This window comes from Sporomusaceae bacterium (assembly GCA_031460455.1).
Classification (GTDB): Bacteria; Bacillota; Negativicutes; order Sporomusales; family UBA7701; genus Anaeroselena.
This window is the reverse complement of sequence record JAVKTQ010000017.1, coordinates 1-57671: the sequence shown is the minus strand read 5'-3', so window position 1 is coordinate 57671 and position 57671 is coordinate 1. Positions and strand designations below refer to the sequence as shown.

The 57671-nt window shown below is 58.4% G+C and carries 60 protein-coding genes and 1 tRNA gene (1 of these 61 running past the window's edge); 49 read left to right on the top strand and 12 right to left on the bottom strand.

Features of this window, described 5'->3' with window-relative positions; genetic code table 11:
* Window positions 1–92 carry the end of a DNA polymerase III subunit alpha gene (locus RIN56_18080; GenBank protein MDR7868705.1) on the top strand. Its footprint begins 3334 nt before the window's first position, so 92 of the gene's 3426 nt are visible here — the last part of the coding sequence; its start codon lies beyond the left edge, outside the window; it ends in the stop codon at window positions 90–92.
* Between the two features lie 314 nt (window positions 93–406).
* Here RIN56_18080 and RIN56_18075 read toward each other — a convergent pair whose 3' ends face one another.
* On the bottom strand, window positions 407–982 hold the full coding sequence (locus RIN56_18075) for a YdcF family protein (protein ID MDR7868704.1): 576 nt from the start codon (window positions 980–982) through the stop codon (window positions 407–409).
* Between the two features lie 415 nt (window positions 983–1397).
* On the opposite strand from RIN56_18075, the gene RIN56_18070 reads away from it, so the two are divergent.
* From RIN56_18070 to RIN56_18035, 8 genes are all read left to right on the top strand, one after another.
* A complete protein-coding gene (locus tag RIN56_18070) occupies window positions 1398–2966 on the top strand; it encodes an acyl CoA:acetate/3-ketoacid CoA transferase (protein MDR7868703.1) in 1569 nt (522 codons plus the stop codon).
* A 69-nt stretch (window positions 2967–3035) separates the two neighbouring features.
* Window positions 3036–4217 (top strand): acetyl-CoA C-acetyltransferase, encoded by a 1182-nt coding sequence (locus RIN56_18065; GenBank protein ID MDR7868702.1) that lies wholly within the window; start codon window positions 3036–3038, stop codon window positions 4215–4217.
* A gap of 138 nt (window positions 4218–4355) precedes the next feature.
* The gene (locus RIN56_18060) at window positions 4356–5495 is read left to right on the top strand and encodes an acyl-CoA dehydrogenase (GenBank protein ID MDR7868701.1); all 1140 of its coding nucleotides are present in this window, start codon (window positions 4356–4358) and stop codon (window positions 5493–5495) included.
* Window positions 5496–5532: 37 nt separating this feature from the next.
* Window positions 5533–6318 carry an electron transfer flavoprotein subunit beta/FixA family protein gene (locus RIN56_18055; protein ID MDR7868700.1) on the top strand — a complete coding sequence of 262 codons (786 nt, stop codon included), beginning with the start codon at window positions 5533–5535 and terminating at the stop codon, window positions 6316–6318.
* A 15-nt stretch (window positions 6319–6333) separates the two neighbouring features.
* A complete protein-coding gene (locus tag RIN56_18050) occupies window positions 6334–7533 on the top strand; it encodes an electron transfer flavoprotein subunit alpha (GenBank protein ID MDR7868699.1) in 1200 nt (399 codons plus the stop codon).
* Window positions 7534–7552: 19 nt separating this feature from the next.
* The gene (locus RIN56_18045) at window positions 7553–7969 is read left to right on the top strand and encodes a MaoC family dehydratase (protein MDR7868698.1); all 417 of its coding nucleotides are present in this window, start codon (window positions 7553–7555) and stop codon (window positions 7967–7969) included.
* Window positions 7970–8067: 98 nt separating this feature from the next.
* A complete protein-coding gene (locus RIN56_18040; GenBank protein MDR7868697.1) occupies window positions 8068–8928 on the top strand; it encodes a 3-hydroxybutyryl-CoA dehydrogenase in 861 nt (286 codons plus the stop codon).
* 22 nt (window positions 8929–8950) lie between these two features.
* Complete coding sequence (locus tag RIN56_18035; protein MDR7868696.1) at window positions 8951–9736, top strand: short-chain-enoyl-CoA hydratase; 786 nt, start codon at window positions 8951–8953, stop codon at window positions 9734–9736.
* 55 nt (window positions 9737–9791) lie between these two features.
* On the opposite strand, the gene RIN56_18030 is transcribed toward RIN56_18035, so the two are convergent.
* Complete coding sequence (locus tag RIN56_18030) at window positions 9792–11201, bottom strand: GntP family permease (protein ID MDR7868695.1); 1410 nt, start codon at window positions 11199–11201, stop codon at window positions 9792–9794.
* A 418-nt stretch (window positions 11202–11619) separates the two neighbouring features.
* Here RIN56_18030 and RIN56_18025 point away from each other — a divergent pair, with 418 nt between their 5' ends.
* From RIN56_18025 to RIN56_17990, 8 genes are all read left to right on the top strand, one after another.
* On the top strand, window positions 11620–12798 hold the full coding sequence (locus tag RIN56_18025; GenBank protein ID MDR7868694.1) for an acetyl-CoA C-acetyltransferase: 1179 nt from the start codon (window positions 11620–11622) through the stop codon (window positions 12796–12798).
* Between the two features lie 47 nt (window positions 12799–12845).
* Window positions 12846–13586, top strand: coding sequence for a 3-oxoacyl-ACP reductase FabG (fabG, locus tag RIN56_18020; protein MDR7868693.1), 741 nt, complete (start codon window positions 12846–12848; stop codon window positions 13584–13586).
* A 296-nt stretch (window positions 13587–13882) separates the two neighbouring features.
* On the top strand, window positions 13883–14437 hold the full coding sequence (locus RIN56_18015; protein ID MDR7868692.1) for a hydrolase: 555 nt from the start codon (window positions 13883–13885) through the stop codon (window positions 14435–14437).
* 217 nt (window positions 14438–14654) lie between these two features.
* Window positions 14655–16742, top strand: coding sequence for a sigma-54-dependent Fis family transcriptional regulator (locus RIN56_18010; protein ID MDR7868691.1), 2088 nt, complete (start codon window positions 14655–14657; stop codon window positions 16740–16742).
* Between the two features lie 24 nt (window positions 16743–16766).
* Window positions 16767–16964, top strand: a complete 198-nt coding sequence (locus RIN56_18005; protein ID MDR7868690.1) for a hypothetical protein — start codon at window positions 16767–16769, stop codon at window positions 16962–16964.
* A 15-nt stretch (window positions 16965–16979) separates the two neighbouring features.
* Window positions 16980–18734: a pyruvate kinase gene (gene pyk / locus RIN56_18000; GenBank protein ID MDR7868689.1), complete on the top strand. Its 1755-nt coding sequence runs from the start codon at window positions 16980–16982 to the stop codon at window positions 18732–18734.
* 162 nt (window positions 18735–18896) lie between these two features.
* A complete protein-coding gene (locus RIN56_17995; protein ID MDR7868688.1) occupies window positions 18897–20297 on the top strand; it encodes a hypothetical protein in 1401 nt (466 codons plus the stop codon).
* Window positions 20294–20992, top strand: a complete 699-nt coding sequence (locus RIN56_17990; protein ID MDR7868687.1) for a methyltransferase domain-containing protein — start codon at window positions 20294–20296, stop codon at window positions 20990–20992. The genes RIN56_17995 and RIN56_17990 overlap by 4 nt, the downstream gene beginning before the upstream one ends.
* A 14-nt stretch (window positions 20993–21006) precedes the next feature.
* On the opposite strand, the gene RIN56_17985 is transcribed toward RIN56_17990, so the two are convergent.
* Window positions 21007–22122 (bottom strand): acyltransferase, encoded by a 1116-nt coding sequence (locus RIN56_17985; protein MDR7868686.1) that lies wholly within the window; start codon window positions 22120–22122, stop codon window positions 21007–21009.
* Entirely contained in the window at window positions 22107–23060 is a 954-nt protein-coding gene (locus RIN56_17980) for a DMT family transporter (GenBank protein ID MDR7868685.1), read from the bottom strand. The genes RIN56_17985 and RIN56_17980 overlap by 16 nt, the downstream gene beginning before the upstream one ends.
* Window positions 23061–23145: 85 nt before the next feature.
* Between RIN56_17980 and RIN56_17975 the strand changes: the two genes are divergently transcribed.
* Window positions 23146–23610 (top strand): peroxiredoxin, encoded by a 465-nt coding sequence (locus RIN56_17975; protein ID MDR7868684.1) that lies wholly within the window; start codon window positions 23146–23148, stop codon window positions 23608–23610.
* Here the strand turns inward: RIN56_17975 and RIN56_17970 are convergent.
* Window positions 23607–24143, bottom strand: a complete 537-nt coding sequence (locus RIN56_17970; protein ID MDR7868683.1) for a pyruvate kinase alpha/beta domain-containing protein — start codon at window positions 24141–24143, stop codon at window positions 23607–23609. The genes RIN56_17975 and RIN56_17970 overlap by 4 nt on opposite strands.
* A gap of 139 nt (window positions 24144–24282) precedes the next feature.
* Here RIN56_17970 and dat point away from each other — a divergent pair, with 139 nt between their 5' ends.
* Window positions 24283–25140: a D-amino-acid transaminase gene (gene dat / locus RIN56_17965; protein MDR7868682.1), complete on the top strand. Its 858-nt coding sequence runs from the start codon at window positions 24283–24285 to the stop codon at window positions 25138–25140.
* A 376-nt stretch (window positions 25141–25516) separates the two neighbouring features.
* Window positions 25517–25789 (top strand): hypothetical protein, encoded by a 273-nt coding sequence (locus tag RIN56_17960; protein MDR7868681.1) that lies wholly within the window; start codon window positions 25517–25519, stop codon window positions 25787–25789.
* 23 nt (window positions 25790–25812) lie between these two features.
* Here the strand turns inward: RIN56_17960 and RIN56_17955 are convergent, their stop codons facing one another.
* Window positions 25813–27048 (bottom strand): MFS transporter, encoded by a 1236-nt coding sequence (locus RIN56_17955; protein MDR7868680.1) that lies wholly within the window; start codon window positions 27046–27048, stop codon window positions 25813–25815.
* 290 nt (window positions 27049–27338) lie between these two features.
* On the opposite strand from RIN56_17955, the gene RIN56_17950 reads away from it, so the two are divergent.
* Window positions 27339–27551, top strand: coding sequence for a hypothetical protein (locus RIN56_17950; protein ID MDR7868679.1), 213 nt, complete (start codon window positions 27339–27341; stop codon window positions 27549–27551).
* Window positions 27552–27558: 7 nt separating this feature from the next.
* On the opposite strand, the gene RIN56_17945 is transcribed toward RIN56_17950, so the two are convergent.
* Together RIN56_17945 and RIN56_17940 are read right to left on the bottom strand one after the other, a co-directional pair.
* Window positions 27559–28218 carry a nitroreductase family protein gene (locus tag RIN56_17945; protein ID MDR7868678.1) on the bottom strand — a complete coding sequence of 220 codons (660 nt, stop codon included), beginning with the start codon at window positions 28216–28218 and terminating at the stop codon, window positions 27559–27561.
* Window positions 28219–28457: 239 nt separating this feature from the next.
* On the bottom strand, window positions 28458–29180 hold the full coding sequence (locus RIN56_17940; GenBank protein ID MDR7868677.1) for a L,D-transpeptidase: 723 nt from the start codon (window positions 29178–29180) through the stop codon (window positions 28458–28460).
* Between the two features lie 143 nt (window positions 29181–29323).
* Here RIN56_17940 and RIN56_17935 point away from each other — a divergent pair, with 143 nt between their 5' ends.
* The gene (locus RIN56_17935) at window positions 29324–30208 is read left to right on the top strand and encodes a dihydrodipicolinate synthase family protein (GenBank protein ID MDR7868676.1); all 885 of its coding nucleotides are present in this window, start codon (window positions 29324–29326) and stop codon (window positions 30206–30208) included.
* 204 nt (window positions 30209–30412) lie between these two features.
* Here RIN56_17935 and RIN56_17930 read toward each other — a convergent pair whose 3' ends face one another.
* On the bottom strand, window positions 30413–30757 hold the full coding sequence (locus RIN56_17930) for a hypothetical protein (GenBank protein MDR7868675.1): 345 nt from the start codon (window positions 30755–30757) through the stop codon (window positions 30413–30415).
* A 179-nt stretch (window positions 30758–30936) separates the two neighbouring features.
* Here RIN56_17930 and RIN56_17925 point away from each other — a divergent pair, with 179 nt between their 5' ends.
* Both RIN56_17925 and RIN56_17920 read left to right on the top strand, forming a co-directional pair.
* On the top strand, window positions 30937–31269 hold the full coding sequence (locus tag RIN56_17925; protein MDR7868674.1) for a hypothetical protein: 333 nt from the start codon (window positions 30937–30939) through the stop codon (window positions 31267–31269).
* A 438-nt stretch (window positions 31270–31707) separates the two neighbouring features.
* Window positions 31708–32223, top strand: a complete 516-nt coding sequence (locus tag RIN56_17920) for a hypothetical protein (GenBank protein ID MDR7868673.1) — start codon at window positions 31708–31710, stop codon at window positions 32221–32223.
* Window positions 32224–32413: 190 nt separating this feature from the next.
* On the opposite strand, the gene RIN56_17915 is transcribed toward RIN56_17920, so the two are convergent.
* Window positions 32414–33289, bottom strand: a complete 876-nt coding sequence (locus RIN56_17915) for a substrate-binding domain-containing protein (protein ID MDR7868672.1) — start codon at window positions 33287–33289, stop codon at window positions 32414–32416.
* A 31-nt stretch (window positions 33290–33320) separates the two neighbouring features.
* On the bottom strand, window positions 33321–34415 hold the full coding sequence (locus tag RIN56_17910) for an NADH:flavin oxidoreductase (GenBank protein ID MDR7868671.1): 1095 nt from the start codon (window positions 34413–34415) through the stop codon (window positions 33321–33323).
* A gap of 87 nt (window positions 34416–34502) precedes the next feature.
* Between RIN56_17910 and RIN56_17905 the strand changes: the two genes are divergently transcribed.
* Window positions 34503–34961 (top strand): C-GCAxxG-C-C family (seleno)protein, encoded by a 459-nt coding sequence (locus RIN56_17905; protein MDR7868670.1) that lies wholly within the window; start codon window positions 34503–34505, stop codon window positions 34959–34961.
* On the opposite strand, the gene RIN56_17900 is transcribed toward RIN56_17905, so the two are convergent.
* Entirely contained in the window at window positions 34932–35666 is a 735-nt protein-coding gene (locus RIN56_17900) for a SprT family zinc-dependent metalloprotease (protein ID MDR7868669.1), read from the bottom strand. The two genes, RIN56_17905 and RIN56_17900, sit on opposite strands and share 30 nt — an antisense overlap.
* Window positions 35667–35782: 116 nt before the next feature.
* On the opposite strand from RIN56_17900, the gene RIN56_17895 reads away from it, so the two are divergent.
* From RIN56_17895 to RIN56_17780, 24 genes are all read left to right on the top strand, one after another.
* Window positions 35783–35868: transfer RNA gene (locus RIN56_17895), tRNA-Leu, on the top strand.
* Between the two features lie 480 nt (window positions 35869–36348).
* A complete protein-coding gene (locus tag RIN56_17890) occupies window positions 36349–37005 on the top strand; it encodes a GntR family transcriptional regulator (GenBank protein MDR7868668.1) in 657 nt (218 codons plus the stop codon).
* A 545-nt stretch (window positions 37006–37550) separates the two neighbouring features.
* Window positions 37551–37883, top strand: a complete 333-nt coding sequence (locus tag RIN56_17885; GenBank protein MDR7868667.1) for a (2Fe-2S)-binding protein — start codon at window positions 37551–37553, stop codon at window positions 37881–37883.
* Window positions 37883–39307: a hypothetical protein gene (locus RIN56_17880; protein MDR7868666.1), complete on the top strand. Its 1425-nt coding sequence runs from the start codon at window positions 37883–37885 to the stop codon at window positions 39305–39307. The genes RIN56_17885 and RIN56_17880 overlap by 1 nt, the downstream gene beginning before the upstream one ends.
* Window positions 39308–39352: 45 nt before the next feature.
* Complete coding sequence (locus RIN56_17875) at window positions 39353–40345, top strand: TAXI family TRAP transporter solute-binding subunit (GenBank protein ID MDR7868665.1); 993 nt, start codon at window positions 39353–39355, stop codon at window positions 40343–40345.
* A 131-nt stretch (window positions 40346–40476) separates the two neighbouring features.
* Complete coding sequence (locus RIN56_17870; protein ID MDR7868664.1) at window positions 40477–42393, top strand: TRAP transporter permease; 1917 nt, start codon at window positions 40477–40479, stop codon at window positions 42391–42393.
* Between the two features lie 24 nt (window positions 42394–42417).
* Window positions 42418–43824, top strand: a complete 1407-nt coding sequence (locus RIN56_17865) for a UbiD family decarboxylase (protein ID MDR7868663.1) — start codon at window positions 42418–42420, stop codon at window positions 43822–43824.
* 14 nt (window positions 43825–43838) lie between these two features.
* Window positions 43839–44012, top strand: coding sequence for a hypothetical protein (locus RIN56_17860; GenBank protein ID MDR7868662.1), 174 nt, complete (start codon window positions 43839–43841; stop codon window positions 44010–44012).
* 117 nt (window positions 44013–44129) lie between these two features.
* The gene (locus RIN56_17855; protein MDR7868661.1) at window positions 44130–44909 is read left to right on the top strand and encodes an enoyl-CoA hydratase-related protein; all 780 of its coding nucleotides are present in this window, start codon (window positions 44130–44132) and stop codon (window positions 44907–44909) included.
* A 15-nt stretch (window positions 44910–44924) separates the two neighbouring features.
* Window positions 44925–45947, top strand: a complete 1023-nt coding sequence (locus tag RIN56_17850) for a hypothetical protein (protein ID MDR7868660.1) — start codon at window positions 44925–44927, stop codon at window positions 45945–45947.
* Window positions 45948–45969: 22 nt separating this feature from the next.
* On the top strand, window positions 45970–46173 hold the full coding sequence (locus RIN56_17845) for a 4Fe-4S binding protein (protein MDR7868659.1): 204 nt from the start codon (window positions 45970–45972) through the stop codon (window positions 46171–46173).
* Entirely contained in the window at window positions 46170–47306 is a 1137-nt protein-coding gene (locus RIN56_17840; protein ID MDR7868658.1) for a 2-oxoacid:acceptor oxidoreductase subunit alpha, read from the top strand. The genes RIN56_17845 and RIN56_17840 overlap by 4 nt, the downstream gene beginning before the upstream one ends.
* A gap of 1 nt (window position 47307) precedes the next feature.
* Complete coding sequence (locus RIN56_17835; protein ID MDR7868657.1) at window positions 47308–48144, top strand: thiamine pyrophosphate-dependent enzyme; 837 nt, start codon at window positions 47308–47310, stop codon at window positions 48142–48144.
* Window positions 48141–48689, top strand: a complete 549-nt coding sequence (locus tag RIN56_17830) for a 2-oxoacid:acceptor oxidoreductase family protein (protein MDR7868656.1) — start codon at window positions 48141–48143, stop codon at window positions 48687–48689. The genes RIN56_17835 and RIN56_17830 overlap by 4 nt, the downstream gene beginning before the upstream one ends.
* Window positions 48690–48735: 46 nt before the next feature.
* Window positions 48736–49989 (top strand): MFS transporter, encoded by a 1254-nt coding sequence (locus RIN56_17825; GenBank protein MDR7868655.1) that lies wholly within the window; start codon window positions 48736–48738, stop codon window positions 49987–49989.
* A 68-nt stretch (window positions 49990–50057) separates the two neighbouring features.
* Entirely contained in the window at window positions 50058–51053 is a 996-nt protein-coding gene (locus RIN56_17820; protein MDR7868654.1) for a TAXI family TRAP transporter solute-binding subunit, read from the top strand.
* A 103-nt stretch (window positions 51054–51156) separates the two neighbouring features.
* A complete protein-coding gene (locus RIN56_17815) occupies window positions 51157–51672 on the top strand; it encodes a DUF1850 domain-containing protein (GenBank protein MDR7868653.1) in 516 nt (171 codons plus the stop codon).
* Window positions 51659–53530: a TRAP transporter permease gene (locus RIN56_17810; GenBank protein ID MDR7868652.1), complete on the top strand. Its 1872-nt coding sequence runs from the start codon at window positions 51659–51661 to the stop codon at window positions 53528–53530. Before RIN56_17815 ends, RIN56_17810 begins: the two co-directional genes overlap by 14 nt.
* 14 nt (window positions 53531–53544) lie before the next feature.
* Window positions 53545–54366 carry a hypothetical protein gene (locus tag RIN56_17805; protein ID MDR7868651.1) on the top strand — a complete coding sequence of 274 codons (822 nt, stop codon included), beginning with the start codon at window positions 53545–53547 and terminating at the stop codon, window positions 54364–54366.
* Window positions 54367–54371: 5 nt separating this feature from the next.
* Window positions 54372–55283 (top strand): molybdopterin-binding protein, encoded by a 912-nt coding sequence (locus tag RIN56_17800; protein MDR7868650.1) that lies wholly within the window; start codon window positions 54372–54374, stop codon window positions 55281–55283.
* Window position 55284: 1 nt separating this feature from the next.
* Window positions 55285–55860, top strand: a complete 576-nt coding sequence (locus RIN56_17795) for a UbiX family flavin prenyltransferase (protein ID MDR7868649.1) — start codon at window positions 55285–55287, stop codon at window positions 55858–55860.
* A 1-nt stretch (window position 55861) separates the two neighbouring features.
* The gene (locus RIN56_17790; GenBank protein MDR7868648.1) at window positions 55862–56278 is read left to right on the top strand and encodes a hypothetical protein; all 417 of its coding nucleotides are present in this window, start codon (window positions 55862–55864) and stop codon (window positions 56276–56278) included.
* A 179-nt stretch (window positions 56279–56457) separates the two neighbouring features.
* The gene (locus tag RIN56_17785) at window positions 56458–57456 is read left to right on the top strand and encodes a 2-hydroxyacid dehydrogenase (GenBank protein MDR7868647.1); all 999 of its coding nucleotides are present in this window, start codon (window positions 56458–56460) and stop codon (window positions 57454–57456) included.
* 84 nt (window positions 57457–57540) lie between these two features.
* Window positions 57541–57671 (top strand): CoA-transferase (locus tag RIN56_17780; protein MDR7868646.1); only part of this gene is annotated, 131 nt, incomplete at its 3' end.

Here is a 57671-nt window from a genome sequence, read left to right as displayed (position 1 = left end):
GCACCGACCGCCAATACTGGCTCGACCCGTCGCCCGAGGCGGTGAAGGAACTTGAAGAAATTTTAGGTCCAGGAACGGTACAAGTAAATTGAAAAATGCGTAGAAAATCCATCTGCGGCGTTGCTCCTCGGCTGCCATCCTCAGCGTACGTACGTGTACGCTTCCGGTGTCAGCCTCCGGTGCGCCTTGCATCTGGAGCTTTCTACGCATTTTTGTCGCAACCCATGGGGAACGCACTTTTTACTCGTAGCCGGCGGACATTTTCGCCGGCTTTCTTGTTTCCTCGTCGCAACGGGGGGCGGCACCCAAAACCGGGAACGCCGCGCCGCAGGCGCCGGAGAACGCAGGCGTAGTGCGCCGTAGCTTTGGCGCACAGCCTGCGTTCTCCGCAAAGCCTTGCCCCGCCCTACCGCCTGAAAGCCATCGCCGCCATCGCCGCCCCCTCGCGCAGATAATTGCGCACCTTCAGATACAGCCCGTCCGGCATCGGCGCCGGCGCCGCGCTCGCCTCCAGCCCCAGATCGCGGGCCAGCACCAGCGTCCGGTGCACATGCGACGCATTCGAAACGATGATCGCCTTGCGGTACCCCTGCGCCGCCATCACCGCCTGCGAATTGGCCAGATTCTGATACGTATTGTACGACCCGTCCTCGGTGAGAATCTTCTCGCCGGGGATGCCCTCTTTAATCAGGTAATCGCGCATCGCGAACGCCTCGGCCACCTCTTCGTCCGCGCCGCGGGCCCCGCTCACGATAATCGCCGGCGCCAGCCCCTGCCGGTAAAGACGCACAGCCTCCTCCAGCCGCAGCCTGAGCATCGGCCCCGGCTCAGTGCCGAACACCCGCGACCCCAGCACGATCATCACATCCGCCGGCGCGGGCTTGGCCAGAAAGCCGCCGGCCACGATCGGCAGCTCCACCGCCGCGATCACGAACAACAGCGAGGCCAGCAACCACTTTCGCCAGCGCAGCCAAATAACCATCGACAGAACCCTCCGCGTTAAGGCGCATTATTTACTATTATAGCACCTTCGCCGCGCGGCGTTCAAAAAAGACTCGCGGCCCCAGGAGCCAATATATTCCGCCTTCCTCCCGCCGCCCGGAGACAGTCTGTCGTCTCTGTCTGTAGATAAACAGCGACAAGTTTGTACAGAATTATATACAGGTGCTTGTCAACACACATAAACACAAGAACACCTGTCCGTCGCTCCGGCGAGCGTAATCCGCGCCCCGGCCGGCCGCGGCGCCGTGCCTGTCGTACTAGTGTCCTGGTAAGTGCACACACTAACGATAGGGAAGAGGGGAGAGGGCCGCGGCAGCGGTAAACATCCATAAATCTGCGTTGGCACGGTATTTGCATGAATAAAGTGTGAAATCATTAACAGGGAGTGTGTTGACATGGCAAAATTTATCACCGCTCTGGAAGCAGCCAAACTCATCAAAGACGGCTCGGTTGTCGCCACCAGCGGCTTCGTAGGTATCGGGCATCCGGAAGCCATCACCGCGGCCTGTGAAGAAAGATTCCTCAGCGAAGCCAAACCCCGCGACCTGACCCTCGTATACTGCGCGGGCCAGGGCGACGGCAAGGACCGCGGCCTCAACCACTTCGGCTTCGAAGGCATGGTCAAGCGCGTCGTAGGCGGTCACTGGAATCTCGCTCCCAAGCTCGGCAAACTCGCCGTCGAAAACAAAATCGACGCCTACAACTTCCCCCAGGGCACCCTGGCCCAGTGGCTGCGCAGCGTAGCAGGCAACAAGCCCGGCATCATCACCAAGGTCGGCCTCAACACCTTCTGCGATCCCCGCGTCGAAGGCGGCAAAATCAACACCGCCACCAAGGACGAACTCGTCGAAGTCATCCAGCTCGGCGGCGAAGAGTGGCTGTGGTACAAGCCCTTCCCGGTCACAGTCGGCCTCATCCGCGGGACCACCGCCGACGAAAACGGCAACATCAGCATCGAGCGTGAGGCCCTCGCCCTCGAAATCCTCCCCGTCGCCCAGGCGGCCAAGAACGCCGGCGGCGTCGTCATCTGCCAGGTTGAGCGCATCGTGCAGGCAGGCACCCTCAAACCCAAGGACGTCAAAGTACCCGGCCGCCTTGTCGACTACGTCGTAGTCGCCGAACCGGACAAGCACGCCCAGACCTTCGCCGAACAATACAACGCCGCCTACTCCGGCGAAACCCGCATCCCGCTGTCCGCCATCCCGCCCATGGCCCTTGACGACCGCAAAGTCATCGCCCGCCGCGCCGCCATGGAACTCATCCCCGGCGCCATCGTCAACCTCGGCATCGGCATGCCCGAAGGCGTCGCCATGGTAGCCAACGAAGAAGGCGTCGGCGACACCATGACCCTGACCGTCGAGCCCGGCGGCTGGGGCGGCGTTCCTGCCGGCGGCCTCAGCTTCGGAGCCGTCAGCAACGCCGACGCCTTCGTCGACCAGCCCTACCAGTTCGACTTCTACGACGGCGGCGGCCTCGACCTCGCCTACCTCGGCCTCGCGGAGACCGACAAACACGGCAACATCAACGTCAGCAAATTCAAAGGCCGTGTCGCCGGCTGCGGCGGCTTCATCAACATCACCCAAAACTCCAAACGGGTCGTATTCTGCGGCACCTTTACCGCCGGCGGCCTGCAGGTCGAAGTCAACGACGGCAAACTCAAAATCGTCACCGAAGGCAAAGCCCGCAAATTCCTCGACCATGTCGAGCAGATCACCTTCAGCGGCGACTACGCCAAAAAAGTCAAACAGCCTGTCCTCTACATCACCGAGCGGGCCGTCTTCGAACTCACCCCGCAGGGCATGACCCTCACCGAAATAGCCCCCGGCGTCGACCTCGAAAAAGACGTCCTCGCCCTGATGGACTTCAAACCCATTATCTCCCCCAAACTCAAAACCATGGACGCCCGCATCTTCAAAGCCGACAAAATCGGTCTCAAGGACATGTTGCCTGCCAACGGTAAATAGTGTTAGAATAAAGTAGATATTCCGCGTACGGAATAAACTAAGCGACAAAACCAAAAGGAGATGATCAAGTTGAAGGAAGTAGTAATCGTCAGCGCCGTCCGCACGGCGATCGGCACCTTCAACGGCGCGTTGGCCTCCCTGTCCGCCCCCGATCTGGGCGCCATCGTCCTCAAGGCGGCCACCGAGAAGGTCGGCGTCAAAGCCGAGAATGTCGACGAAATAATCTTCGGCAACGTCCTCCAGGCCGGCCTCGGGCAAAACCCTGCCCGGCAGGCGGCCATCAAAGCCGGCATCCCGGCCGAAGTGCCGTCCATGACCATCAACAAAGTCTGCGGCTCCGGCCTCAAAACCGTCAACCTTGCCGCCCAGGCCATCATGTGCGGCGACGCCGACATCGTCCTCGCCGGCGGCATGGAAAGCATGTCCCAGGCCCCGTACCTCCTTTCCAGCAAAGCCCGCTGGGGCTACCGCATGGGTAACGACAAAGTCGTCGACGTCATGATCAACGACGGTCTGTGGTGCGCCTTCAACGACTACCACATGGGCATCACCGCCGAAAACGTCGCCGAGAAATTCGGCATCACCCGCGAAATGCAGGACCAGCTCGCCTACGAATCCCAGGACAAAGCCGTCAAAGCCATCGAAAGCGGCGCCTTCAAAAAAGAAATCGTTCCTGTCACCATCAAAGGCAAAAAGGGCGACACCGTCTTTGACACCGACGAATACCCCAAAGCCGGCACCACCGTTCAGTCGCTCTGCGGCCTCAAACCGGCCTTCAGAAAAGACGGCACCGTCACCGCCGGCAACGCCTCCGGCATCAACGACGGCGCGGCCGCCCTCGTAGTCATGAGCGCCGACAAAGCCAAAGCCCTCGGCCTCAAGCCCATCGCCAAAATCGTCGGCTACGGCTCCGGCGGCGTAGACCCCGCCATCATGGGCATGGGCCCCGTCTCCGCCACTCGCAAGGCTTTAGCCAAAGCCGGGCTCGCCATCGGCGACATCGACCTCATCGAAGCCAACGAAGCCTTCGCCGCCCAGTTCCTGGCCGTCGGCAAAGAACTTGGCTTCATGAAGGAAAAAGTCAACGTCAACGGCGGCGCCATCGCCCTCGGGCACCCCATCGGCGCCAGCGGCGCGCGCATCCTCGTCACCCTCCTCCACGCCATGGAAGCGCGCGGCGCCAAACGCGGCCTCGCCACCCTCTGCATCGGCGGCGGCCAGGGCGTAGCCACCATCGTAGAAAAACTGTAGGCTCCCACTAGGCAAATTGCGCAAACTTTTAGTGCCAATGGGATATCCTATTGGCACTAAAATAAAAAACTCATGTGATTTTTTTCACATTTTTTCAATAACTGCAGCAATATTATACGAAGACAGGAGAGGATTAACATGCAATTCGAACTGACCGACGACCAAAAAATGATGCAGAAAATGGTGCGTGAATTCGCCGAAAAGGAAGTTGCCCCAGGCACGGAAGAACGCGACGAGCATGAAAAATTCGACCGTTCCCTGTTCGACTCCCTCGGCGAACTCGGCGTCACCGGCATCTGCTTCCCCGAGCAATATGGCGGCGCAGGCGGCGACAACCTCAGCTACATCCTCGCCATCGAGGAAGTCAGCCGCATCGACGACGGCCTGGGCATCGCCCTGTCCGCGTCCGTCTCGCTGTGCGGCTGGCCCATTTACGCCTACGGCAACGAAGAACAGAAAAAGAAATACCTCACCCCCCTCGCCGAAGGGACCAAACTCGGCGCCTTCGGCCTCACCGAGCCCAACGCCGGCACCGACGCCGCCTCCCAGCAGACCGTCGCCGTCCTCCAGGGCGACCACTACATCTTGAACGGCAGCAAAATCTTCATCACCAACGCCGGCGAAGCCGAGACCTACATCGTATTCGCCATGACCGACAAAAGTAAAGGCACAAGAGGAATTTCCGCCTTCATTCTCGAAAAAGATATGCCGGGGTTCACCTTTGGCAAAAAAGAACATAAACTGGGCATCCGTTCATCCCAGACCATGGAGCTCATCTTCCAGGACGTCAAAGTCCCGGTGGCCAACCTCCTCGGCAAAGAAGGCGAAGGCTTCAAAATCGCCATGACCACCCTCGACGGCGGCCGCATCGGTGTCGCTGCCCAGGCCCTCGGCATCGCCCAGGCCGCGCTCGACCACGCCGTCAAATACTCCAAGGAACGGGTCCAGTTCGGCAAACCCATCGCCGCCAACCAGGCCATCGCCTTCATGCTCGCCGACATGGCCGTCAAGGTCGACGCCGCCCGCCTGCTCACCTACCGGGCCGCCTACCTCAAAGACAACGGCCAGCCTTACTCCAAAGAGGCCGCCATGGCCAAGCTGTACGCCTCTGACGCTGCCATGAACGTCACCACCGACGCCGTCCAGATCTTCGGCGGCTACGGCTACAGCCGCGAATACCCGGTCGAGCGCCTGATGCGCAACGCCAAAATCACCCAGATCTACGAAGGTACCAACCAAGTCCAGCGCATGGTCATCTCGGGGGCCGTCCTCCGCTAGCCGGCGCTTCATCTCACCAGAAACAGGAGGCTGAAGAATGGAAATCGTCGTCTGTGTCAAGCAAGTACCTGACACCACCGAAGTAAAAATCGATCCAGTAACCAACACGCTCATCCGCCAGGGGGTACCGAGCATCGTCAACCCGTTCGACAAGAACGCCGTTGAAGCCGCGCTCGTCCTCAAAGAAAAGCACGGCGGCAAGGTGACGGTCATCAGCATGGGGCCGCCCCAGGCCAAGGACGCACTGAAGGAATGCCTCGCCATGGGGGCCGACGCGGCCATCCTTGTCAGCGACCGCGCCTTCGGCGGCGCCGACACCCTCGCCACCAGCTACACCCTCGCGGCGGCCATCAAAAAGCTTGGCACAGTCGACGTAATCCTCTGCGGCAAGCAAGCCATCGACGGCGACACCGCCCAGGTCGGGCCGGAAATCGCCGAACACCTCGGCATTCCCCAGGTCACCTATGTCGCCAAAGTCGAAGTCAACGGCGCCACCGCCCGCCTTGAGCGCGAACACGAAGACGGCTACGAAATCATCGAAGTGAATACGCCCGTCATGCTCACCGTCGTCAAATCCGCCAACGAGCCGCGCTACCCAACCGTTAAAGGCACCATGCGCGCCAACCGCGCCGAGATCCCTGTCTGGACGCTCGCCGACCTCGACGTCGACCAGGCCAGGCTCGGCCTCAAAGGCTCGCCCACCCAGGTCCGTAAAATCTTCACCCCCAAGCAGCGCACCCAGGGGGTTCTCATCCAGAAGGACACCGCCCGGGAAGCGGTCGCAGAACTAATCGCCAAACTGTCTGAAGCGAAGATCGTCTAGGGGGTAGCGAAAACAATGGCCATCAAAGTAATCAAAGACCAGTGCATAGGCTGCAGCGCCTGCGTCGGCGCCTGTCCCTTCGGCGCCATCGAAATGCAGGACGACGCCAAAGCCTTCATCACCGAAGCCTGTACCGCCTGCGGCGCCTGCATCGACACCTGTCCCGTCAAAACCATCATCCGCGAAGAAGAAGCCAAAACCGTCGCCATCGACAAGAACGCCTACAAAGACGTCTGGGTCTACCTCGAACTGGCTGAAGGCGCACCCCGCAACGTCGGCCTCGAACTCCTCGGCGAAGGCCGCAAACTCGCCGACGCCATGAACCAGAAACTGGCCGCCGTCATCCTCGGCGACGGCGTAGAGGCGCTCGCCAAAGAAGCCTTCGCCGCCGGCGCCGACAAAGTCTACCTCGTCGAAGGCCCCGAATACGCCCACTACAGCACCGACGCCTACACCATCGCCCTCGTCGACCTCATCGGCGCCTACAAACCCTCCGTCATCCTCCTCGGCGCCACCAACGACGGCCGCGACCTCGGACCGCGCATCGCCTGCCGCGTCGGCACCGGCCTCACCGCCGACTGCACCGGCCTCGGCATCGACGAAGCCACCGGCCTCGTCGCCTGGACCCGTCCGGCCTTCGGCGGCAACATCATGGCCACAATCCTCTGCCCCGACCACCGGCCCCAGATGGGCACCGTCCGGCCGAAAGTCTTCAAAAAACCCGAACCCGACTACGGCAAGAGCGGCGAAATAATCCGCGTTCCCAGCAAAGTCAAACCCGGCGACATCCGCACCAAACTCATCGAAGTCATCAAAGTCTGCACCGCCGCCTGCAACCTCGAAGAAGCCGAAATCATCGTCTCCGGCGGCCGCGGCCTCTGCAAACCCGAGAACTTCACCCTTGTCGAAGACCTGGCGAACGTCCTCGGCGCAGCCGTCGGCGCCTCCCGCGCCGCCGTCGACGCCGGCTGGAAACCGGCCCTCCACCAGGTAGGCCAGACCGGCAAAACCGTAGGCCCCAAAATCTACTTCGCCTGCGGCATCTCCGGCGCCATCCAGCACCTTGCCGGCATGTCCTCCTCCGACATCGTCATCGCCGTCAACAAAGACCCCGACGCCCCCATCTTCAAAATGGCCGACTACGGCATCGTCGGCGACGTCATGGAAGTACTGCCCATCCTCACCGAAGAGTTCCGCAAGATCAAGGAAGCCTAGCGAAAAGAGGTAATCGAATATGGTCCGCGACATATCCTTCGCCGAAATCAACATCGGCGACAAAGCCAGCATGACCAAAACAGTCAGCGAACACGACGTCTACACCTTCGCCGGCGTCAGCGGCGACTTCAACCCCGTCCACATCGACGCCGAATTCGCCAAAACCACCATGTTCAAAGAACGCATCGCCCACGGCATGCTCTCGGCCGGCTTCATCTCCGCCGTACTCGGCACCTCGCTGCCCGGCCGCAACACCATCTACCTCGGGCAGGAGCTCGCCTTCAAAGCCCCGGTCAAAATCGGCGACACCGTCACCGCCACCGTCGAAGCCATCGAAAAAATCCCCGAAAAAAACCGCCTCATCTTCCGCACCACCGTCACCAACCAGGACGGCACCGTCGTCATCGACGGCAAAGCCACTGTCCTCAAGAAGTAGCAGGAACCCCCGCGCCGCACGAGAAAACCGTGCGGCGGGGGGGTTCGTTGCGTATGGCCATATGTGAAAAAAATAATTTATTGGAGAGGGTGTACAGCATGGAATTCAAAAAAGCTCTGGTAATCGGCGCCGGCCAAATGGGCAGCGGCATCGCCCAGGTAATGGCCCAGGGCGGCCTCACCGTCGTCCTCCGCGACATCAAAGAGGAATTCGTCAAAAAAGGTATCGCCGGCATCGACAAAAACCTCACCAAAGCCGTCGAAAAAGGCAAAATGGCCCCCGAAGAAAAAGCCGCCGTCATGGGGCGCATCTCAGGCGTCGTCGACCTTGACGCCGCCGCCTGCGACGTCGACCTCGCCATCGAAGCCGCCGTCGAAAACATGGACATCAAACGCGACATCTTCCAAACCCTCGACAAACTCTGCCCCGAGCGCACCATCCTCGCCTCCAACACCTCCTCGCTGCCCATCACCGCCCTCGGCGCCATCACCAAGCGCCCGCAGAAATTCATCGGCATGCACTTCTTCAACCCCGCCCCGGTCATGAAACTCGTCGAAGTCATCACCGGCCTCGCCACCAGCGACGAAACCTTCGCCGCCGTCAAAGGCCTTGCCGAAACTTTAGGCAAATCGCCTGTCAAAGTATCCGACTTCCCCGGTTTCGCCGGCAACCGCATCATGATGCCGATGATCAACGAAGCCGTCTACGCCCTCATGGAAGGCGTCGCCAGCGTCGAAGACATCGACAGCGTCGCCAAACTCGGCTTCAACCACCCCATGGGACCACTTGCCCTCTCCGACCTCATCGGCAACGACACCGTCCTCTACATCATGGAAGTCCTCTACCAAGGTTACGGCGACAGCAAATACCGCCCCTGCCCGCTGCTCAGGAAATACGTCGCCGCCGGCTGGCTGGGCCGCAAATCCGGCCGTGGCTTCTACGACTACAACCAGCAATAAAAAAATAGGGAGGTAGACAAACATGAGCGACTACCAGAACCTCATCTTCGAAAACCAGGACGGCATCGGCATCGTCACCATCAACCGGCCTAAAGCCCTCAACGCCCTCAACGCCGACACCATGGACGAACTCGACCGGCTCGCCGACGCCCTCGCCAAAGACACCGCCGTCAAAGCAATCATCATCACCGGCGCGGGCGACAAAGCCTTCGTCGCCGGCGCCGACATCGCCTACATGCAGCCCCTCAGTGCCGTCGAAGGCCGTGCCTGGGCCAAATACGGCCAATCCGTCTTCAACAAAATCGAAAACCTGCCCCAGCCTGTCATCGCCGCCGTAAACGGCTTCGCCCTCGGCGGCGGCTGCGAACTCGCCATGGCCTGCGACATCCGCATCGCCTCCGAAAAAGCCAAATTCGGCCAGCCCGAATCCACCCTCGGCATCCCGCCGGGATTCGGCGGCACCCAGCGTCTCGCCCGCCTCGTCGGCAAAGGCCGCGCCAAAGAACTCCTCTTCACCGCCGACATGATCGACGCTCTAGAGGCCTACCGCATCGGCCTCGCCAACAAAATCGTCGCCCCCGAGGAACTCATGGACGCCGCCAAAGCCCTGGCCCAAAAGATCATGAGCCGCTCGCCCGTCGGCGTCCAGATGTGCAAAGTCGCCGTCAACGAAGGCCTCGACACCGACCTCGAAACCGGCGTCGCCTACGAAGCCGAAGTCTTCGGCCTCTGCTTCGCCACCGCCGACCAGAAAGAAGGCATGGCCGCCTTCCTCGAAAAACGCAAAGCCAACTTCACCGGCAAATAAGCCGACGCAAAAAAATCCCCGCGCCGTCAGGCGCGGGGATTTTTCTTGCCGTTTATCAACCGGTAAAGCCGAAGACCGTGTAAATCAGGATAACCACGATACCGGTCAGGAAGGGGATGATAAGCGACGTCACGCAGATATCCTTATACGACTGGATATGCGTCAGGCCGCAGACCGCCAGCAGCGTAATGACCGCGCCGTTATGCGGCATCGTGTCGAAACCGCCCGAAGCCATCGACGCTACGCGATGCAGCAGCTCGGGATTCAGGCCCACCTGGTTGGCCCAGGACAGCCACTCCTTCGCCATGATGCTCAGCGCGATCGACATGCCGCCCGAAGCCGAACCGGTGATGCCGGCCAGAATGTTGACCGTGAAAAACTCCGAAACCAGCGGCGTGCCGCCAAGCTTGATATTCAGCAGGAACGTGGCGATCGACTTGAAGCCGGGCAGCGAAGAGATAACGTTGCCGTAGCCGACCTCCGAAGCGGTATTCATGATCGCCAGCAGCGAGCCGATCGCGCCGGTGTTGAGAGCGCGCTGCAGAGCGCCGGGCTGTTTCGGCAGGTAGCGGTAGCCGATGCCCACCGCCAGAATAACGCCCACCACCAAGCCGATGATCAGCGACCAGATACCGGCCACGTTCTTGACCGCCGGGACCAGGAGCTTAAGGCCCATGCCCTGGAAAGGCTTCAGCATATTGGGATCCCAGGCGAACTTAGTCATCGCGAAATTGATAACGACAACGGCGATCAGCGGCAGCAGCGACAGCACCCAGTTGGGATAATCGCCATGAGTCTGGTCGGCCGTCGGCTCATTCAGCGTATGCTCGCCATAGCCCTCGCCGGCTGCCTGGGCCGACTTGCGACGGTATTCCAGCCAAGCGACGCCCGAGAAAAAGGTGATTGCCGCGGCAAGCAGGCCGAGAACCGGGGAAGCCCAGGCATTCGTGCCGTAGAAAGTCATCGGAATGGCGTTCTGGATCTGCGGCGTTCCTGGCACCATCGTCATCGTGAATGTGAAAGCGCCCAGAGCGATCGCGCCGGGGATGAGGCGTTTCGGGATGCCGGCTTCCTTAAAGAGAGCGGCGCCGAAAGGATAAACCGCGAACACGACCACGAACAGGCTTACGCCGCCGTAGGTCAGGATGGCGCCGGACAGCACGACGGCGATAATGCCGCGCTCCTTGCCCAGAGCCTGAATGATCTCGTGGGCGATCGACTTGGCCATGCCGGTATCTTCCATAACTTTGCCGAGAACAGCGCCGAGCAGGAAGACGGGGAAGAACGACTTAACGTAACCGACCGCCCGCTCCATAAAAAGCTCGGTATAGGCCGGCATGATATCGAAACCTTGCATCGACGCGGCCAGCAGCGCCAGGATGGGGGCGAAGAGAATAACCGAGAAGCCCCGGTAGGCCACGTACATCAGTAAGAAAAGACTTAAAACAATGCCCAGTATTTCCATTACTTTTCCTCCCTTTAGTCTTCAGATTGGGATGCAATCAAGCAAGCAAGACATATAAATTCCCAGCAAGACAGGTTACGCAGAAGCCTCTTTCGCCACCACCTCCTCACACGAAACTTTAAATATCATGATGCAAATTCCGTGCCAATATTCCGAAAATAATCATTTCCGACCACGAGCCGCCAACATAGCGCCATTTAGCTACAAGTCCAGGACAAAAAGCGTCATAACATGTACATAATACTATACACTGTGTCTATCATTGTGCACGTCTGACGGCGATCGCCCATTGCCAGGCGCGGATGTCGCAGGATAAAAGGGGCTTCCTTGCTTCCGCGCCCGGTTGGCACGATAATTGCAATAATAAACGGCAGCAAGACAGGCGCACAAGCAACAAATTGAATCGGAGGGATACTCTATGCGTGAAGTAGTAATCGTTGGGGCCAAGCGTACCCCCATCGGCGACTTCCTCGGCGCGCTCAAAGACGTCAGCGCCGTAGACCTCGGCGTCACGGCCGTCAACGCCGCCCTCGCCCAAGCCGGCGTAAAGCCCGAACAGGTCAGCGAACTGGCCTGCGGCATGATCTACAAAGCCGGCAACAAAGGCAACCCCGGCCGCCAGATCCAGCTCAAATGCGGCATGCCTATCGAAGGCTACGCCTACACCGTCGACCAGCAATGCGGCTCGGGCATGAAAGCCTTCGAACTCGCCAGCCAGTCCATCGTCCTCGGCAAAACGGACATCGCCGTTGCCGTCGGCATCGAAAGCATGTCCCAGGCGCCCTACCTATTAAAAGGCGCCCGCACCGGCTTTAGAATGGGCCAGGCCGACATCTACGACTCCATGCTCTACGACGGCCTCGTCTGCGCCATCATGGGCTACCACATGGGCCTCACCGCCGAAAACCTCGCCGAGCGCTACGCCGTCACCCGTCAGGAACAGGACGAACTGGCCGCCATGAGCCACCAGCGGGCCGTCAAAGCCATCGCCGGCGGCGTCTTCAAAGACGAAATCGTTCCCGTCACCATAGAGACCCGCAAAGGTCCTCTCACCATCGACAAGGACGAGCACCCGCGGGCCGACGTCACCCTCGAAAAACTTGCCGCCATGAAACCCGCCTTCAAAAAAGACGGCACCGTAACCGCCGGCAACGCTTCAGGGGTCAACGACGGCGCAGCCGCCCTCGTCCTCATGACCGCGGCCAAAGCCAAAGAACTTGGCATAAGGCCGCTCGCCAAACTGCTCGCCACCGCCAACGCCGGCGTCGCTCCCGAAGTCATGGGCATCGGCCCCGTCTACGCCGTCCCCAAGGCCATCCAATACGCCGGCCTCAAAAGCGAAGACATCGGCTACTACGAAATAAACGAAGCCTTCGCCGCCCAATTCCTCGCCGTCAACCGCGAACTAAAAATCCCCTTCGACAAAATCAACGCCAACGGCTCCGGCGTCGGCCTCGGCCACCCCGTAGGCTGCACCGCCGCCAGAATAATCGTCTCCCTCATCTACGAGCTGGGTCGCCGCGGCGACAAATACGGCGTAGCGTCCCTGTGCGTGGGCGGCGGCCCTGCCATCGCCTCCGTCATCGAAAAGCTCTGATCCCGCAAAAGCGCAACCGCGAACATCAACACTGGGAGGTATAGTCCATGAGAGGTCTCAAGGATAAAGTCGTCATCATCACCGGCGGCGCCGGCGGCATCGGCAAAGCCACCGCCATGCGCTTCGCCGAAGAAGGCGCCAAAATCGTCGTCGCCGATTTCGCCGACGGCGCCGCCACCGTCGAAGCCGTCAAAACCCTTGGCAGCCAGGCCGTCTACGTCAAAGTCGACGTCACCAGCCCCGAAAGCTGCCAGAACATGGTCGCCGCCGCCAAGCAGGCCTTCGGCCGGGTCGACGTCCTCATCAACAACGCCGGCATCACCAAAGACGCCATGATGAAAAAAATGGCCAAAGAATCCTGGGACGCCGTCATCGGCGTAAACCTCACCGGCGTCTTCAACTGCACCTCCGCCGCCCTGCCCGCCATGCTCGAGCAGCAGGCCGGCGTCGTCCTCACCACCTCCTCCATCGTCGGCCTCTACGGCAACATGGGCCAGACAAACTACGCCGCCACAAAATGGGGCGTCATCGGCATGACCAAATCCTGGGCCAAAGAAATGGCCAAAAACGGCCTGCGCTTCAACTGCGTAGCCCCCGGCTTCACCGGCACCGAAATGGTCCGCAAAATCCCCGAACAAGTCCTCCAGGAAAAAATAATCATCAAAATACCCGCCGGACGTCTTGCCGAACCGGAGGAAATCGCCGCCGCCTTCGCCTTCCTCGCCTCCGACGACGCCAAATACATCAACGGCGCCGTACTCAGCGTCGATGGGGCATGCACCATCTAGCCACCTCGGGCGTGCACCCATTACATAAGTCCCGCGCGTACCTCTCTACGCGCGGGGCCTTTTTATTCCCGGCCGCCCAGCAGCGCCCATCTGCGGCGTTGCTCCTCGCCGGCTTGCTAGCGTACGTTCCGAGTACGCGGCCGGACGCTTCCGCCTTCCATGGCGCGTCCGGCACTAGGCCCATCCGGGGCCGTCGTCGCGGCGCCGGCTGCGGTGCGCCTTGCATCTGGGCACTTCTGAACGGCCTTATGCTATGTTACAATAATACTATAAAATATTGGGAGGTAGATGCAATCATGCCTCATCCCCACAAACTCGACAAAGCCGGCAGCGTCCTCGTCGTCGTCGACGTCCAGGACAAGTTGCTCCACGCCATCCACGACTGGCAGACCGTCCTCGAAAACAACATCAAAACCGTCAAAATCGCCCACACCCTCGGCATACCCGTCATCGTCACCGAACAATACCCCAAGGGCCTCGGTCCCACCAACGCCGCCCTTGCCGGCATCTTCCCCGCCTTCGCCCCCCTTGAAAAAACCGTATTCAGCTGCTTCGGGGCCCAAGGCTTCGCCGCCGCCCTCGAAGCTCACCGCGCCAAAAACCTCGTCCTCGTCGGCATCGAAGCCCACATCTGCGTCCAGCAGACCGCCCTCGAAGCCCTCCACCGGGGTCTCGGCGTCCACATCATCGCCGACGCCGTCGGCTCGCGGGCCCCGGCCAACAAAGAACTCGGCCTCGCCAAAATCCGTCAGGCCGGCGGCGTCGTCTCAGCCGTCGAAATCGCCCTGTACGAGTGGCTTGAAAGGTCGGACGGACCGGAATTCAAAGCCATCCTGCCCCTCATAAAATAATTCTGCCGCATTAATTCTACAGCGAGTGGCAACGCTCCTTCAAAGCGCCGCCTCCCTGATAAACAGTGCGAAAAAAATTTCATCGCCTGTGCAAAAAAATGCTCGCCGGGGTGCACACCCGGCGAGCATTTTTTTGTTGTCTAAAAAAATATACACTGTCTAGCAGGGTTTTCCGTACCGGTGTCTAACCTTTGCTGTAAAGAGAGGTGGCTCAGCAATGCGCGTATCCGACATCATGAATTCGCGGGTATTCACGTTTCCGCCCACAATGACCCTCCAGGAGGCGGTCGAGATCTTCGACCGCAACCGCATCGACGGAGCGCCCGTCGTCGACGGCAGCGGCCATCTGATCGGGCTGATAACGAAATCGCACCTCATCAAAGCACAGGCCAAAAACCGGATGGCTAAACAAGTAGGCGAGATAATGACGACCGGTGTCTTCACCCTGCGCGACACCGTATCCTTGAGTGAACTCCAGAGCCCCAACCGCATCTTCAACTACAGCGTCTTCCCGGTCGTCGACGCGGAAAACCGCCCCATCGGCATCATCAGCCGCACCGACCTCGTCAAATACCTATCCGAGAAATCCCTCCTCCTCGCCGAAGAAATGCAGGCCGTACTCAACGCCATGTACAACGGCGTCATCGTCACCGACGCCGAAGGCATCGTCACCATGTTCAACCGCGCCGCCGAAAACCTCACCGGACAAAGCGCCGCCAACGTCATCGGCAGGCTGGTGGACGACGTCATGCCCAACACCGGCCTTCGCCGCGTGCTCGAGCGCGGCGCTCCCGAGCTCAACCAAAAACAAAACCTCGGCAACTGCCAGATCCTCACCAACCGCTCGCCAATACTAAAAAACAACAAAGTCGTCGGCGCGGTCGCCATCTTCCAGGACATCACCCAACTCTCCGCCATCGTCGCCGAACTCGAAGAAGTCAAAAGCCTCAAAAGCACCCTCGAGTCGGCCCTCGAAAGCTTCTTCGAAAACATCGTCATCGTCGACAAAAAAGGCTACATCAGGATGATGAACTCCTCCTACGGCGACTACCTGGGCCTCGACCAGCACGACGTCATCGGCAAGCACGTCACCGAAGTAATCGACAACACCCGCATGCACATCGTCGCCGCCACCGGCAAAGCCGAAGTCGCCGAAATCCAGCGCATCAAAGACAAAGACTGCGTCGTCACCCGCATCCCCATCATCAAAGACGGCGAAGTCATCGGCGCCGTCGGCAAAAGCGTCTTCAAAGACCTCAAAGACCTTAAAGCCATGGCCCGCCAGATGAATGCCCTCCAGCATCAGCTCGAATACTACAAAGAAGAGCTGCGCAAAGTCCAGGGCGGAAAATTCACCTTCGACAGCATCGTCGGCAACAGCGAAAAAATGGACTGGATAAAAACCGTCGCCATCAGAGCGGCCAAAGGCAACTCCACCGTCCTCATCCTCGGCGAAAGCGGCACAGGCAAAGAACTCTTCGCCCACGCCATCCACAACGCCTCAGGCCGCCTGCACGGCCCGCTCATCAAAGTCAACTGCGCCGCCGTCCCCGAAAACCTCCTCGAATCCGAGCTCTTCGGCTACGACGAAGGCGCCTTCACCGGCGCCCGCCGCGGCGGCAAACCCGGCAAATTCGAACTCGCCAACGGCGGCTCCATCTTCCTCGACGAAATAGGCGACATGACCCTCGCCATGCAGGCCAAGCTGCTCAGAGTCCTCCAGGAGAGGGAAATAGAGAGAGTGGGGGGGACAAAACCCGTCAAAGTCGACGTCCGGGTCATCGCCGCCACCAACCGCGACCTCGAAGGCATGATTGAGCGCGGCGAATTCCGCCAGGACCTCTACTACCGGCTCAACATCATCTCCCTGCAGATTCCGCCGCTGAGGGAACGCAAAGAAGACATACCCCTCCTCGCCAGCACCCTCCTCAAAAAACTTAACAATCAGACCCCCCACTGGGTGGAAGGTGTTTCCCCCGAAGCCATGGAAATCCTTATGGAATACTTCTGGCCCGGCAACGTGCGGGAACTGGAAAACATCCTCGAACGGGCCGTCAACCTCATGGACGAAGAAGCCGTCATAACTCCCGACAACCTGCCGCCCGTCCTCAAAAAACAACACAAAAACAAAGACCTCGACGAAGCCGGGAAACAATTAGCAGGAATAATGGGTGACACGGAGAAACAAGCAATCTATAAGGCGCTCGAAGCCGCCGGCGGCAACAAAAGCAAAGCCGCGCAGCTCCTCGGCATCCATCGGTCCGGTTTTTACCAGAAGCTCAAAAAATACGGCCTCAGCGTATAATCTTACTATCCTGGAGGCGGCATCATGTGGACAGTGGTGTATATAGCAGCCAACCGTGCGCAAGCGGAAGAAATCAGGGACCTGCTCTCCGAGGAAGGCGTGCTCGCCAACATCCGGCCAGCCGGGATCGCCATGCTCGGCGACGGACTCTACGAAGTAATGGTCCTTGAATCGGAAGCCGACGAAGCCCACGCCGTACTCTGCCAGTTCGCCGCCAAATAGGCAAGGAGAAAACACATGCTGAAAAAGACCAAAATCGTCTGCACCGTCGGTCCCAGCACCGACAAACCGGGCATTCTGCAAGCACTCATCAGGGGCGGCATGGACGTCGCCCGCTTCAACTTTTCCCACGGCAGCCACGCCGACCACGCCCGGCGCATCGCCATGGTTCGCGCCGCCGCCGAGGAATGCCGCGTTCCCGTCGCCCTCATGCTCGACACCAAAGGGCCGGAAATGCGCATCGGCAAAATCGCCGCCGGCAAAGTCATCCTCGAGGCCGGCCAGCAATTCGTCCTCACCGCCCGCGAAGTAGCGGGCGACAGCCAGACAGTATCCGTCAACCACAAAGGCCTGCCCAGCGAAGTCGCTCCCGGCAACACCATCCTCCTCGCCGACGGCCTCATCAGCCTCAGAGTCGAAAAAATCGCCGGCGACGACATCGTCACCACCGTCGAAAACGGCGGGGAAATAAGCAGCAACAAACGCGTCGCCGCCCCTGGCATCGCCGTCAAACTGCCGCCGCTCTCCGAACAGGACGTCGCCGACATCATCTTCGGCGTCGAACAGGGCATGGACATCGTCGCCGCCTCCTTCGTCCAGCGGGCCGCCGACGTCCTCGCCATCCGCAAAGTCATCGAAGAAACCGGCTCTTCCCTGGACATCATCGCCAAGATAGAAAACGCCGAAGGCGTGGAAAACATCGACGAAATCCTCAAAGTAACCGACGGCATCATGGTCGCCCGCGGCGACCTCGGCGTCGAAATCCCCACCGAAGAAGTACCCATCGTCCAGAAGCTCCTCATCGAAAAATGCAACGTCGCCGGCAAACCCGTAATCACCGCCACCCAAATGCTAGAATCCATGCTCGCCAACCCCCGGCCCACCAGAGCCGAAGCCAGCGACATCGCCAACGCCATCTTCGACGGCAGCGACGCCATCATGCTCAGCGGCGAAACCGCCGCCGGCGCCTATCCCGTCGAGGCCCTCGAAACCATGGCCCGCATCGCCGCGCGCACCGAAGCCGCCCTCGACTACAGCGACATCCTCCTCGCCAAAGGCCTCACCGTCCAGCGCACCACCACCGGCGCCATCAGCCACGCCACCGTCCAGGTCGCCCACGAACTCGGCGCCGGCGCCATCATAACCATCTCCGAATCAGGCTTCACCGCCCGCATGGTCGCCCGCTACCGGCCCCAGGCCGCCATCGTCGCCGTCACCCCGCGGGTCAAGACCCTCAGGCGCTGCCAGCTCTACTGGGGCGTCCACCCCGTCCTCGGCTCCGGCGCCCAGAACACCGACGAAATGGTCGCCAACGCCATCGCCCTCGCCCTTTCCGCCGGCGTCGTCAAAGAAGGCGACCTCGTCGTCATCACCGCCGGCGTCCCGGCCGGCACCAAAGGCACCACCAACATGATCAGAGTCGTCATCGTCGGCAGCATCCTCCTTCGCGGCACCGGCATCGGCCAGCGGGTCGTCACCGGCAAAGTCTGCGTAGCCCGCACCCCCAGCGACATAACCGAAAAATTCGTCCCCGGCGACATCCTCGTCGTCAGCACCGTCGACGAAGAAACCGCCCCCTACGCCGCCAAGGCCGCCGCCATCGTCACCGAAGAAGGCGGCTTCACATCCCACGCCGCCATCATCGGCATCAGCTACGGCCTGCCCGTCGTCGTCGGCGTCGACGGCGCCACCGAACAACTCACCGACGGCATCACCGTCACCGTCGATTCGGCGCGGGGCGTAATTTACAAAGGCCAAATCAACGCAAAATAAAGGCTGCCTAAAAAGTCCATCTGCGGCGTTGCTCCTCGGATGGCCCGCTTGACGTACGCAACCAAGTACGCCGGCGCGGGCCATCCTCCGGTGCGCCTTGCATCTGGAGCTTTTTAGACAGCCTTTGGAATCTAAGCATAAAAAAGAGGGGAGGGGAGAGGCATGGAAATACTAGACGCGATCGAGCCCGTCTGGCTTTATGGCGCCGCCGCGGCCGTTGTTGTCCTGCTCCTGCTCGCCGCCTTCCTCTATAAGCGCTCCCGCGGCTTTGCCGGGCGCCGCCGCCGCCTCGCCGCCAGAGTCGCCCGCCTCAAACGCAGCCGCCTGAGCCCCGACACCCTCGACCTCCTGCGGCAGCTCTTCGGCCTCGCCCACGCCGCCGTAAGCGGCAAAGACGACCAAGGCGCCTACCAGGCCGTCGACCTCATCAAAACCGTCTACGGACAAGGCATCGCCCGACCGGACGAAGCCGTCCAGCTCGGCGCTTTAGCCGCACGGGCCATCCGCGCCAAACAGCCCGACACCGCCGCCGCCGCCCTCGACGCCTTCCGGCTGCTCCTCAGGCGTCTGCCCGACGAAGCCGTGCCGGCCGCCGCCGAGCAGCTCACCACCATCGCCGCCGTCGCCTTAAGGGAAAAATACAACTTCTTAGCTGCGAAAGCGGCCGAAATTATTTTTTCTCTCCTCGAAAAGACCGGCTGGGAAGACGACCGGCCTACCGCAGTCGCCGCCCTCAAAGTACTCAGAACCACCGGCATCCTCGTCCTCCGCCGCCGCGACGGCGACCTCTTCCGCGAAATCGTCACCCGTCTCGACTCCGTCCTGCCCGCCCGGCTCGCCGGCCAGCCGGCCGCCGAACTCGCCGCCCTTATCTGCGCCTGGCTCCACCGCATCGTCCAAAACAACGACGGCAACATGTTCGCCATCCTCGTCGAATTCACCGCCCGTCGGGGCGAGAGCGGCCTGTGGCCGCCCGCGGACCGCGCCGCCCTCGTCAAAGAATGGCACAACCTCGCCGGCACCGCCAGCCTCCGCCCCCGCAGCGCCCTCGCGCCCGCCATCGGCGAATGCGCCCTGCGCATCTCTCTCGCCGCCTCCGACCTCAAACACTGGGAAGCCTCGGTCGCCGGCGCCGGCCAAACCGCCAGGATGGCCATCCAGCGCCACGGCCTCGCCGAAGGCTTCGCCCTCGTCCTGCCCCTCCTTGAGATCGGCCGCGAACTGCTCGCCCTCGAACTCAAATTCGCCACCCCCGAGCACGCCGCCGACTTCCGTCCCCAGGCACTCTACCTCATCGTCCGCGAAAGCCTCGCCGTCGCCGAATTCGCCGCCCGTCAGGACATGGTCACCACCGTCGGCGACATCCTCACCGAATTCCTCCGCTGCTGGGCCGGGGCCGACCGGGCCAACCCCCGGGCCGCCAAACGCTTCTGCCAGCTCCTCGCCGCCTACTGGCTGCGGGCCAGGGGCCGCCAGGCCAGGCGCTCCGCAATCGGCGCCGAACTCGCCGCCCCCGTCCTCCTCACCGACGCCGACAAACAAAAGCTGGGCTTCCTGCTATGAACGCCAACTACTTCCACGAACTCGCCGCCAAATACGACGCCTGGTTCGCCACCCCCCACGGGAGCTACGTCCATCGCTTCGAGCGCGAAGCCGTCATGGCCCTCGCCGCCCCCGCCCCCGGCATGACCGTAGCCGACATCGGCTGCGGCACCGGCATATACACCGACGAACTCCTCCAGGCCGGCGCCCGCGTCACCGGCGTCGACATCTCCCCCGAAATGCTCGCCCTCGCCGCCCGCCGCACCGCCCGCCATGGCGACGCCGTAGCCTTCCTCACGGGCGACGCCGCAGCCTTGCCCTTCGCCACCGCCAGCTTCGACATGGTCACCAGCATCACCGCCATGGAATTCTTCGCCGACCCCCGCGCCTGCCTCCAGGACATGTACCGCATCGTCAAACCCGGCGGCCGCCTCGTCGTCGCCACCCTCGGCAGCCTCAGCCCCTGGGCGTGGCAGCGCCGCCTCAAAACCTACTTCAAAAAAACCGTCTTCCGCCACGCCACCTTCCACAGCCTCGGCGACCTCCGCGCCTACCTCGCCCCCCACAAAATAACCGCCTGGCGCGGCGCCATCTTCGTACCCCCCTTCGCCCCCGCCGCCCTCATCCGCCGCCCCGACCCCTTCGAGCGCTGGTGCCAGAACCACATCCCCTCCATGGGCGCCTTCCTCGTCGTCAGAGTCGACAAACCCGAATAATAAACCCGGAGCATTTACGCTCCGGGTTTTCTGATTTTCGGCGCCGTCCCTGTCAGCAGCGGCCCCAGCGCCGGCAAACAACCCAGCGCCGCCGTAAACAGCAAACTTACAATCACCGTGGCAACATAGAACCCCGCCACCACCGGCGTCGCCATCGCCACCCCCGCCGCCTTCAGCTCGGCCTCCAGGAAAAACATCACCAGCGGATGCACCAGATACACCGCATACGAATGGCGGGCCAGCAGCGATAGGGGAGAGGACACGGCAGCCGGCAGCGGCCGGTCGAAAACCGCGAACAGAAAAAGACACGCCGCCAGCGTATACACCAGCCCCTCCGGGGAAAGCTGCTGCAGCGTATTCACCGTCCGTTCCAGCTCGTAGCCGGTCCCCAGCAGCCAGTAATACCGCCCCAGCATAATCGCCAGCGCGAGAGCGAAGAAAACATTGATCTCCCGCCGCCGCCGGGCCGCCAGCGCCCGGAAATCCTCCAGGCGCACCGCGCACACCGCCCCCAGCAAAAACACGAACACATAATGCAGCACCCAATAACTCAGGCGATGCTTCAGTGCCAAATTCACATAATAATCATCCGCTCCGGCTGCCAGCACATTGCACGACCAATAATTAAACGCCGCCTGCGCCGCCAGCAGCGCCCCCAGCCACGGCAGCGGCCGCGCCGCCAAAGCCGGCGTCACCGCCCGCCACAGCGGCATCAGCGCGTAAAACCAGACCAAAATCACCAGAAAATACAACTGATACGAAGCCAGGCCGAAAAACAAAAACTCGTAAACATACGGCGGCTCCCAAATATGCGCCTCGCCCGTCGTCCACGAATAAAGCCACATATACAAAAGCGACCACGCCAGATACGGCACCAGCACCGTCAGCGCCCGCCGCCGGTAAAAAGCGCCGTAATCCAGCGGCGTCCCCGGGCGATACTGGCGGAAAAGGCCGAACGCCGACACGAAAAAAAAGATCGGCACACTGAAGCGGGAAACGATCTCCAGCAGCGCGAACAGATGGACATTCACCGCCGGGCCGGACAGCGAATACGCCCCCGTGTGGATACCCACAACCCCCAGCATCGCCGCCCCGCGGATATACTCGACCGCCGTCACCCGTCCCGGCATGACTCGCTCCTTGCCGGCGGGGCGCTTCGCCGCGCCGCCCTATTCGTCACATAAACCCCCGCCAGCACGATCAGGCCGCCCGTCGCCACATACCCGCTCAGCGTCTCGCCCATCAGCAGCACCCCCACGATCGCCGCAAACAGCGGGTTGAAATACGAAAACGACGCCGTCCGCACCGCCCCCAGCCGCTCCACCCCCAGGTACCACACATAATAAGCGTACACCGAACACAGCAGCGCCAGAAAAAGAGCGCTCGCCACCGTCGGCCACGTAATGCCGCCGATCTGCCCGGACAGCGGCACCGGAGCCAGCGGCGTCGCCACAAACGCAAACGGCGCCAGCATAATTGTCCCGAAAATATGCGTCCACGCCATCGTCAGGAACGGCGGATACTTCTGCATGATCTCCTTCCCGTACAGCGTAATCCCGGCCCACGTCAGCGCGTTCACCAAAATCAGCAGATCGCCCGGCAGCGTCGCCGACGACAGCAAATCGGCGCCCCCGCGGCCGCCGCTGATAATCAGCGTCACCCCGCCCAGCGCCACCGCAATCCCCGCCGCCCCCGCCAGCGACACCCGCTCCCAGCCCAGCGCCGCCGCGAATATCGCCGTCCACACCGGGATCGTCGCCACGATCAGCGCCGCATTCACCGTCGTCGTAAACGTCAGCGCGGTATACTGGATATAAAAATACGACGTCACCATCATAAAACCGAGCACCACGAACCGCCACACATCGGCCCGTTCAATCGTCGACCGCTCCCGCCGGAAAAGCAGAATAGCGGCGAAAACCGCGGCCGCGATCACAAACCGCAGCACCACCAGATTAATCGGCGCCAGCTCGTTCATCCCGATCTTGGCGGCGGCGAACGAAGCTCCCCACAGGAGAGCCACGCTCATCAGAGCGGCATACATAATTCCGGGCTTCGTATCGGTCATTTTACCCTATCCTCCATGTGACTAGCAAAGCTGCTTCATGCTATACTAAACATAGTCGGAAAATATTGCGAAAGAAGGTAACAAAGTGAGCCAAATCGGCAAAGGAACGCCGGCGCCGGACTTCAACCTCCCGGCCACCGGCGGGGCGGCGGTGAGCCTCAGCGCCCACCGCGGCACAAAAATCGTCCTCTTCTTCTACTCCAAAGACAACACCGCCGGCTGAACTGACGAAGCTCGCGAGTTTCGCGACATCCACCCCGAAATCGTCGCCGCCGGGGCCCTCATCTTCGGCGTCAGCCGCGACAGCCTCGCCACCCACGAAAAATTCAGCGCCAAAAACGGCTTGCTCTATCCGCTCCTCAGCGACGCCGACGGCGCCGTCTGCCGGCTCTACGGCGTCATCAAAGAAAAAACCATGTACGGCAAAAAAGTCCTCGGCATCGAACGCTCCACCTTCATCATCGACGAAACCGGCCTCATCGCCCACGCCTTTCGCGGCGTCAAAGTCGCCGGCCACGCCAAAACGGTTCTCGACGCACTCAAATCCTAAGGCTTACAAATAATCTCCACAATATACGTATCAAAAATACTCGCCGCGTGTCCCGGCCTTATCACCACCGCCGTATCCGCGCCCTTGCCGGTGCCGCCGATCGCGATCACCTCGCGGCCGTGCGGGATCAGGCCGGCGTCCAGCGCCATCACCGCCACCTCCACGCACACCTTCACACCCTGGCCGAACATCCGCAGCGTATGCGCCATAATCTCCACCGGATACGTTCCGCCGAACTTGCCGCTTACGCCCCGTTCCGCCCCCGACAGCACATGCGTCGTCGTCAGCACCTTAACCCCGCGGCCCGTAAGCTCGGCCCGCACCTCGGCCGGCATCTCGTTCTCCCCCGGCTTCGCATACCCCTGCGCGTGAGTCACGCACACCACATTCGGCGCCTTGCTGGCCAGCAGGCCCGCCGTCGCCCCGCTGCACGACGCCACCACAATATCGCTTATCCCGGCGTCGGCAGCCTTGGCCAGGGCAAGCTCCACCGTAGCGGCCGTATTCGACAAACCTGGTTTCTTCCAGTACATTAACCTCACTCCTTCATGAAAACTCTCCGCTAACTTCCCCGCCGCGCGGTACTTTTCCTGCCGACGGCCGCCGCCTGGCAGGAATATCCGGGCCGGCGGGGAATAAAACTAAACACCCGAAACAGAAAGGATGGATAACATGGGACCCATCGGACTCATTGACGGCCGGATAATCGACCTCAAAGAAAAAATCGTCGAAATGGAAGACCGCGGTTACCAATTCGGCGACGGCGTTTACGAAGTAACCCGCGTCTATAACGGCAAACCCTTCGCCCTCAAACCCCACATGGACCGGCTCTACAGATCGCTGCGCGAACTCAAAATCCCCGCCGTCTACACCTTCGAAGAACTCGCCTCCTTCCACGAGCGGCTCATCGCCGAAAGCGGCCTCACCGAAGCGGCCATCTACCTCCAGATTACCCGCGGCGTCGCCCCCCGGGCCCACGCCTTCCCCGAAAATATGGTACCCCGCCTCACCATGTCCATACGCCCCGCCAAAACCAACGTCGAGCTCCAGGCCAGCGGCGCCAAAGGCTCCTTCGTCCCCGACGAGCGCTGGATGCGGTGCGACATCAAATCCATCAACCTCCTCGGCAACCTCCTCGCCAAACAGCGGGGCAAAGAAGTCGGCGCCTTCGAAGCCGTCCAGATCCGCGACGGCATCGTCACCGAAGGCTCCAGCAGCAACTTCTTCATCGTCAAAGACGGCGTCCTCTGGACCCACCCCGTCAGCAACCTCATCCTCCGCGGCGTCACCCGCACCATCATCCTCGAACAGCTCGCCCCCCAACTCGGCCTCACCGTCGTCGAAAAAGGCTTCGACCAGGCCTTCGCCCTCAAAGCCGAAGAAGCCTTCGTCTCCGGCACCAACACCGAAATCATGCCCCTCGTCCGCATGGACACCGCCACCGTCGGCGACGGCCAGCCCGGCGCCGTCACCCGCAAACTCATCGAAGCGTATAACGCCCTCATCGTCAAAGCGTGCGGCGCCAAATAGTCACCAGGCCGTTGAAAAGCTTCGCCTAGCGTCGTTGCTCCTCAGAGCGCTTGCTAGCGTACGTCCGTGTACGCGGCCGGCCGCTTTCGCCATCCATGGCGCGTCCGGCACTAGGCCCATCCGGGGCCGTCGTCGCGGCGCGCTCGCACCCTTTCGGGTATAAGCGATCACATCAACGCTAAAGCGTTGTGTGTCTGCTTATCCGGTGCGCCTAGCTATGCTCGTTTTTGACCAGCCTAAATTACAGCCCAAAAACGCAAAGCCACCCATTGCGGGTGGCTTCGTTCTTTTCCGCGCCCTGGCGTGATAGTAACAACAACCATCGCCTTTACATATTATGTAGCAAAACTCTATTATCAGGAAAGGAGCGAACACAATGCGCAGACCAGTATGGGATTACCCCGAAATCGACGAATGGGATGACGACTCCAGAGACGACCGCCAGATTTTCATCGGCGCCGGCTTCGGCACCGGCTTCGGCTTCGGTTTCGGCTGCTTCCCGCGCCGCTTCTGCTTCCCCCGTCAGGGCTTCTTCTTCGGCTGCTTCCCCCGCCGTTTCTGTTTCCCCCGTCAGGTCGGCTGCTTCCCGGTCGGCTTCTGCTTCCCTCGCCAAGGCTGCTTCCCGCGCCGCCCCTGCTTCCCCATCTAGCGCCAAAAGCGAAGACCGGGCCATCATGGCCCGGTCTTATTCGTTTCCTCCGCCGCCTTACCAGGCAGCAGCAAAAGCAGCAACGACCCGCACAGCACCAGCGCGCTGCCGGCCAGCATCGCCGGCACCAACGAGCCGGTAGCGTCGCGCAGAAACCCCGACACCGTCGGCGCCACAATCGCCGCCGACATCACCACGAAATTGAACACCCCGATAGCCGCCCCCATCAGCCCCGGATAGCGCCGGCTGACGATATCCCCCGTCCAGGCCGCCATTATCGGCGTAAACGCCGAATTGCTGAACAGCCCGAAAGCCAGCAGCGCAGCTATGATCGCCGGCGGGCTCGTCACCTGCGACAGAGTCCCCAGCGTCAGCGCCGCGCAGGGCAAAACCATCAGCGCCAGCGGCTTGCGGCCATAGCGGTCCGACAGGCGGCCCCACAGCAGACCCGCCGGCAGCGCCGTCAACGCCACCAGCCCGGTGTACAGGCCCGCCTGGCCCAGGCTGAAGCCGCGCTCCAGCTTGAGAAAAGTAGGTCCCCACGTCACCGCCACCCAGAACCCGTACAAGGCGGTGAAAGTTACGATATTGATCAGCCACAGCTCGCGGTCGCCCAGGATCGCCCGGTAATCGCGCCAGGAACACGCCGCCGCGCTTTTCACCTCCGGCACCGCCAGTTGGAAAAAGCCCAGCATCAAAAACGTCGGGATACTCAGCAGCACGAAAGGCGCCCGCCAGCTACCCAGCCACTCAAACACCGGCCCGCTCATCGCCAGCCCGGCCAGCAGCCCGGCCGCCATCCCCGTGCCCACCACCGCCGCGCTGATCCCGCGCCGTTCAGGCGGCACCACCTGCAGCATCGTCCCGTACGCGGCCGGATAATACCCTCCCGCGCCCAGACCATGCAGCCCTACGAAAAACAGCAGCCAGGCATAATTCGCCCCCGCCAGTCCCAGCCCGATAACCCCTGCGCCCGCCAGGGCGTAGGTCACCAACAGCACCCTCTTCAGGCCCCAGCGGTCGCCGGCCATACCAGCCGGAATCTGCAGCACCAGGTAAAGCAGAAAATAAGTACTTGTCAGCAGACCGACCTCGGTCGACGACAGCGCGAACTCGCCGGCGATAACCGACAGCAGCGGATAAAGCGCCGTGCGGTCGGCGTACAGCACCGCCCAGCCCGCCGCGAAAGCGGCCAGCATCAGCGCGCTCCCGCCGGCCCGGCGTCCCGCATTCTTAACCCCGTCACAACAATTGTTCATATTTTCTCCCGTCATTCGCGCCCGCGGCGAAAACCTCGCCGGGCATAGGCGATAATAATTGATTATATCTTGCGGACGGGCCAAAACCCGTAATGCCCTTGACGGTTCCTGGGCACCATATTACAATAAAAGAAAGCCACCCTCCCCCTGGAGGGGGGTATCAGAGAAAGGAGCTGCTGCCCATGAACTTAACGATCAGCCCCAAGGCGCAGTCTATAATCGCCGAAGAGGGCAACATCGTCACCGTCAAAGTCGAGAAAAAAGTAACCTTTGGCTGAGGCGGCCCTCAGGTGAGAACCATCCCGTCCGTGCGGCGGGGCGCACCCGAAGCCAGCGAAGCCAACGAATACGAACAGCAAACCGTTAGCGGCGCCACCGTTTACGTGCATAGCTCACTGCGCGACCTCGGCCACATCGAGATCGACGCCGACGTCTCCATCTTCGGCAGCAAACTCGTGCTGCGCGGCGTACAGGCTACCAGCGGCCGCGGCTGTTGCAGCTGATAAATAACTAACACTCCTCGGACGGGACAATAGCCCGTCCTTTTTTTTCGCCGAAAGCATCCAGATGCACCATAGCGGCGAAATCCCGCCGCCACTGGCGGGGATACGGGGGCTCCTTCGCCCGCCGGCCCAGCGTCACCAGCATCACCGGCAGATAATTTCCCGGCACGGCGAACGCCGCCAGAATCTTATCCGGGTAAAACCCATCCATCGGCCCCGAATCGAGGCCCAGCTCCTGCGCCGCCAGCATAAGCGCCATCGCCGCCAGCGCCGCGTTGCGCGTCGCCCACAGCTCGCGGTAGCGCAAATCATCGTCAAACCTCTTCACATAACGGCGCGAGCCCTCCACCCGCTCCGGCGTCGTACCGCCCAGCGACACCAGATCCGCGTACACCGGCTCGAAATGGGCCAGCATATCGGTATTGCCCATCACAATCACCGTCGCCGACGCCAGCTCGATCTGGTACTGATCCATCGCGCAGGCCCGCAGCTTCTTCTTCGCCGCCGCATCCCGCACCACGATAAACTCCCACGGCTGCAAATTCATCGCCGACGGAGCGAGCTTCACCAGCGAAAACAGGCGGGCCAAAACATCGTCGCCGATAACGAACCCCGGATCGTAATCGCGGATCGCGCGGCGGCGGACGAGCGCCTCGGAAACCAACATCTCATTTCCCTCCCAACCAGGATAATCATGCCCATAGACGCAAAGCATAAACGGCATTCCAAACAGCAATTTTACCGCTCGGCCCGCCGTGAGCTACAATACAGACACAACCACCTTATTTCCCCCTCGCCCCGTTTAATTCCTGCCCGCCGGCCGCTCCGCCCGCGGCCGCGGCCAACAAAAAGACCGGCCGGCACGCCCCTCCAGGGCGTTCCCGGCCGATCGCACCGCTATATTCGTCACTTGGGAAGCGGCGGCGCCGCGCTCGGCTGCGCCGGCTGCGCGGCAAGCTCCGCCACCGGCCAGCCGGCAGGTAATATCTTCCGCACGGCGAACTTTACCTCATAAGCATCCTCCGCTTCCTTCAGCGGGAAAACAGGCTCGCGCACCGTCCGCCAGTGCGTGGCCAGCGGCGAAAAAAGCTTTAGGAAACGCTCGCGGCTCGACGTCTGCCGTCCGTAAATATCCGGCAGCACCTTAAGATACAGCCCGTCCCTCTTCTCCACCAGCACCAGCGTCTCGTACACCACCGTCACCGGCGTACCGATATCCACCCGCTCGTAAAGCTCGCGGGCATCCGCGTCGTGCATACGGATACAGCCCCCCGACACCGGGTAGCTTATCGACCAATCCACATTCGTCCCGTGGATGCCGTACGAAGGCGCGAACTCCATCCAGCGGCTGCCCAGAGGGTTATCCGGTCCGGGCGGCACCGGCGTGCGGTCGGCGAACTTCGCGCCAGGGTACCAGACAGGGTATTCCTGCTTCACAAACACCGCGAAACTGCCGGCCGGCGTCTGCTCGTAAGGCGTACCCACCGCAATATCGTAGCTTCTTACCGCTTGTCCTTTGTCAATCACCGTGAGCTTATACTCAGGAATATTGATATAAATCTCGGGACTGGCGTGACTGCTGCCGCAAAAACTCGTCAAAAGCAGGCTCAGGCAAAGGACCAAACGCAATCCATCACCTCCCTTCGGCGGGAAGATCAGCCTTATCTGTCAGACCTATTATCAGAAAGGGCCCGACCGGCCATACCAAGTAACATGTGGACAAAGAGGCAACCCCTGCAAACGCAGGGAAACAAACCATAAGGAGTGATTACATGGAACTCAAGGGTGTATTTCCGGCGATGGTCACCCCCCTCACCCCGGACGAGCAAGTAGACAAAGCCGCCTACCGGCGCGTCGTCCGCTACTGCCTCGAAGGCGGCGTCCACGGCGTCGTCGTCCTCGGCACCACCGGCGAATTCCCCGCCATGACCGACGCCATGCGCCACGACGCCATCGAAACCGCCCTCGACGAAGTCAAAGGAAGCGTACCCGTCCTCATCGGCTGCGGCGACACCGGCACAAAGAAAACCCTCGCCCAGATCAAGGCGGCTGCCGCCTACAAAGCCGACGCCGTCCTCGTCGCCATGCCCTACTACTACCCCCTCGACCAGGCTGCCGTCGCCCGCCACTTCCAGGCCGTCGCCGAAGCCTCGGCCCTGCCCGTCATCCTCTACAACTTCCCCCAGATGACCAAAACGGCCATCGCCCCCGACACCCTCGAAAAACTAGCCGCCCACCCCAACATCATCGGCGTCAAAGACAGCGCCGGCGACTTCGTCGCCATGCAGCGCTACCTCGACCTCACCGCCGGCCGCGCCTTCGCCGTCATGTCCGGCAACCCCGCCCTCGGCCTCGCCGCCTACCTCCTCGGCGCCAAAGGCGGCATCTACGCCGGCTGCAGCATGGTCCCCAAACTCTGCGCCGACGTCTATAACGCCTTCAGCCGCGGCGACCTTCCCGCCGCCCTGGACCTCCAGAAACGCGCCTCCCTCATCCCCCTCATGGGCGGCTTCGGTCCCGCCCCCGCCGTCATCAAGCTCGTCCTCAGCAAACTCGGCATCTGCGACCCCACCGTATCCGCGCCGCTGGGATTGGCCCCTGGCCAAGAAGACAAAATCTTCGCCTGGGCCCGCAAGTTGGGAGTCCAAGTTCAATAGAGCCGTTGATAAGCCCCCATCTGCGTTGTTGGCCCTGCGCGTGCTTGCTAGCGTACGTCCGTGTACGCGTCGCTGCGCATGCTCGGTCCGCCTAGCATCTGGAGGCTTCTGAGCGTCGCCGGCATTCCGGGATAACGAGAAAGCCGAGAATATCTACAAAAACAAAAAAGCTGCTGACTTAGTCAGCAGCTTTTTTGTTTACCCCTAAAACTTCATCCCGATATACTGTCCGTGCTGGAAAGGCGCGCTTTCCACCACCTGCTCCGGCAAAATGCCGAAATGGCGGAAAAACCGTTTCGCGCCGATATAAGCCCCCTTCGCCGCATATCTCACCGGAAAAGCGTTCGATTCCTGCTCCGCCACCGGCATGATGCCCAGCGCCCCATTATCGCTGTCATAGCCCAGCATGCAGAAATAGCGATTGCCCAACAGTTCCGCGGCTTTCTTGTTGAAAACGATGCGGCCGTTCGGTTTCACAGCCACCAGCGGCTCATCCTTCTTGCCGCTGCGGGTTCGATGCGGTTTGAACATCGTGAACGAAAACTCCACCCTTTTTCACTCCCTGTGCAGATTCTTAATAAAAGTATGTGCAATCCGCACAAATTATAATCATCTTTTTCCCATTTATAGCACAATTATCTTTTTTCTTTCCCGTCGCGGGACAACTGTTCGCCGCCCCCCTAATCGTATATAATCAAAGAAGAGAACAAATACGGAAGGGGAATTCGATGAACACCGTCTGGTGGTACATTCTCGCCGCGATAATCGTCGGCAGCATCCTCAAATATCTCGTCCTCAATCCCTGGGCCTGGGTCGTCATCGACATCGGCGTCTTCGTCGCCGTTTACATCCTTCTCCGCCGCTATCCCTGGATAAACTTCAAACGCAGCATAACCTTCTTCGGCTGCCTCACCATCGTCAACATCTTCGTCGACCTCGGCATCGTCGACGGCTTCATCGGCAACATCGCCCTCTTAATTCTCCTCGGCTGGATGATGTTCGGGCCGGGTGGGGGAGGGCAGCAGGGGAGGCCCAAAACCCGCCACCCCTGGCACAAATAGTTTTTTGGCGATACTGAGCGGCCGTCCATAAGCGCCCATCTGCGGCGTTGCTCCTCAGAGCGCTTGCTAGTGTACATCCGAGTACACGTCGCGGCGCGCTCTTCCGGTGCGCCTTGCATCTGGGCACTTCTGAACGGCTTCGGCATTTCAAGAAAATAGGAAACCGAACCCCCTGCGGGCCGGCGTTCCCGGCTTTGGGGGCCGCCCCCTGAAGCGAGACGGCGGCCGCTACTTAGCGAGAGAGCCGGTAACAAGACCGCACGCGCAGCCATGGACGGCTGCGCGAACCGACCATTGAACATGGACGTGAATTGGGCGGTGGTGCGGTCTTGTCGGCGACGAGCTTAGTAAGACCGCCGTCGCAGCGGGGGGCAAACCCAAAGCCGGGAAAAGCCGGCAATGAGTATAGCCTCCAATACAAACAAGGGAGCAAATACAATGACACCCTCCCGGCCGGACATACTGGCGCGGGCCGCCCTCCTGCTGGCGCTCACCGTCATCTTCCAGTCGCTCAGGCTTATCATCCCCGTGCCGCCCTTCTTCACCACCTTCATCATCGGCAGCCTCGTCAACGCCTGCCTGCTCATCGCCTACGAGACCGCCGGCCTCGGCGCCGCCGTAGCCATCGCCCTCGTCGCCCCGGTAGTCGCCTACCTCCAGGGGCTGCTTTTCCTGCCCGTATTCATCCCGCCCGTCGCCATCGCCCACCTTCTCTACGTCCTCATCTACAAAACCCTCCTTACCCGCAGCCGCATCGCCGCCACCCTCTCGGCCACGGCCGTAAAAACAGCCGTCCTCTTCACCGCCTTCACCTGGCTGCTCGCCTTCATCAACGTCCCGCCCAAACTCGCCGCCGGCATCATGTTCGCCATGAGCTGGCCCCAGCTTTTCACCGGCATAATGGGCGGCGTATTGGCCAACCTTGTAGTCAAGCGTCTGTCCGGCCGCCCATAAGCACCCGTGCGATGCCCCCGCCAGGGGCAGGCGCCCCTCTAACCGCTATAGCGTTGTATGCCCGCTCATCCGGTGCGCCTTGCATCGGGAGCATTTCTAGCCTAATCCCGCCATTCCAAAAGCAATAAGAGACCGGCACAAGCATTTCACCTGTGCCGGTCCTTTTATTGAAATAAATTTGATAAGCTATCTACTTCCCGGTCAAATCCTTCTCCGTCTTGCCGCCGTCGGCGAAGAACAGCGGCTGGCCGTACTTATCCTTGCCGAAAACCTTGATCATCTCCTGGCCCTCGGCCGACAGCAGGAAATCGGCGAACGCCTTGGCCCCGTCCTTGTTCACTTTCGCGAACTTCGCCGGGTTGACCTCCATCACGTGATAAATATTCAGCAGTACCGAGTCGCCCTCCACAAGAATATCGAGCGCCACATTCTTCTTATGGGCCAGGAAAGTCGCCCGGTCGGTCACCGCATAGCCGTTCTTCTCGCTGGCAATCTTCAGCGTCTGGCCCATGCCGGCCCCCGCCTCCTGGTACCACGCCCCGGCCGGCTTTATCCCCGCCTGCGCCCACAGCTTCTTCTCCAACTGATGGGTGCCCGAATTATCGCCGCGGGAAATGAAAATCGCCTGCGTCTTGGCAAAGCTCTCCAGAGCTTCCTTAGCCTTCTTGCCTTTTACCTTCGCCGGGTCGGCCGCCGGCCCCACGATAATGAAATCGTTATGCATCACCAGGCGGCGGTTAACCACCGCCCCGGCCTCGACAACCTTCTTCTCCGCATCCGGGGCATGGGTCAGCAGCACGTCGGCCTCGCCTTTCTGCCCCATCGCGATCGCCTGGCCCGAGCCGACGGCAATTGTCTTGATCTTATAGCCAGTCTTCTTCTCGAACGCCGGGATCAGCACATCCAGCAGGCCGCTGTCCTGGGTACTCGTCGTCGTCGCCAGGATAACATCCGGGTTGGCCTGCTTCGGCGCCGGCTTGGGAGCCTCGGCCTTCGGTCCGCCGCAGCCCGCCAGCAGCGCCAGCGCCAAAACCGCAGTCAGCATCGCCAACAGCAATCTCCTCATGCAAGAACCCTCCCTTTATTCCTAAACTTTACTATTTCGCCGGCAGCCAGCATTTCAGCCCCGCCGGATTGAAGCACGCGTTACACGACACGCACGACGCCTTCGTTGCCGTTCCCTGCCTGAAGCGCGCCACCAAATCGGGTTCCCTCACCAGCGGCCGCGACAGCGCCGCCAGATCGGCCGCGCCCTCGGCCACCACCCGTTCCATCACCGCCAGCGACCTAAGCCCGCCGACCAGGATAACCGGCACACTAACCGCCGCCTTCACAGCCTTGGCCGCCGCCGCGAAATACGCCTCCTGCTCCGGCCGCACCACCCCCGGCGCCGACATCACGCCCTTAGCCTCGCGGATGCCGCCGCTCACCTCGATCGCCGCGATGCCCCAGTCCTCCAGCGCCTTCGCCGTCGCCACCACATCCGGCAGCGTCAGATAACCCTCGCCGGGCATACCGTCCGTCGAATTCAGCTTCGCCAGGATCGGGAACGCGTCCCCCGCCGCCCGGCGGGCCCGCTGCATAATCTCACCCAGGATGCGGATGCGGTTCTCCAGACTGCCGCCCCACATATCCGTGCGGCGGTTGGTATACGGCGACAGAAACGACGACAGCAGATACCCGTGCGCCACATGCAGCTGAGCCCCGTCGCAGCCGGCGTCCTTCGCCCGGTCCACCGCCGCCGCGTACGCGTCCACCAGCGACCAGATCTCCTCCTCCGTCAGCGCCCTTGGCGTCAGACCGTTCGAAGTATCCGTCACCGCCGACGGCGCCACCGTCTCCTGGCCCGTCGGCCAATCCGGCGGCGTCTGCCGCCCCGCGTGCGACACCTGCACCACCAGCGCCGCCCCGTGGGCGTGCACCGCCGCCGCCAATCGCCTGTACCCGGCTACGAAACGGTCGTCGTAAATCGCGTTCTGATTCACGCTCGCCCGCCCCAGCGGATGCTGCACATACGAATGGGCGGTGATAATCAGCCCCACCTCATTCGCCGCCAGCTCGCCGTACAGCGCCACCTCCCGCTCCGAGACCTCGCCGTCCGGCTCGCCCAGAAAATCCTGGGTCGCCGACCGCACGAACCTGTTCTTCAGCTTCATACTGCCGATCATCACGGGATCGAACAACACACTCACCGCTACTCCTCCTTGCGGGGCAGGAAACGCCCCTGCTTTGCTTGAATATACTAAAATCGAAAAATACGACAACGGCGGTGAAACACCATGGACCAACAACAGACCAGAGCCCAGCAGCTCGCCCGCGCCCGCTACAAAGAAGGCTACAACTGCGCCGAAGCCGTCCTGCGCGCCTTCCGCGAAGAACTAAACCTCGACCTCGACGACAACGCCATAAAAATCGCCACCGGCTTCGGCGGCGGCTTCGGCCAGGCCGGCTGCGCCTGCGGAGCCCTCAGCGGCGCCGTCATGGTCCTCAGCCTGCTCCAGGGGCGGACAAGCGCCGACCAGAGCCGCGACGCCATATACGCCAGCGCCCGCGAATTCCATAATATCTTCGCTGGCCACTTCGGCGCCACCTGCTGCCGGGCCCTCAACCGCAACAAATACGGCACCCCCGAACAAAAAAGCACCTGCTACCGCATCACTGGCGAAACCGCCGAGCTCCTCGCCCAATACCTCGCCGCCAAAGGCCTGCTACCCGTCCGCGAACAGCCGCGTCAATAAAGCCCCGTGGCTCCTGAGCCACCGGCGGTGCTCCTTATAATCAGGATCAGCCTCGCCCACCAGCCGCCAAAAAGCCGCCGAATGATTAGCCTCCTTCATATGGCAAAGCTCGTGGACCACCAAATAATCCACCACCGCCGGCGGCGCCATCACCACCCGCCAATTATAACTAACATTGCCGCGGGACGAACAACTCCCCCAGCGGCTTCTCTGCTCGCGGATGAAAATCCGCCGCGGCCGCACACCCAAAGCCCCGGCCCAGTGCGCCGTACGCTCCGTCAGCACCGCCCGCGCCCGCTCTATATACCAATGCCGCAGCGCCGTCACCAGCGCCGTCGCCTGCGCCCCCGCCGGCGTCGCCGGCAAATGCGCGAAAATCCGCCCATCCTCCGCGTCCACCTCGGCCCGGCCCACGCCGCCCCACAGCACAGTCAGCCTGCGCGCCTCCCCCAGATACAGCAGCTCCGCCCCCGGCTCCGCCGCAGCATTCACCGGGCTCGCCGCCACCGCCGCCAGCTTCGCCAGCTGCCGCGCGATCCACGCCTCCCGGCCCCTCAGCAGCGCCGCGATCTCCGCCTGCGGCAGCCTCAGCGGCGCCGCCACCTCAATAAGGTCGGCCGCCGCCAACCTGATCCTCACCGTCCGGCGGCGGCTGTACGCCACACTCACCGCCAGCCGGTGAGCGCCGATCACCAAATCCTCCATACACCCACCTCCGCGGTCGGGCCCAAGCCCGCCGCACTTGACAACGCCCTGCGGCGATGATATCATAACTATTGTTCAAAAGCCGACCGTTTCTATTATAACACAAACCCAAACATGCCCGGGTGGCGGAATGGCAGACGCGGCAGACTCAAAATCTGCTATCAGTGATGGTGTGGGGGTTCGAGTCCCTTCCCGGGCACCAAAAGCATAATACGCGCTGTGATAACAGCGCGTATTATATAAAGAAAGCTTCTTTTATTGTGCTCTCGTTATTGCGAGAGTCTTTTTCTTGCCCCGGCGAGCAAGATAGACGCTGCTTTATCGGCGACATTTCTTTTCGCTTCGTCGCTATCCTGTACCTAGATTTTGCTAGTTATGACTGTTGACGAGTGGCGAAGACGGGATATCTCTTCGATTGGGACTCCACCCTGATAAAGAAGGATGGCATTGGGATGGCAAAGCTTATGTGGAGATATAGCCCCAGCAATATTACGGGAAAATTGAAGTCCTTCCCAACGGCGCCGGTATCGCCATGCGACCATTGACTTTATCGCCAGAGTAACATTTGGGGCTATCTATAAAAAAACTATTTGACCTATTCTGTTTTATAGTATAATATACCATCCAAGAAGATGTATTATACTACCAGATAACCGATAAGGCGAAAAGGGAAGGAACGGCTATGACCAAACCATTAAGCAAATCCGATCTTGTTTTCAAGTACCTGAAAGAAAAAATCCTGTCAAACGAGATTAAGCCCGGCGAATATATCCACCTTCAGAAAGTCGGGGACGAACTTTCAGTCAGCAAGATACCAATCAGGGAAGGCATTAAACGCCTTGAATCAATCGGGCTTGTCGAGACGATCCATAATGTGGGCGTCAAGGTCAAAAAACTTGATTTGAACGAACTCGAACAACTCATGCTCATCAGGCGGGAACTGGAAACGCTGGCCACCCGGATGGCCGCGGAAAAAATAGATCAGAAGACGATCAAGAAGCTTAATAGCCTGATAGAGAAAATGGAAGTAGAGCGACAGGCCGAAAATGTCAATCAATACGGCTTGATTAACAAAGAATTCCACCTTACAATATACCGAGCTAGTGAGGCTGAGCTTATATATAATATGATCGAGGATCTGTGGGACAGGAGCGAACGAACCCGTTGGGTGTTCTCCATGTTTCCGGAGAGACTTAGGATGTCCAACCAAGAACACGTTGAATTAGTGAATTTGCTGCGAGAACATAACACACAGGCGGCGGACATTCTGTATAAGCAGAAAACTGAAGGATTTCTCAACGTCATCAAGGTTCTCAAGGAATTGGAAAAAGACAGATGAAGAAATGTAAATAGGTCGAGGGTACCGAAAACCCTCGACTTTTTTGCGTCTTTTAAAGGGCGTATATGCTTTCATATGCTTGAATTATTACGCCAAAAAATGTTTGACATTTTTGAATTTTGCCAATGATTATTACGAAAAGGGAACTTTTCTCTTGACAGGAAAGATGTTCTCTAATATATTTTAACTAAAGATACAGTATACCGTGAATTTTACTATAGTATATTGTTGTTTACAATAATTTCAAAGGGGGTCCTGTGGTGAGGGTTATAACAAAGACCGCGGTTGTAGACGGCAAGAAATGCAATGGGTGCGAAACCTGCATCCGTGTTTGTCCAGTGGTTGCTATTTCGGCTTCAAAGATAGCAGGCCAAAAAGTAGCCAAAGTCGAGCAAAATCTGTGCCAGGCCTGCGGTATCTGTGCTACACGCTGTCCCCGTCATGCCATTGTGCTTGAGGAGAGATGCACTCCCCTTCAGGTAGGCATGGATGCCAACGCTATATTAGGGGACGGCAGAGTGGGGGAAATCTGCCGTAAAGCCCACATGTACCCCGATCAGGTTGTTTGCTATTGCCACCGGATCCAGGCCAAAGAGATTGCTGCCGCGATAGTTGCGGGTGCCGATACCCCGGAAGAGGTTGCCAGGACGACGGGGGCACGGACGGGCTGCGGCGTTTTATGCATCACCGGTGTGATTCGACTCCTGAAAGCCGCCGATATCGAACTCAAACAGGCGCCAGGTTATCAGTGGTACGGAAAGATGGCCACGATTTGGGAGATCCCGGAAAAGGTGATGCAGAAGTACGGCAAGCAGTACTACCTTGCCGAAGACCAAGAAAAAATGAACGAACTTTTTCCGGGGGGTGAAAGCAAATAATGGCCACCTTGACACCTACACAAGCGAGAATCTCTACATACAACATGGCCACTGAACAACTGGGCGAACGCGCCTGTATGTTGCCAGGCATGGTGGGCGTCAGAATACACGACCTTTTTCCTGACGCAGATAAACCCATGGAGAGCGCCACCTCCGAAGAGACCCGTCTGAGAATACGGGAGATAACGCTGAAAACTCTGGAGAAAGTCGATTTAAGCAAGATTCAGCCGGGAGATTCCGTCAACATCCTGACATCCCACCACGGATTCAGCATTTACGGCGGCGAAGCCTATGCCGAGATGGTTAGAGCCATCCGGGACGAGGTGGAAAAACGCTGCCATACAAGCAATATATTCCTGAGGGCGGGCGTTGGCTTGCGGTTTCGCGAGACCGAAGAATATATCAAGAAGTTTGATCTGGACAAATATTTTGACGGCAAAGCTTCAGGAATAGCTCCGGTAGACAAAGGCGTACCGATTGAAACCGAGTTGGGGACGCTGTACGGCATTGCCCAGGCTTATTCGGCCAAGTGGATAATCCACGCCCACAACAACGATGTGCGGGAACTTCATTATCACCGGCAACTGGGCAGACTGTTCAAGCCCTTTGCGATGTCCTATGCAACCATCGAAACTCGTTCCTCTTTCCACCAGAGCATGGGTCCGCGGGCTGCGAACCTGATCGCCCGGACGATCTACGAATCGCCCTTCGTCCAGGAAAAATTCGTCTGCGCGGTGATGCTCCAAGTCGGACCGGCCGGAATAATGGGTGTCGACGCCGACAACAATCTTGTCGAACAGGACAAGCGTTTCAGCCGTTTAAACCTCAACTGGTATGGCAAAGTAGTCACCCTCCTGAGCCGTATTGAAGATGCGAGTCTAATCATCGACTACCCCGGACCAATCCCGTATACGACCGCAGGGGGTATTCTCTTCGGCAACTTCCTCAACGCCAATGTCGACGAATTCAACCTCGATCTCGCCTTTACGCCGTTTACCCGTTACACCGATATGCTTTATCCCGGCACAAAGCATCTGGGGCCGGATATTTTGCCGGCGCCCAACCCGGCTATTAAGGCCCTGATCATCAATTACAGTTCCAAGGGTTATCCGGGGACCTTCTTCGCCCAACAGTTGCCCACTCTGGTTGTGGGCCCGCAAGCCGACGTATTCAGAGGCTGTGAGCAAAATACCCTGTTCATGGATTACGCGGTCGAGGTGGAAAACTTACGCAAGGCGGTCGAATTTGCTCGTAAATTTACCAAAACTGACAAAGTTCTCGTCTTCGACGGCGCTGTGGGAGGTTTCAACGTCAGCGAGGCTCTCGCGGAGTATATGCATAAACTCGCCCCTCAGGTTGCCGAGGAGGTGGACAAAGAACTAATGCCCATGTGGCTGCGCCAACGCGGCATTGAAGCGAGATAGTCGGTTTTTGGAGAATGATTAATCATAGGTCGGAGGCGGAAAAAAATGACAAGCAGATGGTTCAGACATGTTTCCGGAATTCTGGTGCTGCTGGTGTTTGCCTTTTCGTTAGTCGGCTGCGGCCAATCGGATCAGAAAAGCAAAGACGGAAAACCAGCGCCCGAACAGAAAAAAAGAATCTCAATCATCGGCGGTGCTTCGTCCGGCAGTTGGTATCTGGTGGCCGGCGGCATGGCCAAGGTAATCAACAAGTACGTACCGGGCGTCGAAGCGACGGCCGAACCGGGCGGCGGGGCCGAAAACATTATTCGCGTGGCCAGCAAGGAAGTAATGTTCGGTATGGTCATGTCGGACAACCTCTACTACGCGAATAAGGGCACCAGGGAATTTAAAGAGGCGTATCCCCAGGTCGTAGCAGTTTACGGAGGCCACGATAACCCCATGAAATTGATGACCAGGGCCGACTCCGGCATCAACTCCGTAGCCGACCTCAAAGGCAAGAAGGTTGGCATGGGTCATCCCGGTTCGAGTCAGGCCGTTACGGCCGTAGCCGATATGGAGACCCTGGGGTTAAAAGTTGACAAGGACTACAAAGCCCTTTGGCTGACCCCGGGCGAAATTTCCGAAGCCCTGCAGGACAAGACCATTGACGCCGGGTTCATCTACATCGCCGACCCATCGGGCGCTATGGTCGATCTTTGCACCAAGATCCCCATCAAGTTTCTCCAGTATGACGTCGACAGCATAGTCAAGGCGCATCCCTATTGGTACAAAACCAAAGTAAAAGCAGGTCTTTACAAGGGCCTTGACAGTGACTATTTCGTCCAGGGAGCAAACGTCGTTCTGGTAACCCACAAAGACACCGATCCGGATCTTGTCTATAAAGTGACCAAGGCACTGATTGAACACGCCGACGAAGTCGCCGAGGCCCATCCAGCGGGCAAAGAGTGGAACCTCCAAGGCGCCACGCGGGGCATCGCTACCCCTTATCACCCCGGAGCCGAAAAATATCTGAAGGAAAAGGGCGCCCTGAAGTAGAGCTCGGATTGCATCGCGAATAAGGCGCCTTTACAGAGCAGTGAATATGCTGAATTCTGAACAAAGGCGCCTTATTTGTTTAAACACCTATCCATATGTTGTTGCAAAGGCGACAACGAGGAGGTCGGAAATTGGCAACGCAAATAGAAAACGAAGACTTTCAGGCTAATAAATATCTTCACGAAAAAATCGCCGCCGGAATTGCCATTCTTCTCGCGCTGTTTCAGCTATATACCGCCTATTTCGGCGCTTTTGGGGCCTCGCAGCAAAGAACGGTGCACCTTGTCCTGGTCCTGTTGATGGTCTTTATTCTCAAACCCCTTGGGAACAAGCCGGTAAGCCCTTGGCGCATCATCGACATCGTATGTATTGCGGCATCCCTGTATGTGGGCGTGTACATTTTCATGAAAGCCGATCAGTTCGCATTGCGGGCGTTGACCATCGACACCACGGACACCGCAGTGGGCACACTGGGACTTATCCTGGTTTTTGAAGCCACCCGCAGAGTAATGGGTTGGATCATGCCTTCTATCGCCGCGGTTTTCCTAGCCTACGCATTTTTGGGGCCGTACATGCCTTCCATCATCGCCCACCGGGGATTTGGGCTGCCGCGAATCGCCTACCAGATGTGGTTCACCATGGAAGGCGTTCTCGGTCAGCCGCTGGGGGTATCGGCCACCTTCGTCGCCGTCTTTGTCATCTTCGCCGCCTTTCTGAGAAAAAGCGGTGCTGGCGACTTCTTCATGGACATAGCTTTTTCCCTGTTTGGCCGATATCGCGGCGGGCCGGCCAAAGTGGCCATCGTGTCGAGTACATTGTTCGGCACTTTTTCCGGCAGCGCGGTCGCCAACGTTGTCGGGACAGGCACCCTCACCATTCCGCTGATGAAAAGGACGGGCTATCAACCGCATTTTGCCGGCGCCGTCGAGGCCGTCTCCTCAACCGGGGGCCAAATCATGCCGCCGGTCATGGGAGCCGCCGCCTTCCTGATGACCGAATTCATCGGCATACCTTACACAAAGATAGCGCTTGCCGCCCTTGTTCCCGCGCTGCTATATTACTTTACCGTCTACGTGATGGTAGACCTGGAAGCCGCCAAGTATAAAATGGTCGGCTTATCGAAAGAAAACCTGCCATCTTTTAAGGAAAAAATGAAAGACGGCTGGCCATTCCTGGTTCCGCTTGTTGTACTGATCTATCTCCTCGGCGAAAGCGGCAGCACGCCGTCCCTGGCCGCCTTCTGGGCCATCGTCGCCGTAGTTGCCATCGCTGCCGTACATCCGAAGTACAAGTTTAGCTTCAACGATTTCCTCAAGTGCATGGAGAGCGGCGGGCGAGGAGTTATCGAAGTCGCGGCAGCCTGTGCCATGGCGGGTGTGATTATCGGCGTAATAACCTTGACCGGTTTAGGGTTAAAACTCTCCATGCTGATGATAACCCTGGCCGCCGGGAGTCTTTTATTCCTCTTACTGCTGACCGCCTTAGTCTGCTTTATCCTGGGCATGGGGGTGCCGACAACCGCAGCCTACCTCATCGTGGCCAGCCTTGTAGCGCCGGCCCTTGTGAAGATGGGCGTTCATCCCCTTGCCGCCCACATGTTCGTCTTCTACTACGCCGTAGTATCCATGATCACTCCTCCGGTGGCCTTGGCAGCCTATGCCGCCGCGGGCATAGCACAGTGCAGCCCCGACAAGGTAGGTTTTACCGCCATTCGTCTGGGGATAGTCGCTCTGGTGGTGCCCTTCATGTTCGTCTATGGTCCCCAACTGCTATTAATCGGCACTTGGCCGGAAATTGCCCAGAGCATAGTAACCTCTATATTCGGTTGTATTGCCATGTCCATCGCCGTGCACGGCTGGTATCAGGGTCAGGTGCCGACATGGATAAGGGGCTTGTTCCTCCTGGGGGGATTGGGGCTCATTAAACCGGGCACGGTCACCGATATCGCCGGCGTGCTACTGATTGTTGTAGCTTACTTCCTTAACAAGAAATTCGCCAAAAAAACAGTTCCCTCCGCCGAAACGACAGCGACTGCCGATCAATCATAAAAGGAAAGAGGGTATGGGACAAGTATGAACAAAGATTTGACCCTTTTCATGAAAGAACTGGAAGAGAAGAAGCCGCGCAGCGTATTGCGGATCAAAAAAGAAGTAAGCCCGGAATTCGAAATACCGGCTATTCTTCAGGAGGTTGAAAAGCGTAAATTTAACCCGGTACTGATCTTCGAAAAAGTAAGGAACCTCAAGGGCGAAATTTCCAAACTGCCGGTAATCATAAACCTCTGCGGCGATAGAGAAAGACTCGCCGATGCGTTAGGATCGTCCATCGATAGACTGGCCCTCGACTATGTCGCCAAAGAAAAACCGGTCGCTCCGACCGTCGTAAGCAAAGAACAAGCGAGGGTAAAAGAATACATCCAGACCGGCGACGACGTCGATATGTTCGAACTGCCGGTCATTACGCACCACGAAATGGACCTCGGCCCATACCTCACTGCCGGCAGCGCCTGGGTCAAGGATCCCGAAACGGGATTCGTGAACTGCGCTATCATCCGCATCTACGTAGAAGGCCCCAAGCGCCTGGTCGTAAACTTCAACGCCGCCCGACACACCAACTATGTCTTTCAAAAATACAAAAGCCGTGGCATTCCCATGCCAATGGTCATCGTCATCGGGCACCATCCCGCATTCTATATGGGAGCACAAACAAAAATGCTCACTGACGAACCGCAGATCATCGGCGGCATTATGGGCGAACCGCTGGAAGTCACGCCTTCCGAAACCTGGGGCGCCGATTTCATGGTTCCGGCCCAGGCTGAACTGGTCATCGAATGCGAGCTGTCCACCTCCGTAGTTGACATCGAAGCTCCCTTCGGCGAATACACAGGCTACTATGGCGGGCAGCGCGTCAACCCCATCGCCGACGTAACCGCCATCACGAGAAAGAACGACGCTTATTACGTCGATATTATGCCGGGGCATGCCGACCACTTCCTCCTCGACGCGCCGATGATCGAAGCCTATCTTTACAGCCGCATCAAAGAAGTCGTACCAGGCACTTTAAACGTGCACATGCCCGTTTCCGGCTCGGCGAGACTGCACGCCTACGTACAGATGAAAAAATCGAATGACGGCGAGCCCAAAACGGCTATTGCCTGTGCGCTAAGTTCCGACTACCGCGTCAAGCATGTTGTAGTTGTAGACGAGGACGTCGATATCTACAATGATCAGGAAGTGCTCTGGGCCGTAGCTACCCGCTCACAGTGGAGTAAGGACCTGATTGTAATCCCGGGGATTATGGGTACCAGGCTTGATCCGTCGGGAGACGGCATCATCACCTCCAAAGGCGGAATCGACGCGACCAAACCGTTCGGCGCCCAATCGTTTGCCGCCAGGATATCCATACCCAGTGAGACGACCAAAAATCTCGATCTGAAAAACTACCTCGACCCCAAAGACCGAGAATTCATGAAACTGTAGGAGGGGATGCGCCAATGGCTAAAGTACAGTATATCACCTGTCCGAAATGCCAGCGAGACTATTATCTTGACAAGATTCTCTTCGAGCAGGGCAAAGACATTATAAAGCTGAGATGCCCGTTCTGCAAAACAGAATTCTATCTGGACGTAAACACCAATGAAACAAAGCTAGACAACAAACAGGGCTAGACAGATACTCGCCCCCCTCCCCCCCTGCACGGGGCCGATGCACCGGCGACGACGGGACGGCCCCGTACAGGGGAGTATATAAGATCCGGATAATTAAATGCAAGGTGGCAACACACGGTGGCATACGAACACATAAAAATACTCAGCGGCGTCGCCACGGTCATTATTCTTAACCGTCCGCACCAACTGAATGCCCTCAACAAGAATATGATCAAGGAATTAAGCGCCGCCGTCGAAGAAGCGGAAAAAGACGGGAACGTTACCGCCGTACTCTTGACGGCGGATGGCAACCGCGCGTTCTGCACCGGCGCCGACCTGAAAGAACGAAACGCCATGACCGTCCCGGAAATAAAGGACGTAAGGAGATTGCTAGTAGACTGCTTTTCAAGAATCGCCCGATTCCCCAAACCGATGGTTGCCGCTGTCAACGGGCTCGCACTCGGCGGCGGTTGTGAATTAGCCATGTGCTGCGATTTTATTATCGCTTCCGAGCAAGCCGTTTTCGGACTGCCGGAAACCGCCCTGGCGATAATACCCGGCGGCGGTGGCACAGTCCACCTCCCGAGGATAATCGGTCCTAACAAGGCCAAAGAGCTAATCTTCACCGGTAGGCGCGTGAATGCACAGGAAGCTCTGGAAATAGGGCTTGTCAACCACGTTCACTCCGCCGCCGACTGCCGCGAAAAGGCGATGGCCATTATGCATGAAATAGCAAAAAATGGCCCGGTAGCACTCCAGCAGGCCAAAAAATCGATTAACTTCGGCTCGGCGCTTGACATCAACACAGCGTTCAGCCTTGAAGCCGAGTGTTACAATACTTGTCTAAACACCGAAGATCGCACAGAAGGACTTAAAGCCTTCGTGGAAAAACGCAAACCCGTCTATAAGGGCTGTTGAGGGGAGTGAAACACTGTGGCCACACTAAAATACCCGAAAAAGGTTGTCCTCGGAGAAATCACCGTTCGCGACGGTTTTCAGCATGAGGAAAAAACTATTTCCACGGCTGCTAAGCTGGCCTGCGTTGAAGAACTGATCCTGGCAGGTTTCCGACGCCTGGAAGTGACAAACTTAGGCAATCCCAAAGGTATGCCTCAGTTTGCTGACGCTGACGAACTTTTCCGGCTCATCCGCACGAGCGGGCGGATAAAGACTATCCTCCCCGAAGTCGAACTCACTGCCGTCACCATTAGGGAAAAAGCGGTCGACAGGGCCATTGAACTGAAGAAAAGAGGCTATGGTCCTGACCGTATCCTGCAGATGGTTTCAACTTCACCAACCCATATGATAAAAAACTCCGGCCTTGATCACAAGGGATACTGGAAGATGACCGAGGAATGCATAAAAAAGGCTCATGACGCGGGTATCAAAGTGAACGGCACAGTCAGTACCATCTGGGGCTGCCCGATAGAGGGTCCGACCGAACTGGCGAAAGCCATAGAATTTACCAAACGCTACCTCGACCTGGGAGCCGACGATATCGAACATGCCGACCACGACGGTTCCGCCCCGCCGGACAAAGTATACGAATACTTCAGCAGAGTACTTGACGCCATCCCCGATCCCAAGCTTCACATCGCCCATTTCCATGTTACCAGGGGCTGGGGCCTGGCCAACGTCCTGGCTGCGCTGCAGGCAGGTATAACACATTACGAAAGCACTATGGGCGGAATAGGTGGGCAGCCGGCCAATTTTGTCGACGGATCTCCCGTCGCCGGTACAGGCGAGTATTACTACCAGGATCCCAACATCGTCGGCCTGGTGTCAACCGAAGACATGGTGGTCATGATGGACGAAATGGGCATAGAAACAGGGGTGGACGTGGACAAGATACTGCGGTTTGGCCGCACGGTCGAAAAGATCGTGGGGCGGCCGCTGCGCAGCGAATGCATCCGGACGGGGCGGATTCCCAAAAAGGCGGTATGCATAAACCAATAATCGATCTGAGGGAGATGACCACGTGGTTGCAAAGAGGCATCGAGTAACAGTAGAAGAACGACTCTGCAAAGGCTGCGGAATTTGTGTACATTTTTGTCCTGCCAAGATACTGGAGCTCACTCCCGTCGGCAAGATAAAGGTAATAGATGGGGATAAGTGTATGGGCTGCAAAGCCTGCGAGCACAGATGTCCAGATTTTGCATTGAGCGTGGAGGAGAGGGAATGATCAAGGAAAATCGCGTTCGCTTCATGCAAGGGAACGAGGCTGTGGTCGAAGCGGGTATAATCGCCGGGGTCCGGTTCTTTGCCGGCTATCCCATTACGCCAGCCAGCGAAATCGCTGAACTTATGTCCATCAGAATGCCCCAGGTTGGCGGGTCATATCTGCAGATGGAAGACGAACTGGCTAGCATGGCGGCTATCGTGGGCGCCTCGATGGGCGGCCTCAAATCTATGACCGCCACCAGCGGGCCGGGGTTTTCCCTTATGCAGGAAAATATCGGTTTTGCCTCAATGGTGGAAATACCGTGTGTCATTGTCAACGTGATGAGAGTAGGGCCGGCTTCCGGCATGCCGACACATCCCGCCCAGGGCGATGTTATGCAAGCCCGGTGGGGCACCCACGGCGATCACCCGGTCGTCGTGCTTTGTCCGGCTAACGTCAAAGAAGCTTTTGACCTGACCATCGAAGCAGTCAACATCTCAGAATTGGTAAGAGTACCTGTCATCTTGCTCTCCGACGCTACCGTCGGCCACATTCGCGAGAGGGTTGAACTTCCCGATCCCGCTTCTATCGCGCTTATTAACAGGAAAATGACAACCCTCCCGCCCGAACAGTACAAACCGTTCGCAGCTGGCGAGGATTGTGTCCCGGAGTTCGCCGACCGGAGCAACGGATACAGATATCATATGTGCAGCAACATGCATAACGAATGGGGTTTCCCGGCTGACTCCGGGCATGAGATCGCCGACAAGCTTATTCGCAGGTTGGACAAAAAAGTCGATCTATTCCAGGATCGGGTTACCTTTTATAACACTTACGAGACTGAAGATGCGGAGTTCATGATCGTCGCGTATGGCAGCGTGGCTCGCTCAGCAAAGGACGCCGTCAAGCTCCTTCGCAAGGAGAATATCCGCGCCGGGCTTTTGCAACTACAGACGATCTGGCCTTTTCCCACCGCTGTGGTAAAACAGTTCTGTGTCGGCGCAAAAACGGTCATCGTTCCCGAAATGAACATGGGGCAACTGATCAGCGAGGTGCGCTTGGCTGCCGGATGCGAGGCTGTCGGCGTCAACCGGGCAGACGGGATGGCCATTTCGCCACAGGAAATTATCGAAAAAGTGAAAGCGGTGAAATAAATTGGCTCAGGTAAAAGATTATTTACGGCCGGGAAAACTGCCCCACATCTGGTGCCCGGGCTGTGGCGACGGCACAGTAGTCGGAGCAATGATCCGCTCCATCGACAAGTTGAAACTCGACCGTGATCTCGTGACCGTCATCACCGGCATTGGCTGTTCATCACGGGTCAATAACATAATGGACTTTCACTCTTTCCAGACCACCCATGGCCGGGCTGTTGCCTTCGCTACCGGTTACAAAGTGGCCAAGCCTGACATGAAAGTCATAGTCGTCACCGGCGACGGCGACGGAGCCGGGATCGGCGGCAACCATCTCATCCACGCCGCGCGGCGAAACATAGACCTAAAAGTGATTCTCATCAACAACCAGATTTTCGGCATGACCGGCGGGCAATTTTCGCCCCTGACACCCAACGGCGCTATAGCTTCCACCGCTCAGTACGAGAATACCGAATACCCCTTCGATGTTTGCAAACTCATGGAAGCGGCCGGCGCTACCTATGTAGCCAGAGGGACAGTCTATCACCTAGCCCTGACCGAAAAGCTGATAACACGGTCGCTTGAGCACAAAGGCTTCAGCTATGTGGAAATTATCACCCAGTGCCCGACAGGCTACGGGAAACGCAACAAAATGGCCGACCCCTATCAACTGCTGATGTGGCAAAAGGAAAACTCGGTTCCTGTCGAACAAGCTGGAAAGTACAGCGCCGAAGAGCTCAAGGACAAATTCATCATCGGCGAGCTTTTGGTCCGTAACGACCGGACCGAATTTGTCGAAGCCAACGCACGATTGATCGACAAATCACGGGCAAAAGCAAAGGGCGGTAGCGGAAAATGAGAAAAGAGATAGTCTTAAGCGGCTACGGCGGTCAAGGACTTTTGATGGCCGGTGTCCTGCTCGGCGAAGCAATCGCTCTCTATGAGAGCATGAATGTCACCCAGAACCAGTCTTACGGCGTTCAGGCACGAGGCGGCACGAGCAGATCGGAAGTCGTCATAAGCGATGAGGAAATTAACTACGCCGAGATTGAAGAACCAGACATCTTGCTGGCGATGTCGCAAAGCGCCTTGAACGAATACGGTCCGAAAGTCAAGGATAACGCACTGGTAATCGTCGATTCCAGCTTTGTCGAAGATATGTCTCCGGTCAAGAATACCCGCAATATCCACAGAATCCCCATAACCGAAATATCGCGCGACAGAACGGGCAAGGCTATGCTCGCTAATGTCGTGGCTCTGGGAGCATTATCGACCCTGAGCAGAGTTGTCAGTAAAGACAGCCTCGAAAAAGAGATAGCAAAACGGGCCCCCACAGGCACGGAAGAGATTAATTTGCGGGCGTTGGCGGGGGGGATCACCGAAGCGGAAAAGCTGCTGAAGTGATTGGGCAGTGGACCCCCTCGTCACCTGACAGGGCGGGCGAACGGGAATGAACCAATCCACCGATACGGCGAGGAGAGCCACCGCCGAAAAAGCGGGAAGCTATCGTTGGGTGATTCTCGCTCTAAACACAGGGGTTCAGGCAGCTCACGCCTGTATTACGACCGCTGTCGGCACTCTGGCCCCCTTTCTGATAGCCGATCTTGGCCTTACTAAAGCAATGATCGGCATGGCGGGGGGAGCAGTCAACATCGGCATGTCTTTTACAGCGGTGCTGGCCGGGAGGCTGGCCGACAAAAAGGGCGAAAAAGTAGTTCTCGTCGCCGGCAGTCTTCTGACAGGGATCGCCATCATCATTACTTCGCAGGCTGCCTCATACTCAACGCTTTTAACCCTGCTTATCCTCACCGGAGCCGGAGCCTCAACTCCCACACCAGCCGGCAGTAAAACGATCCAGAGATGGTTCCCGGAAGCGAAATTGGGGTTCGCCCTTGGTATCAGGCAAACGGGGATTCCACTGGGGGGCTTCTTTGGCGCCCTCATCCTCCCCCTCGTCGCCGCTACCTGGGGATGGCAGGCAGCTATGGTCACGGCTGGGGTGTTGACTATCGCCGGGGGTGTGGTGTATTACTTTCTCTATCGGGAATCACCCGCCGCTCAGATTGAATCGCAAAACTTCCGGCAGAAAAACACTGCCGGCGAATGGCTCTTTCTTCGCGACATCAACCTGTGGCTAGTAATTTTTATGTCTATCATTTTCATCGGCGCCCAGTTCGACATGCTAACCTATCTCGTACTCTACCTGCATGACCAGGTCGGTTTGAGTGTAACGGTTGCCAGCGCTTGTCTGGCTATAACCCAATTGGGAGGAATCGTCGCTCGGATAACCTTGGGATTTATGAGCGACACCGTTTTCAAGGGGGCACGCAAACCGGCCCTAATAATTCTTGGTGTTATCATGACTGCCACCGTGCTGTCGCTTACCTTATTCAATCCCGGTATGCCGTTTTGGGTCGTGGCAGTCGTCTCCTGGTTTTTCGGCGTATCCGCCATGGGATGGAATGGTATTTTCGTCGCCTTGGCGATGAAACTCGCCGGAAAGGAACACGGCGGGGCGGTGGTGGGATTTTGCCTGATGATTATGCAAATCGGCGTATTGGTCTTTCCGCCCCTGTTCGGACTGCTTATCGATATCACGGGATCATACCAGTCGAGCTGGATAACTTTAGCCGGTGCAGTACTCTTGGGCACTCTGCTGATAGCCAGGGTTCACGAACCGGGGCCAGAAACCGGGAGAACTTGAGGGGGGGGGACCAGACCTGTTTGGGGATTGCCACAACACAGAAAAAAGCTGGGGGAGTTGAGAAAAAGATGAACGTTAAAAAGTATGTTGCGTTCCTTACTGCGGCCGCTATGATTGCGGTTCTTATTGCCGGATGTTCGTCAGGCGGAAAAAAAGAGGCACCGAAAGCGGCCGGCGACAAGAAAACCCTCTCCATCGCCACCGGCGGTTCCGGCGGCACGTATTTCGTAATTGGCAGCGGGATGGCCAAACTGGTCGAACAATACATGCCCGGCAGTAAGCTGGTCGTCCAGTCTACAGCCGCGTCGACCGAAAACACCAGACTGGTCGGCACCAAGAAAGTCGATTTCGCCATCGGCATGCCCGACAGCGCCTATTTTGGCATGAGAGGCGAACGGGAATTCAAGGGTAAGGAAAAATACGAAAACCTGCGGGCCGTCATCGCTGGCCATACCTCCATACTGCAAGGCTTCGTCATGGAAAAATCGGACATCAAATCAATTGCCGACCTTAAAGGCAAGAAAGTAGCCCTCAGCGCGCCTAGCAGCCCGTCCATGTATGTCGCTATGGCGGCTTTGGAAGCCTACGGGCTCAAGGAAGGGGACTACAAGCCTGTCCTGATGACCTACGCCGAAATGGCTGACGCGGTCAAAAGCGGCGCCATCGACTGCGGGTTCGTGTTCGCCGGCGCCCCCACATCATCCCTGCTGGATCTGACCACCACGTCCGGCGTCCGTGTTCTTGGTATGGAGGAAGACAAAGCCACCGAAATCCTCAAAAAGTATCCCTACTTCTCCAAAGGCATAATCAAGGCCAACACCTACAAAGGACAAACTGCCGATCTGTGGGAACTGACCGCTCCGGCTATCCTCATCACCCATACCGAGGTCAGCGACGAAGTCGTCTACAATATAACCAAGACAATCCTCGAACACACCAAAGAACTCGGCGATGTGCATCCGGCCGGGCTGGAATGGGACCTGAGCGATGCCGACAAAGGCGTGGGCATTCCTCTCCATCCCGGAGCGATAAAATACCTGAAAGAAAAAGGTATTGTCAAGTAAGCGGAAGAATGACAAAACTACACTTGTCGAATGGACTGGATCAGCGGCGAATTAGTCGCTGCTGATCCGGCTGAGTGACAACAACCGGGGGAGCACTTCCGCCATGACGAAAAGCAAAGGGCGCTGGATTCTCGCCGCCCTGATAACCGCCTTCCTGCTGGCCTTCGCCGCATGGCCGGTAAGAGTCCTCATCCTGGAAAGCGAAAAGAGCCGCCCGCTTATCCTGACCGTTGAACAGAGGGAGACAATCACCCTGCAATACGTACACTCCGTCTACCACGTCCTTCAGCGGGAAATCTACGAACCGGTTGGAAATGAACTGGTTTTGCGGTCGATGTATTTCGGCGACATGTCAGCGGCCCTCTATTACGACGCGTACGCCCTTTACCCCCTGGAGCCAGAACCTGCTGGAGGCTATACGATCAGAGAGCCGAACCTGCACTTTCCGGCCATATCATTTGCTTTGGGGCACGGCACTCAATACGAAATATATATCGGCGCCAAGCGACCGATCGACCTAGATAAAACATTCGAAGACGCCACCTTTCTTACCGTAAGACCGGATGTAATGCCTTGGGGCGAGTATTTCCTTAGGAGGTTATCGAATGGAAACCGATAAGAAACAGATCACCTGGGTCGCCGGTGTCGTCACCGTTCTTGGGGTGATCTTCTCATTATTCCACCTTTATACAGCCGGCGTGCAGGAATTGCCAGCCATGCAGCAGCGCCTAGTCCATCTGACTCTGGGCTTAATGATGGCTTTTTTAATTTTTCCCTGGTGCCAGGGTAAAGAAAATGGGAAAATGCGCATCGCGGATGTAGTGTTGGCCATTATAGGACTGATCGTCGGCGGCTACCTGATTATTAATTATGAAGCCATTACCTTCCGCCTCGGCGCGGCCACGGAACTCGACATAATTATGGGGGCAATTCTGGTTGCGCTCGTCCTTGAGGGAACCAGGAGAGTGATGGGATGGCCTTTGCCCACCATTGCCGTGCTCGCTCTGTTATATGCCTTTTTCGGCGACCGCATGCCCGATGCGCTGGCGCACAGCGGGTTTGATGCCGATAGGGTCGTCAGCCATCTTTCGCTAACCACCGAGGGAATCTTCGGCATTCCCCTGGGAGCTTCGGCGACCGTCGTCGTTATCTTCATTCTCTTCACCTCATTCCTGAACGCTACGGGAGCCGGCCAATATTTCGTCGACCTGGTCATGAGCAAGTTCGGCAAAACCCGGGGCGGTTCGGCCAAGGCCGCGGTCGTCGGCAGCGCCCTCATGGGCATGTTGACTGGCAGCGTCGTGGCTAACGTAATGGGGATTGGCACCTTCACCATCCCGCTTATGAAAGAGAACGGCTACAACGCGCGGGTGGCGGCGGCGGTCGAGGCGGTAAGCTCCACCGGCGGCCAGATTATGCCTCCCGTCATGGGCGCAGCGGCCTATATCATCGCCGAAGTGCTGCGGCTTCCCTTTGTGGATATTATCATGGCCGCGATAATTCCGGCTGTGCTCTATTACCTCGCCGAATTCATCTTCGTCGACCTGGAAGCGCAAAAAAATGGTCTCGCCGGTTTCTCCGACGAGAGGATAGCCGAATACCGGGAGCGGGCCAAAGGAAAAAGTTACCGGGTTCTGCCCATTATAGTACTGGTCGGCCTGATGGTCGTGCTGGAATGGCTGCCGACCAAGGCGGCTTTCTACTCAATCGTATTGGCCTTGTTGATCGCCATTATTCAAAAAGAAAACCGAATTAACTGGAGCAAGCTGCTCAATGTTTTAACTTCCGGGGCGCGAGGCACACTGGAAGTCATCATGGCCACCGCTTGCGCCGGCATTATCATTGGCTCTCTTTCCCTGACCGGATTGGGTATCCAAATGTCATCCATGCTCGTCAACCTGGCCGGTGGCAGTCTCATTTTGCTGCTACTGCTGACGATGGTTGTGTCGATTATCCTCGGCATGGGTCTGACAACAACCGCCTGCTATGTAATTCTGGCCGTTCTCGTGGCCCCCTCCCTCGTTAAAATGGGTGTAAACCCGTTGGCCGCCCACTTTTACGTTTTCTACTTCGGGATGTACTCCTTCATCACACCGCCTGTAGCCCTGGGGGCTTACGCGGCGGCGAGCCTGTCCGGAGCCGACCCCTTCGCGACCGGATTCACCGCATTCAAAATCGCCCTGCCGGGGTTCCTCATTCCCTTCCTGTTCATCTACTATCCGGCTCTGCTGGGTATCGGCGCTTTGCTTGATGTGGCGATAGTAGTCATAACGGCCTGTATCGGCGTATTCTTCATGTGTACCTCCACAGTGGGTTTCTTCAGAAAAGATTTGGTAACGTGGGAAAGGGCTATCATGCTTGTCGCCGGACTTATGTTGATTCATCCCAGCTATATAGCTAGCGTAATCGGCATCGTACTGGGTGTCGCCATGCTGATCCTCCGCTGCCGACCCTCCAAAGACGCGCAGGCTTGCTGAACTAATTAGGAAAGTTGGGAAACACCTTGCAACAGCAGATTATCAACATACCGGAAATCTTGCTCGCAACCGTACTGAAGCGGCGAATCCGGGCGGAGATTACGGTGAACGAACCGGGAGTCATGCACGGCATCGAGTTACTGGTGCAAAAGGCCCGCGATCTCGGCTTGGAAGCAACCGCCCATGTCAACTCCGGCGCTTCCCTTACCAGTGGACAAAAGATTGCCTCCTTGCAGGGTGATCCCGTTCGGATCATTACAGGCGAAGACCATCTGCTCAGCCCGATCTCTAAGGCCTCGGGCATTGCCACTATGGCCAGGAAAGCGGTTGAGCAGGCGGGGCGCATAAGAGTGGTCAGCGGGGGATGGAAGAAGATTCCGCAGGAAATGAAGGAAATCGCCCGCGCCGCGCTTCAATCAGGCGGGGTGGGTATGAGAATTCTGGATCAACCCTTCCTATACCTAGACAAAAACTATCTCCGCGTGTTCGGCTCAGTGAATGCGTTGCTTAAAGCGGCAGCCGCCCTGCCCGACCGGGCGGTGTCGGTACAGATCCGCGGCGAGACTGCGCCCATCGGCGACGAAGCGGTGGAAGCAGCTTTTGTTGGCGCCAAGGTTATCATGGTCGACACCGGAAAGATAGCCGATCTGCGTACTTGCTCAAAGCAGTTGAAAGACACGAACCTACGGGACCGAGTCAAGCTCGCTTTTGCCGGCGAAGTGCGAGTCGCCGATCTTCCCGCCTTGCGGCGGGAAGACATCGACATTGTGGACATCGGCAAAGCCATTCTCGACGCTCCTCTCCTGGACTTCCGCTACGATGTCATAAAGGAGTAATAGCCGTGGAACTCAATCTGTTGGAAAAAACGGAAATCCATATCCAGCCCGTAAAACTTGACGACGCCAACCTGGGCGAGATAGCCCGCGTAACGGCGGCGGTTCTCGGTTTACAGCCCGACCGGGTTCAGGTGATTGACGTCCGCGAGGATAGTATCGCCCTCGATATCCTTCAGCAGAACATCCGGGCCGAGCAAGTATTCGGCAAGGGCAGGGAATTGCTGGCGGAACTGACTAAAGTCAGCGGCTTCGGTATATTTCCCGATACTCGGATCGACTCGTCGGGGATTCTCGGCTACATCGAGCTCGACCCGGGTCGCGCCGGGGAAGTTCTTAAAAACGCAGGCAAAATGAGCCAGGAGATAAGGAGCAGAATCGCTAGGCGGGCTATCGTGTTTCCCAGCGGTGCCGAGGTTCAGAGCGGTTTAATCGAAGACACCAACACGCCTTACCTGCTGGAGGAACTGCGTCGTGAGGGCTTCAAGGCCGTCCGGGGAGAAATTCTGCCGGACGATCTGACAGTAACAACTGCTAGACTTAACAGCGCCGTGGACGAAGGCTACGGGCTGATCGTCACCACAGGGGGAGTAGGGGCCGAAGACAAGGATTTCAATGTCGAAGCACTGAGCAAAGTCGCCAGCAAAGTCTGGACACCTTACATCATCAGGTTTACCAGAGGGCAGGGCCGGCATATCAAGGATGGCGTACGCATAGGAGTCGGTCAGATCGGGCTGACGACTATCGTCAATTTGCCCGGTCCCCATGAGGAAGTGCAGACAGCCTTTCCCATCATGCGCTCATTCATCCGCGGCGAAATCGACGCTGAAAACCTGGCGGACCAATTGGCCCAAGTGCTGAAAAATCGCTGGCAAGAGAAGTTCGACATGATGCACAATAGGCATGCGGGAGGACACTAGAGTGCGCGGCAATAGCAAGACACGCATAATCGTCGGCATGTCAGGGGCGACGGGGCAAATTTACGGCATCCGGTTGCTGGAAGTGCTAAAGGGTTTCAAAAAAATCGAAACACACTTGATATTATCCGACTGGGCCCGCAAAACAATCGAACTGGAAACCGATTACAAAGCAACCGATGTCGAAAATCTTGCCGACTGCCGTTATAGTATCAATGATCTCGGTGCCGCTATCTCCAGCGGTTCCTTTCCCTGTCACGGCATGGTCGTCTTACCGTGCAGCATCAAGACGCTGTCTGCCATAGCGCACTCATATGACACTAACCTTCTCATTAGGGCGGCCGATGTTACCTTGAAAGAAAAGCGGCCGCTGATCCTGGCGGTCAGGGAAACCCCCCTCCACCTCGGCCATCTCAGAAGCATGACCGCTGCCGCAGAATGCGGGGCGACGATATTCCCTCCCGTGCCCGCTTTTTATAACCGGCCCCGCACGGTTGACGACCTTGTTATTCATACTGTCGGCAGAATACTCGACACCCTTGGCCTCAAAAACAGCCTCAGTCGGCGCTGGGGGGAATGACATGAGAAGCGACGGGATTGTAAATACTTGTCTCAAGGAGCCCATTACCGAGGAGGTAGCCGACGGTCGCTATTCCTTGCACGCTGTCCTGGTAACAACTGCGGACGGGATAAGCATTTACCTGGGCGGTGGCGAATCGCCCCACATCGGCACGGTAGTCATAAGTCAACCCAGACCAAGCCTTAGGGGGGACGGCCAGATCAGCTGTACAACGTCCGTCTTCAATCTTATCGCCCACAAAGATGATAGTCTGGCGATTCCGCTTGCCGAAGAACTGTGCAAAAAACATAAACAGGTAGTAGTTGTCACGGCCGGAGTCCATATCGACAACGCCGAAGAAAATGACATCGCCCGTCTAGGCCGCAATTCGGCCGCTCTAGCTGCCAAACTTATGGCGAGAATGGTAAATAAGGTCTAGTCGTATCAGGACAGCTACTAAGGGGAAAAAGCATACAGACCAAACGTCACCCTTGTGGTCAAAACCGGGGCCGATACGTCGGCGACGCAGACGGGGCCTCGCTGGCTAAACTGCCCCAGGACCTTCAGGCGGCATAGGCCGGGCTCAGGCTTTAGCGAACTGGGAGGAGCGGTTAGAGAATGCCTATTATCGTGAGCCTTGTCACTGAAGATAAATTTGCGGCATCACGGGTAACGCGCCCGGAAGGGTGGAATATCCGATTTTTGGACTCGGCTAGCGAGGATGAAATTATCGCTGCCTGTCACAAAGCCGACTTCTTGTTGGCGGCGGGAACGGCTGCTAAGATCAGCGCCAAGATTGTGGACAATATTCCGGATATCAAACTGATCCAAACGATCGGGGTGGGGGTCGACCATATCGACATTCCGGCCTCAATCCGCATGGGAATCCCTGTGGCTAACGTTCCGGGGCAAAATGCTTCTTCGGTTGCCGAATACACCATTGGGACAATAATTGCGCTCCAGCGCCGGATTATAGAAGCCGGCCACGAAATACAGGCCGGCAACTACTCGCCTTTCAGAAACAGTATGATGGCGAACGGGCTAAATGAAATTCGCGGCAGCAAAGTAGGCCTAATCGGATTCGGCGCGATCGGGCGTGAAGTGGCAAGAATCGCCGTCGCAATGGGGGCGACGGTCAGCTATTATGCCAGCCGTCGGCACCCGCCGGACATAGAGGCCCAATACCAGGTTCAATATAAGGTTTTGAACGAGTTGTTGGCCACGAGTGACATAATCAGTCTTCATTTGCCGGAAACCGCGGAAACGCGGGGTCTGATCGGCTTCCGCCAGTTTATGATGATGCCGGATGGCAGCATTTTCGTCAACACCGCCCGGGGGGGAATAGTGGATCAGGAAGGATTGGCGAAAGCTCTGGAGGCTGGCCATCTCGCCGGTGCCGCGATAGATACGTTTTCACCTGAGCCGCCTGCCCCCGATCATCCCCTTCTTCACCTTTCGCCGGCGTCACGGAGGCGAGTGATCCTTACTCCGCACATCGCCGGAGCGACGGCCAATTCATTCAAGCGCATGATCGAGGCGGCGTTGGCAAATATCGGGCGTTTGCATCGGGGGGAAAGACCCGAAAACGTCGTAAACGGTATTTTCGTAAAGCGGTAATTGGTTTATATTCAAAGAACGCAAGAAAAAATGGATGGTTTCACGTTCACATACATTCGTAGCGAATTGACATGGAGGTAGAAAATGGCTATAGTAATTACCCCCAAAGAGGCCGCGGCGATGGTCAAGGACGGCATGACCGTCATGATCGGCGGTTTTCTGGCGGTAGGCACCCCGGAATCTCTGGTGGACGCGCTTGTCGCCCAGGGGACGAA

Excerpts from the sequence above, each read along its gene's own strand:
- pyk (MDR7868689.1), top strand. The coding sequence starts at position 16,980 with ATGCTGAAAAAGACCAAAATCGTCTGCACCGTCGGTCCCAGCACCGAC.
- RIN56_18030 (MDR7868695.1), bottom strand. The coding sequence starts at position 11,201 with ATGGAAATACTGGGCATTGTTTTAAGTCTTTTCTTACTGATGTACGTG.
- RIN56_17925 (MDR7868674.1), top strand. The coding sequence starts at position 30,937 with ATGAACACCGTCTGGTGGTACATTCTCGCCGCGATAATCGTCGGCAGC.
- RIN56_17865 (MDR7868663.1), top strand. The coding sequence starts at position 42,418 with ATGAACAAAGATTTGACCCTTTTCATGAAAGAACTGGAAGAGAAGAAG.
- RIN56_17825 (MDR7868655.1), top strand. The coding sequence starts at position 48,736 with ATGAACCAATCCACCGATACGGCGAGGAGAGCCACCGCCGAAAAAGCG.
- RIN56_17980 (MDR7868685.1), bottom strand. The coding sequence starts at position 23,060 with ATGACCGATACGAAGCCCGGAATTATGTATGCCGCTCTGATGAGCGTG.
- RIN56_18055 (MDR7868700.1), top strand. The coding sequence starts at position 5,533 with ATGGAAATCGTCGTCTGTGTCAAGCAAGTACCTGACACCACCGAAGTA.
- RIN56_17945 (MDR7868678.1), bottom strand. The coding sequence starts at position 28,218 with ATGTTGGTTTCCGAGGCGCTCGTCCGCCGCCGCGCGATCCGCGATTAC.
- RIN56_18005 (MDR7868690.1), top strand. The coding sequence starts at position 16,767 with ATGTGGACAGTGGTGTATATAGCAGCCAACCGTGCGCAAGCGGAAGAA.
- RIN56_17900 (MDR7868669.1), bottom strand. The coding sequence starts at position 35,666 with ATGGAGGATTTGGTGATCGGCGCTCACCGGCTGGCGGTGAGTGTGGCG.
- RIN56_18010 (MDR7868691.1), top strand. The coding sequence starts at position 14,655 with ATGCGCGTATCCGACATCATGAATTCGCGGGTATTCACGTTTCCGCCC.
- RIN56_18050 (MDR7868699.1), top strand. The coding sequence starts at position 6,334 with ATGGCCATCAAAGTAATCAAAGACCAGTGCATAGGCTGCAGCGCCTGC.
- RIN56_17935 (MDR7868676.1), top strand. The coding sequence starts at position 29,324 with ATGGAACTCAAGGGTGTATTTCCGGCGATGGTCACCCCCCTCACCCCG.
- RIN56_18070 (MDR7868703.1), top strand. The coding sequence starts at position 1,398 with ATGGCAAAATTTATCACCGCTCTGGAAGCAGCCAAACTCATCAAAGAC.
- RIN56_17785 (MDR7868647.1), top strand. The coding sequence starts at position 56,458 with ATGCCTATTATCGTGAGCCTTGTCACTGAAGATAAATTTGCGGCATCA.
- RIN56_17810 (MDR7868652.1), top strand. The coding sequence starts at position 51,659 with ATGGAAACCGATAAGAAACAGATCACCTGGGTCGCCGGTGTCGTCACC.
- RIN56_17880 (MDR7868666.1), top strand. The coding sequence starts at position 37,883 with ATGGCCACCTTGACACCTACACAAGCGAGAATCTCTACATACAACATG.
- RIN56_17860 (MDR7868662.1), top strand. The coding sequence starts at position 43,839 with ATGGCTAAAGTACAGTATATCACCTGTCCGAAATGCCAGCGAGACTAT.
- RIN56_18060 (MDR7868701.1), top strand. The coding sequence starts at position 4,356 with ATGCAATTCGAACTGACCGACGACCAAAAAATGATGCAGAAAATGGTG.
- dat (MDR7868682.1), top strand. The coding sequence starts at position 24,283 with ATGGGACCCATCGGACTCATTGACGGCCGGATAATCGACCTCAAAGAA.
- RIN56_17995 (MDR7868688.1), top strand. The coding sequence starts at position 18,897 with ATGGAAATACTAGACGCGATCGAGCCCGTCTGGCTTTATGGCGCCGCC.
- RIN56_17990 (MDR7868687.1), top strand. The coding sequence starts at position 20,294 with ATGAACGCCAACTACTTCCACGAACTCGCCGCCAAATACGACGCCTGG.
- RIN56_18015 (MDR7868692.1), top strand. The coding sequence starts at position 13,883 with ATGCCTCATCCCCACAAACTCGACAAAGCCGGCAGCGTCCTCGTCGTC.
- RIN56_18045 (MDR7868698.1), top strand. The coding sequence starts at position 7,553 with ATGGTCCGCGACATATCCTTCGCCGAAATCAACATCGGCGACAAAGCC.
- RIN56_17960 (MDR7868681.1), top strand. The coding sequence starts at position 25,517 with ATGCGCAGACCAGTATGGGATTACCCCGAAATCGACGAATGGGATGAC.
- RIN56_17920 (MDR7868673.1), top strand. The coding sequence starts at position 31,708 with ATGACACCCTCCCGGCCGGACATACTGGCGCGGGCCGCCCTCCTGCTG.
- RIN56_18025 (MDR7868694.1), top strand. The coding sequence starts at position 11,620 with ATGCGTGAAGTAGTAATCGTTGGGGCCAAGCGTACCCCCATCGGCGAC.
- RIN56_18035 (MDR7868696.1), top strand. The coding sequence starts at position 8,951 with ATGAGCGACTACCAGAACCTCATCTTCGAAAACCAGGACGGCATCGGC.
- RIN56_17905 (MDR7868670.1), top strand. The coding sequence starts at position 34,503 with ATGGACCAACAACAGACCAGAGCCCAGCAGCTCGCCCGCGCCCGCTAC.
- RIN56_17815 (MDR7868653.1), top strand. The coding sequence starts at position 51,157 with ATGACGAAAAGCAAAGGGCGCTGGATTCTCGCCGCCCTGATAACCGCC.
- RIN56_17790 (MDR7868648.1), top strand. The coding sequence starts at position 55,862 with ATGAGAAGCGACGGGATTGTAAATACTTGTCTCAAGGAGCCCATTACC.
- RIN56_17830 (MDR7868656.1), top strand. The coding sequence starts at position 48,141 with ATGAGAAAAGAGATAGTCTTAAGCGGCTACGGCGGTCAAGGACTTTTG.
- RIN56_18040 (MDR7868697.1), top strand. The coding sequence starts at position 8,068 with ATGGAATTCAAAAAAGCTCTGGTAATCGGCGCCGGCCAAATGGGCAGC.
- RIN56_17915 (MDR7868672.1), bottom strand. The coding sequence starts at position 33,289 with ATGAGGAGATTGCTGTTGGCGATGCTGACTGCGGTTTTGGCGCTGGCG.
- RIN56_18075 (MDR7868704.1), bottom strand. The coding sequence starts at position 982 with ATGGTTATTTGGCTGCGCTGGCGAAAGTGGTTGCTGGCCTCGCTGTTG.
- RIN56_17885 (MDR7868667.1), top strand. The coding sequence starts at position 37,551 with ATGTACCCCGATCAGGTTGTTTGCTATTGCCACCGGATCCAGGCCAAA.
- RIN56_17970 (MDR7868683.1), bottom strand. The coding sequence starts at position 24,143 with ATGTACTGGAAGAAACCAGGTTTGTCGAATACGGCCGCTACGGTGGAG.
- RIN56_17955 (MDR7868680.1), bottom strand. The coding sequence starts at position 27,048 with ATGAACAATTGTTGTGACGGGGTTAAGAATGCGGGACGCCGGGCCGGC.
- RIN56_17890 (MDR7868668.1), top strand. The coding sequence starts at position 36,349 with ATGACCAAACCATTAAGCAAATCCGATCTTGTTTTCAAGTACCTGAAA.
- RIN56_17840 (MDR7868658.1), top strand. The coding sequence starts at position 46,170 with ATGATCAAGGAAAATCGCGTTCGCTTCATGCAAGGGAACGAGGCTGTG.
- fabG (MDR7868693.1), top strand. The coding sequence starts at position 12,846 with ATGAGAGGTCTCAAGGATAAAGTCGTCATCATCACCGGCGGCGCCGGC.
- RIN56_17985 (MDR7868686.1), bottom strand. The coding sequence starts at position 22,122 with ATGCCGGGACGGGTGACGGCGGTCGAGTATATCCGCGGGGCGGCGATG.
- RIN56_17820 (MDR7868654.1), top strand. The coding sequence starts at position 50,058 with ATGAACGTTAAAAAGTATGTTGCGTTCCTTACTGCGGCCGCTATGATT.
- RIN56_17875 (MDR7868665.1), top strand. The coding sequence starts at position 39,353 with ATGACAAGCAGATGGTTCAGACATGTTTCCGGAATTCTGGTGCTGCTG.